Below are 57,671 nucleotides of genomic sequence, written 5' to 3'. Positions count from 1 at the left end.
TAATGGCGATATTCAGCATTGTGATTCCTCCAGCACAAACTGCGCTTTGGCGCCACCATTGGGCAAGTTAGAGAGCGTCAGCTCAGCATTGGCTTCCAGCTTGAGTCGGGAGCGGGTAATCGCCAGGCCCAGGCCTGTTAGTGCATCACCCGCCAACACAGACTCGGGAAAGCCTACCCCATTGTCAGTGACTGAAATGGCTGCCAAACCCTGCTCAAGGTGTGCTCGAATGGTGATGCACAGCGGGCGTTTCTGACCATGTTTGATGGCATTTTCAATCAGCGGCTGGAGCACCATGGCAGGTAAGGTGAGGTTGAGCAGCGCGTCGTCAATTTTGAACTCAATCTGCAAACTTTCGCCAAAGCGACACTGTTCGATTTCACACCACTTGTGGAGTGTTAATAGTTCATCAGACAGGTTAACGGCGGGCGACTCGGAACGCCCTGATATTGTGTGCCTGAGTGAGTAGCGCAGAATAGCCGACAGGTTATGAACCAGCGTTTCAGCCTGCGCCGGACGAGACGAGGTCAGTGCGGCAATGGTGTTTAAGCTGTTAAACAAAAAGTGTGGATTAAGCTGACTGTGAAGTAACCTGAGTTCAGCCTGCTGGCGCAATAACTGCTCATCTTTGAGGTGTTTTTGGGTAAGGTAAAACTTTGTCAGCACAAATATACCGCTACTCCATGGCAGAGCAATGAAAAGCGCTTCTGCTATTTCCAGGGCGCGGATCCCGAGCAGCTGAGCACGCAGCGCCCCAAATACCAAAGTGCCAGCAACTATGGCCAAATAAAGCAGGCCATATTGTGTAAACCAGTGTGAGATTGCAACGCGCCGTATCAGTAAATAACTGACAAGCATAGGCAACCAATACATAAACAGTACAGCAGCCAGTGAAGAGAAAACAATGGGGGGTGAGAGCGGCAGTGCGCGCTGCACCCAGTCGGTTAAGCTAATCGACAGGCTCACCATGGCGATGATGGCCAGTGCCATGAGCTGCTCACTACGCTGTAAATAAATTACTGACATCTCAATCCACTAGGTAAAAAATCTACGGATAGTTTACCTTATTTGGGGAGCTCTTCAGTAACAAGCTGAGTGAACAGTTATTTTTCCATGGTGAATGGTTCCAAACCAATAGATCAGTTAGATAACTCGGTATGCTAGCCGCGATTTAACATCCTGCGAGTGGCAATCCCGGTTGACGCCGTATCTATGCTGTATAAGCTGCTCACACCCTGGGCAATAGGCGACATCGAAAATTTTTGCGACAGTGCCGAACGCTGGGCTGTACTGGCGAGCGCCTGGCTTGAGGCCAGCATCAAGTTGCCCATTGCAACGGCCGGGGTGTCTCCCAGAACTTTGGTATTCACCTGAGTCACGGCATCTGTGATCTGACTGTTCACTGCGGTTGGAAATGCCATAAAAATACTCCTTTGATAAATGAATATGAACCCAAGACAAGCCTAGCCCGTTTCCTGCTGTCTGACGATTACAGCCGATTACGTATGATGTTAACCATTCGCCTGGGTAGAACAATGGTGTCGTTTTTTACGTAATTACGTTCTCAACTAACTATGCAATCATGTCCTCGGTCTACAGGCACGCGTGCCTATACTTAACGAAAGAAGTGATCACAGATGTTTAGCTGGTTAAAACACAAGTTGCTGGGAAATGCCCCGGTAACGTACGGAGAAACAAAGATGACGAAAGTACTGGTTTTATATTATTCAAGCTATGGCCATATCGAAACCATGGCACATGCCGTTGCAGAAGGCGCAGGCTCGGTCGAGGGCGTAGAGGTGACGATTAAACGAGTAGCCGAATTGATGCCCGAAGAGGTGGCTAAAAACGCGGGGGTTAAGTTGGATCAGGCCGCTGAAATTGCAACCCCGGCAGAGCTTGAGAGCTATGATGCCATTATTTTTGGCACCCCTACACGATTTGGTAATATGGCGTCGCAAATGCGCAACTTCTTAGATCAAACTGGTGGTTTGTGGGCGGCGGGCAAGCTGATTGGCAAAGTCGGCAGTGTCTTTACCTCAACGGGCACCGGTGGCGGGAATGAAACCACCATCCAGTCCTTTCATACCACCTTGTTTCATCATGGCATGGTGGTTGTGGGCTTGCCTTATGCCGCCGCTGAGTTAACGGATATTTCAGAAGTCAGGGGGGGCTCGCCACTTGGGGCTGCCTGTATTGCCGGTGCCGATGGCAGTCGTCAGCCATCAGACAAAGAACTCGCGCTGGCTAAGTTCCAGGGTCAGCACGTGGCTGGCATTGCCGCGAAACTCAAATAACGCGCAGACAAAAAAAGCGTGATTGTCCATCACGCTTTTTAAGGGGAGAAACGTTATTGCTTTTTCAGTGTGGCAAGCGAGAAGCCATGGTTTCTGGGGTCGTCGTTGTCATTACTTACCTCGGGCTCTACAAACGTCAGGTTAAGTACTTTCATGCCATCTTCTGTCTGCCTTGTGGGTGTAATTATCACGCCAAAGGCATACTGGTAATCCGTGGCACTACCGCTAATGAGCAACTGTCCCTGGTTGATGCGCCATGACCCTGTGTGCGCTCTGTCATTGAAAGTGACAGTGGCCGTTTTATCTGCATTCAGTGCCAGTGCAATCGGATGCAGTTTATCGCTGCTGTTGTCCATGGTTAATGTGTAATTCCCCGCCATGGTTTGCTCGTCGAATGCCAGGGGCTCAACCAGGTTAAGTACACGTGTCATAACGCCTCCTTCATCACCGTCTTTGTATTGCAAGGTGTTATTTTGAGCCCGAGCAACAAAGTCTGGATCCCGAGCCAGTCCTAGCTGATCCAGATACAATTCCAGGTGCACTTTGTTGGTTTTACTGTCATAGCTGTAGTTGCTGCCGGACACGCCTTTATTTGATGCAATATATTCCAGCTCGAAGGCATAACCATCTTCTTTGAAGACAACAAGGTAAAACTCACCACTCAGGCTCCCTTCGTAATAAGCACCGACGAGTGGATTGTTTATATCTTCGATGCGGGTAAATGAAATCGACTGCTGTTCCTGTTCAAAGGTTAATACCAGTTTGTCATTCACCACTTCGGCCTTGGTGGTGAGGTCTTCATCCCAGCCAAATACACCATTGGTGTCGTCACTCAATGTCACCGTCATCAGCTTACTGGCCGCATCCCAGTTGAAGTCGCCAATTTCGTAGCCGGGTTGGCCATCTTCTTCATCTTCTTTATGCTTAGTTTGAATATGCACCCACTTACCGTCTTTGATAATAATCGCGACATCGGGTTCACCTTCCAGTTGCCAGGCGCCCTGAAGAGGGTGGTCAGGTGTTGGGCGTGTCCCATCACCGTCAGCATCAATAAGGTTCGGGTCGTTTATGATTTCTTCAATGGTCAGCGCTATGATATCCGGGTCTTTTTCTCTCACCTCAGCTTCAAAAGCCTCGGCCTCGGCTTTGTCATTGGCCAGTGTCCGTGTTGAATTGAGACCCGCTGGCAATGAGTACTCATCGTTGTCTGCCACCAGTTTGAGCAAAGCGGCCAATACCAGCTGCTGCGCCGTGTCAACGCCATTTCGGGCACTGAGCAATTCTTCACCGGTGAGTGGACGCAAGTTAGCTTGTCTGATCAGACCATACTCGGCCGTCGTGACATTGGTGATATTTACGCGGAAATTTTCCCGGCTATTCAAAATACTGTCGTCACCCGCAGTGCTGTACAAAGTATTAAGTGTATTAAGTTGGGATACAAACTGAATTGATTCGTTCTGGGGATCTATGGCAACAAGCTGTACCAGTTGATCCTTATTGGCCTCGTCTATCTCCAAAGTAATGCTGTACTCGCCTTTGGCATTTGATGTGGCTATAAAGCCGATATCACCGACTCTGGCTGATACTTTGGGATTGGCGACCGGTTGGTCGGTAACAATACCTGTCAGGGTAACACTGTTTACCTTGCGTTTAATCTTTATCGTTACTTGTTTGCTTGCAGTTTTGCCTTCATCAGTAATGGTGACTTCTAGCGTCCAGTCCGTGTCTTGTTCGACATTGGGGACGGTGACCTCGAGCGCGCCGGTTGAGTGGTTGCTCAGATCCAATGTAGGCCCGGACAACACTTTCCAGCTAAAGGAGGCGTTGTTATTGCCATCATTGAGCACTTGCACAAATAGCTGCAAATTACTCCCGGCCCATACTTCATTAGGGGCCTCGAAAAGTATGTCAGGGCTATAACTGTTCTGATCATCGACTTGCTGTGCCGGGGCGTCTTTGGGATCCCCTGAGCCGCCACAGCTGACGGCACAAGACAAAATAAAAGGGACGGCAATCAGGTGTCTCATGCAGTTCCACTTGCTGAATTTCATGGGTGCTTCCTCATTATTGGTTGTTCCCGATAACCATAATGATTTTTGCAACTGAGGGTGTATCTATGCGCGACTAAGGTGTAGCTGCTAGCGACATTAGCAAATTTTTCAGCTAGTTACACCTTGCTGTTTTGAAAGTCTTTTGGAGAAGATGCGAATTTTTGTTTGAATAAGCGGGAGAAATGGGTGCGTGATGTAAAGCCGGTTTGACTGGCGACCACACTGATCTGGAGGCCGGTTTTGAGTAAAGAGGCGGCTTTTTCTAACCGGTAGTTACGCAGATATTCAAGCGGGCTGCAACCCACCAGAAGCCGGAGTTTGCGCTGCAGCTGGCGCTCGCTTAATGCGACCGCTTTGGCGAGTGACTGTGGGGAAAGGGCGCTGTCTGAGTAATGACTGGCAAGAAAGTCATTCAGCTGGTTCAGTAAACGCACGTCCTGACGCATAAGCTCTGTGGCATTGTTTTCTCGCATAGCTGTCGGGTAGTGCTCCACATACCTTAGGACATTTGCCACTTTCATAAGTAGCTCGTTGCGTGAAAAGGGTTTAGCCAATACATCCAGGCAGTTTTCTGCAAGGGCGTTTAAACGGGTTTGCTCATCCTGCTTAGCCGTCAATAATAAGGTGGGAATGTGGCTGGTCGCAGGGTGGTTTTTAAGCGCGCTCAGCAAACCCAGGCCATCCAGTTTTGGCATCATAACATCAGACAGAATGAGGTCGGGCACGTGAAACTGTGCCAACTCTAATGCAGCTATACCGTTTTCGGCACACAGTATCTGGCCCAGTTGTGCAAGCTCCTGCGCCAGATACGCACGCAGGTCCGCGTTGTCTTCCGCAATTAAAATCAGCCTGTGACGATTTGATGCTAACGCTTCGGGGGTTGCTAAAGGCGGCGCTTGGTCCGTCACGTCATTTGCCACGCTTTGAGCATCGGGTGTTTTGTGTGCCGGTATCTTAAAGACTACCTCAAAGCGGCTGCCCTGACCTAGCGTACTGGCAACGTTAATTTGTCCTTGCAGCTTGTCAACAATCTCCTTAACGATGCTAAGCCCAATACCAAGGCCTGATTGTGTGTGACTTTGTTCGGCGCGGTAAAATAAAGTGAAAATTGCGTCCAGCTCATTCGCGGCAATGCCTTTACCGCTATCCTCAACACACAGAGAAAGTTGAGACTGTTGCCTGGTAAGGCTGAGGCGTACATGCCCTTGGGTAGTATATTTAAAGGCATTACTAAGCAGATTATTCAGTAAGTCTTTGAGCGCATCTGCAGATGCTGTGACATACAGGTTTGGCTCAATGTCATAATAAAACTGGACATTGTGACTTGGCTGAGAGGCATAAACATGACAAAGGTCAACCGCAATCGCTGAGAAATTACTCACCTGGTTGAGGTCTGGATCATGGTCGTATCTGGCCAGTTGCAGCAGCCGGTCAATGAGTGATTTTAGGTGTAGTGTATGGGTTTGGATCAAGGAAAGTTGCTGACGCTTAAAACCATCTTTTTCTTGCGCCAGCAGGGTTTCACTGGGTGCCAGGATCAGCGACAAAGGGGTACGCAGTTCATGGGAAGCCCGGGTGATAAAGCGGCGTTTATCTGCCAGTGTATCTGCCAGCGTTTGCGCTTGAGATTCAATCAGATATTTCTGCTCGGCTATTTGTGCAGTTCTGAGCGCAACCTGTTTTGCCAGCAGATTTTTTTGCTGGCGTAACCGAGCACTCCAGGCAAAAAACAGCAGTAGTATTAAAACACATACCCCAAGGGCCTGAAGCGCATAGCCCCAGATGCTCTGATACCAGGGGGGAGCTATGACGATGGCACGCTGAAAACTCGCAGCAGTGGTTTTGTCATCGCCCGAGACGCTAACCTGCAAAACATAGTTACCCGGAGGCAGGCCTGTGTAATTGACCAGAAGTTTGTTGCCCCGTACACTTTGCCAATGGTTTTCAAAGCCTTTAAGCCGATATTGAAACTGGTGCAAAGCTGGTGCTTTGAAGTGCAGGTAATCAAATTGCAAGGAAAGGCGCAGGGTATCGTGAGACAGTTTAATGGGCAAACTGGCATTGTCGTTAAGTGCTCTGAGCATGTCCAGCTGTTGCGCAGACTGATCTGCTGTTAACCCCGACAGGATCAGGCGCGCAGGAACCGGGGAGGGGACTTCAAACGGCGGGGCGAGCAGCGTAAGCCCCTGGGTGCCGCCAAAAATGAGCCTCCCGTCAGCCATCGAAAGCGCAGCCCCTGCGTTAAACTCATTGCCCTGTAAGCCATTTTTTGCCTGAAAATGTGTGGTGCTGTTAGTTGTTGTGTCCCAGCGCCACAAGCCCTGATTGGTGCTTATCCAGACAGTGCGCTCGATATCTTGTCTGGCTTCGTAAAGGCTTTGTGCGGCAAAGTATTGGACCGCCGGATGAGCGACAAAACGCCGTGTCTGGAGGTCAAACACACTTAGTCCCCGCGCAGTGGTGAGCCATAGGGTCTGTTGATGGGTTTTGGTTATACCTCTGACGGAATTGTGTGCCAGGCTCAATTTGTCGGGGTCATGGAGGTATTGTTTAACCAGTCCGGAGGCTGGGTCAAAGCGGAGCAAACCACCGCCATCACTGGCTATCCAGATCTGTCCCTTTTCACCTGGATAAATCGCGCTGATGCGACCGTGATTCAGTGCAGGATGCTCAGGAAGAGCGCTGAATGCACGTGTGCTGGTATTCAGATACTGCAATCCTGCATCTCGAGTACCAACCCAGAGACCTCCCTGATTGTCCTCAGCTAAAGTGTAAATGCGGTCACTGCGCAGTGGCGAATTGCCGCTGTTATAGTTTATCACAGAGCCGTCAGGCGTAATCATATCAAGCCCGTTTTGCCAGTGTCCAACCCAGGTATTCCCCTGGCTGTCTTGCGCAAGCGCTTTGATTGCGTTGCTACTGAGCCGGGTAGGCTCAGTTTGATCATCGAAATGGGCTACACGGTTCAACAAATTGTCGAAAATATCAATGCCACCGCCCCAGCTGCCATACCAGAGCCGCTGTTGGGGGTCGACCATCAGGGCCCACGCATCCTTATTACTCAGGCCGTTGGCTTGATTGAGCTTAGTGAAGTTTAATGTCGCCGGGTCGAGTTTACTGACGCCATTCGCCGTGCCAAACCAGACAAATCCGGTGTTATCCACCAGCACGGAATATACCCTGTCATGAGCAAGGCTGTAGGAGTCAAACGGGTCATGCTTAAATACTGCCCAGTGTTGCGATTTGGTATCAAATAAGTAGCCGCCGCCACCCCGACTGGCTATCCACAGTCGGCCCTGAGCATCCAGCGTGACGTCCCTAAGTTCGTTGCTCTGCAGTGGTGAATTCAGGGTGCTAAAGTGAGTAAGTGTTTTTTGGGCTGCGTTAACGTGATAAAGCCCGCCACCCAGGCTGGCTATCCAGAGACCGCCCTGCTTATCAGGCTCAAAAGCAAAGAGGCTAGCGTGGATCTGACTGGCAAGTGGTGTGTTGTTTAACATCACGTGAACCGTCTTATGATTATCCAAATCAAAGTGATGCAGGCCCTGACCATGGCTGCCCACCCATAACAGAGAGTTCTGGATGTGGAGTGCATAAACAGGAGCGTTCCCCACGCTAAATAGGCGCTCTATTTGCTGTGTGTTGAACTGATAACGATACACATCGCCTTTAAAAGTGCCGATATAGGCCGCTTTTTCATGGATCAACAAGGCGCTGATCCGTTGCGCCTTAAGCAAGGGAGGTTGAAACGTCAAATCCGACAATAACAAGCGGTTGATACCGCCGTGCTTGGTGCCCAAAAACAGGTGATTGTCTTCGCTCAGAGCGAGCGGGTATATATAGCCATCCGTCATGTCCGTTGCATTGGCTTGGTTGGGCCTGAATACGGTAAATTCTTTGCCGTCATATCTGTTTAAGCCATCCTGAGTGGCTAACCACAGATAGCCCTGATGGTCCTGCACCATATCAAAAATGATATTCTGTGACAGACCCTGCTCGTTATTAAGGTGCACAAATGCACTGGCTAAAACGCCCTGAGAGACAAAAAACGCAACAAGTGCCGCAATGAGGCCGGGCGCTTTTATGAGTTGGCACAATAACTTGTTAAACACAGGTGCAGTCCTTAGCTGTATCTTTTATTCCCTTTGATATCAATAATTATATATGCAAAAAGTTGTTTAATCACGAAATCCACCGTGAGCTTGAGAGTGTGTACTTTAAAAGAGGCGCCGTGTGGCGATGATTTAGCAGATGTTTAAAGTTTTTTAAATTTTCTTGATCTTTGTTTCACAAGGTCGCGTATTGCTCGAATGTTGACCACCTTGATGGAGAAGAACGTGAAAGCACTAATAAAAATAATGTTAGTAAGTACCCTGGCCTTGCTCGCGGCGTGTTCCGACGACGACAACGAGGTCGTCGTGACACCCCCACCTGAAAACTCGGTGTATGATGCAGCCAAAGCGGCTGGCAGTTTCAACACCCTGGTGGCGGCAATCGACGCTGCGGGTCTGACTGCAACGTTAGACAACACCGACAACACCTTTACTGTGTTTGCACCTACTGATGCAGCTTTCGCTGCGCTAGGCGAAGACACCATCAATAGTTTGCTTGCTGACCCTGACACGCTAAGCAAAATCCTGACCTACCATGTGCTTGATTCAAAAGTGGCAGCAGAAGCGGCGCTCAATTTAGCCGGGCAGACCACCACAACGGTAAACGGCGCTAAGCTTGCCTTGTCTTTGTCGGGTGATAACCTGCTGATCAACACCGCAACGGTAACACAGACGGACATCATGACTGACAACGGCATAATCCACGTTATCGACGCCGTTTTAATGCCGCCAAGCACAGCAACGTCGACAGCGAACATCGCTGAGGTTGCAACACAGGCGGGCAACTTCACAACCTTGCTCAAAGCAGTCGAAACCGCTGGTCTCTCCGGTGCACTTACGGGCGGTGATGATTTGACGGTATTCGCCCCCACAGACGCCGCTTTTGCTGCGCTGGGTACAAAAACCATCAACACCTTACTGGCAAATCCCGATGTACTGGGTAGCATCCTCAAGCAACATATTGTTGCAGGCAAAGTTGACTCAGTAACTGCGATGTCGCTTAACGGCAAAACCGCGACAACGCTTGAGCAGAATCAGCAAAGCGTGGCGATTGATGCCGCAACAGACATGCTTAAATTCGCCGGTGTGACGGTAACGCAAACCGATATTCCAGCGTCAAATGGCGTGATCCATGTGCTCGATGCTGTGGTTGTAGGCAACATCAGTGTGCCCGAGTCGCTGGGTCTGATCCCTGAAGTGGCAGCGGGTGCCGGTTCTTTCAATACCTTATTAAACTTGGTCACCGCGACAGGATTGGACGCGACGCTGGGTGACCCGACAACCAAGTTTACGGTGTTTGCACCGACTGATGCCGCGTTTGCAGCATTAGGCCAGGACACGTTAGATGCATTGGCCGCAGACACAGACAAATTAAAAGACATTTTGCTGTATCACGTGGTGGCGGGGCAGAGCGTAATGTCTGACGCCGCAGCCGGTATTGCCGCTTCAGCTGATAACATGGTGGCGATGGCCAACACAGACAAAAGCGCCCTGAGTATTGTAGACAGCATGTTGTTTATCAATGACGCAGTGATCCGCACAGCCAACGTGCAGGCCGACAATGGCGTAATTCACGTTCTCGATAAAGTGATTATGCCGCCGATGGATAAAATGGCGACGGAGAAAACCATTGTGGACGTAGCAATGGAAACCGATGATTTATCAACGCTTGTGACCGCGCTTGGGGCTGCCAATCTGGTCGACACCTTATCCGACACTAGTAAGCAATTTACTGTCTTTGCGCCGACCAATCGCGCATTCCAGAAAATCCCTGCCGACACTCTGAACGCGCTACTGGCCGATCAGGCAGGTTTAACTCAGGTACTTACCCAGCATGTGTTGGGACTGGAAGCGTCTTCTTCTTTGGCGTTCAGCCTGAATGGTAAGCAGGTTGAAACGCTGGCCACTAACATGTTGGACCTGAAAGTGGTGGATTTTGTTGCAACGGCAAATACAGACAACGACATGGTCGCGTATGATGCGACCAATCAAAGACTGGTGTCTGGTAATGGTGCCGCCGTGGCCGGTAAAACGCTGTACGTATTTGATGACGACCTGACGTTTGCTAACAGTCAATGTGTCGATGCCTGTGCGACCAACTGGCCGCCGGTGATAGCCACACAAGAGCAGATTGCCAATATTCCTGGTTTGTCGCTGATAGCAAGACTCGATGGCAGCATGCAGGCCGCTTATCTTGGTCGTCCGCTGTATATGTTTGCACAAGACACTAATCCGGGTGATGCCATGGGTCAGGGTGTTGGCGGAAAATGGTGGCAGGTGAGCTTGCCAACGTCGGGCTTGCAGGTCGAAGGCAGCAACATTACTCAGGTTGATATTTACACCGCCAATGGCGTGGTGCACCTGATTGATACGGTGATCACCACGGTAAATTAATTCCCTTCCTCACTCCTTTCCTATGAGGTTTGGCGCAACTCCCTGGGTTGCGCCTTTTTTATTTGCCACTATTCATCCAGCGTCAGGACGATCCGACCATTGATTTCACTGTTCAGCATTTGCTCAAACACCTCATTGATGGCTTCAAGGGGTTTGGTCTCGATAATGGCTTTGACCTTGCCCTGTGCGGCAAATTGCAGGCACTCGACCAGGTCCTGGCGTGTACCAACGATACTACCAACCACACTGACGCCCTTGAGCACAGTATCAAAGATAGGAATGGGCATTTCCTCTGGAGGCAGGCCAACGAGCACACACACGCCACCGCGTTTAACACTATGAAAAGATGAGGTAAAAGCGGATTTGGATACGGCCGTACAGACTACAGCCTGAACGCCGCCCAGCTCAGTTTGTATGGTTTGGGCCGGGTCTTGCTGAGTATAGTCCACCACCATGTCGGCGCCCAAATCACGTGCCAGTGCAAGCTTTTCTTCTCCACTGTCTACGGCGACCACATTCAGGCCCATGGCTTTGGCATATTGAATGGCCAGGTGGCCCAGACCGCCTGCGCCGACAATAGAGACCCAGTCACCGGGTTTGGCGCCTGATACTTTGAGTGCTTTGTAGGTGGTCACGCCGGCACAAAATAGTGGAGCTGCTTCAACAAAAGGCACATTATCGGGGATTTTAACCACATAATTGGCGTCAGCTTTGGTAAATTGCGCATAACCCCCATCGACCGAGTAACCGCTGTTTTGCTGTTGCGGACAGAGGTTTTCATCGCCTTTCAGGCAGTGCTCACAATGGCCGCAGGCGCTGTGCAACCAGGGCACGCCAACTCGATCGCCAAGTGCCAGATGGGTTACATCCTGTGCTTTGGCGACCACAGTACCCACCCCTTCATGGCCGGGGATCAAGGGCAGCTTAGGTTTTACTGGCCAGTCTCCGTGGCAGGCATGCAAGTCGGTATGACATACCCCACAGGCGGCAATTTCGACCAGCACTGAGCCCGGAGTCAGAGTTGGTTTGTCGACGGTTTGTATTTCTAACGGCTGTTTAAAGGCATGGACGAGCGCGGCTTTCATATGATTCTCTCCTGGAAGATGTTAGCCACGAGTATAGTGATTTAATACTGACATAATTTGATCCGGCGCAAACTCGTTAGCGACTATGTATTCAATATAGGTATGGCGCTAACCGTAAGCGTTAGCTGGCAATGTAACGATTGTCATACAGCTGGCTCAAGATACCCGTGCGTTTTTAAAATGAGCGACTAAACTTCATGCAAAATAGCAGCTTGTATCAATCTTTGTTTGAATGGCTCAGACCGAAAGCGTCAGCGCAAGTACCTTTATTGGTACGTAAGGGGCTGTAATTTACCAAGGCAACTTACTGAGCTACATTTTGCCTTCAGTCAGACCTGCGATTTGTCGCTAATTACTGCCTGTTTATCGCAGTCAGTATGCGGGGTTCATGGCCAGATCCGCCGAGCAATTTAGGCTTGAGTGGTTGCATATTTGTTAAATTTGTATTTTGTTTTGCTTTATTTTTTAGTGCTTTGTGATAGCATCAATATGAAAATCATCGAACAGGAAACGTTTTAGCTGTTTGCAAAGCAGCGAAAAGAAGAAAATAACAACGTTAGGGAATGGTATTTTTAGTTCAGTTGTCGTCCCGCCAGATTAACACTATCAGAGAATTTAAGCCTGGTTGAAACATCAGCGTTTTGATTATTTATATTTTTAATCAAAAGCTTGTGGAGCCGGGTGTTAAAGGTGTAGTTGATTAGCATCGCTTGCGGTTTTAAGCGGTTAGTTAACCTTTAAAACCACAATGACAGTGTGATGCGACTTTGCGGTTATCCGCAGTCCAAAACCTCGCACTTTATCATTGTGTTTATGTAATTAATTGGTTTTTTCCAATTTTACGGTTCGAGCAGCTGTGCTTAGTACCTGAGGTGATGCCACTTTAACTGCTTACCTTTGGGTTATTGAGTCAGATGTTCTGAGCAAAGGAACTTACTCAATAAACCTTGTATGGGTATGGCATGAATAACGACTTAGTGGCTACATTAGTGACATTGGCCCGGACACGTGGCGATGACATTGCATATCAGTATTTCTTCGAAGACAACCAACCGGCAGTTTCCCTGAGCTACGCAGAGCTCGACTTAAAATCCAGAAAAATAGCGGCCCGTTTGCTGACTTACTTCGACAGAGGCGACAGAGCCTTACTCTTGTACAACTCTGGGTTTGAATTTGTTGAAGCTTTTTTTGCCTGTTTGTACGCTGGCATTGTCGCCGTACCTGTTTATCCGCCGAAAAAGAATCAAAATACCGACAGGCTGAGAAGTATTATTGAAGATGCCGGGGCAACCGGTGCGCTGACCAGCAATAAAATTTACGAGATTGCCCAGCCGTTATTTGAAGCCGAAGCCAGCCTTAGCAATGTGTCTATCATTGCCACCGACAGCGAGGGGGTAGAGCAGGTTGAGCCTATGCCCTGGCAGGATATTCGCATTGCCCCTCAAGACCTGGCGTTTTTGCAGTATACCTCGGGCTCAACGGGCAGCCCCAAAGGGGTCATGGTAAGCCATGCCAACATCATGGATAACGAAGAAATGATGAAGCTTGCCTTTGGCCACAGCAGCGACACACCCATTGTGAGTTGGCTGCCTCATTTCCATGATATGGGGCTGATCTTCGGTATTTTGCACCCTATCTATATTGGTGCACCTGCCGCGCTGATGAATCCCACCTCGTTTTTGCAAAAACCTCTGCGCTGGCTGAAGTTGCTGAGCGAGACCAAAGCCGTTACTTCTAGTGCCCCCAACTTTGCCTACGACCTGTGTGTTGACACCATCAAAGAAGCGGAGCTTGCGAACCTGGATCTATCACACTGGCAAAGTGCGCTTAATGGCGCCGAGCCGGTGCGGGCCAGCACGCTTGAGCGTTTCTATCAGAAATTTAAACGCTGTGGGTTTCGCCGGGAGGCCACCGCTCCCTGTTATGGCATGGCAGAAACCACCTTGTTTGCCACAGGCGGGCGCTTGCTGAAAACTCCGTCAGTATTGCAGCTCGACAGCAAGGACATGCATCAGGGCAAGGCCTCATTATTAACGCCAGCCTCGACCAGCACAGAGTCCTTTTATGATCAAAACGCCACGGATAACAATCCGGCAGATAATCAGCCTTATTATGCGGTGTCGTGTGGCAGCACCTGGCATGGCCATACGCTGGCGATTGTAAACCCGGGCACCAGGCAGCGCTGCGCTGAGGGGCATACCGGAGAGATCTGGGTAAAAGGCGCCAGTGTTGCCCTGGGCTACTGGCGCAAGGCCAAACAAACCGAAGAGATTTTTCAGGCCCGCATTGCCGATGACAATGATGGTCCTTATCTGCGTACCGGCGATTTGGGTTTTGTTTATCAGGACGAACTGTATGTAACCGGGCGTGCCAAAGATGTGATGATCTTCCGTGGTAAAAACTATTACCCGCAGGATATTGAACTGACCGTGGTTGAAGCGCATGCTGCTATGGACAACAACGGTGGCGCGGCGTTTTCTTATTTGTCTGAGCAAGGTGAAGAGCGTCTGGTTATCGTACAGCAGGTAAAACGCACCGCCGTACGCAAGCTCAATGAGCAAGAAATTTTTGCGGCGATCACCTCAGCAATTACCGAGCAGCATGGCATCACGCCGTATGAGGTGGTGTTGATCAAACCCGGCAGGATCCTCAAAACCTCCAGCGGTAAAATTCAGCGACAGGAAAATAAGCGTCATTATCTAGCCGATACCTTTGACGTGCTTGCTCGCTCTCGTGCACCAGAAGCTGCGAGTGAACAACCGTCGCGTAACGCAAACACACTTGATCACTCAGAGCTTGAAGAAACGCTGCGCAAGGTGTTACAGCAAGTAGTGGGCGATGAGGTTGACCGTCAGCCAAATAGCCTGGATGTTGATGCCACCTTTTTATCTTTAGGGGTGGATTCAATGAAGGCCGTGCGGATCTCCGGTGAGTTGATGGAGTTGCATGATATTGAGCTTGAAGCCACGGTGCTTTACGAGCACCCGTCGATTGCCCAGCTTGCCCATTATTTGTGTCAGTTTGAGTCGGTGCGCGAATGCCTTGAAGTAAAGGGGCAATCTTATGTTGAGCACACAAAAGTGCAATCTGAAGCGACGGAGGTTGAGCGAAGCGAGCCCGACACACAAGCGTTGCCAGATACTATGGATGTGGCCGTCATCGGTATGGCCTGTCGTTACCCACAGGCCTCTGATGTCGATGGATACTGGCAGTTATTGGCGGAAAAACGCGATGCCATCAGCGTGCCAGACGCAGTTAGACAGGCACTGTGCCCTGAGCTGGGCCAGGCTCGACTGGGTGGATATCTGGACAACATAGAACAGTTTGATGCCGGGCTGTTTGGGATATCACCGGCAGAGGCCAGATACATAGACCCCCAACATCGCTTGCTGCTTGAAACCAGCTTCCATGCCATTCAGTCGGCCGGGATGATGCCAGCCGAATTGGCCGGTCAGCCCGTTGGCGTATATGTGGGGATTTCTCAGAATGACTACTTTAATATGTCGAATAAGGCGCAACAGGGCAATGCTTATCTCGGCACCGGCACGGCGCTGAGTATTGCGGCAAACCGCTTGTCTTATACCTATAACTTCACCGGCCCGAGCCTCTCTGTCGATACCGCTTGTTCTTCTTCTTTGGTGGCTTTACATCATGCCCTGAGCGGGATCCGCGCAGGCGATATGCCCATGGCACTGGTGAGCGGGGTGAACCTGATCCTCAGCAATGAGGTTACGGACGCCTGCGAAAATGCCCAAATGCTGGCCGAGGATGGTCGTTGCAAAACCTTCTCGCGTGCTGCCGATGGCTATGTGCGCAGCGAAGGTGTTGGCTGTGTGTTACTCAAACCGCTGGCACAGGCGATGGCCGACAGGGACCCAATTTATGGGGTACTGAAGGGCAGCGCGGTTAATCAGGACGGCCGCAGTAATGGCATTACCGCTCCCAACGGCGCTTCACAGCAAAGGGTGATCAGAGCGGCATTACACAGTGCGGCAGTGGCGCCGGCGGATGTGCAGTATATCGAAACCCATGGCACCGGCACTGAGCTGGGCGACCCCATTGAAGTATCGGCACTGGCCAAAGTATATGGTGAAGGGCGTGCGCCCAATCAGCCCTTGCTGTTGGGGTCGGCAAAAGCCAATATTGGCCATCTTGAGTCTGGTGCAGGTCTTGCCGGGCTGATTAAAACATTATTGTGCCTGAATAAAGGCCAGGTGCCGGCCCAGCTGCATACCGCGCAGCTAAATGCCCATATTCCATGGCAAAAGTTGCCGGTACGGGTTGCAACGCAAGCCCAGGGCTGGCCTGAGCAGGGGGATAATCCCAGGCTGGCGGCGGTCAGCTCGTTCGGTTTTGGCGGCACCAATGCTCATGTGATCTGTGCCCAGGCACCTGCTTACCCTGATCAGAATAGCAAAACCTTGTCGGTAAACTCGGGGTATGTGCTGCCATTGTCGGCAAAATCCACCAAATCACTGGCAGCGCTTGCCAGCCGTTATGCCAATGCGCTGAGCATAGCAACGCCATCAAGGTTTGATGCTCTTGTTAGTCAGACCGCGTGTATGCCCCATTACAAAGAAGCGCGTCACGCTTTTGTTGGCGAAACCCGCGAGGCGCTGGTTGCCGCGCTGAATGACTCCACTCAGCTTGCTCACTGTGTAAATGAGCCGCAAGCACCTGCGCATGAACTGGTGTTTTTGTTTACCGGGCAGGGCGCGCAATATCCGGATATGGGCAAAGCCTTGTACGATACCCAAGATGTGTTTCGCGATGCCATTGATGAGTGCGACCAGTTGTTGGGCGATACGCTGGGACCCAGGCTGCTTGAGGTTTTATACAGCGACCCGGACGAGCAATATCTGGCGCAAACTCAGTGGACCCAGGTGTGTTTGTTTGCCATTGAATACGCACAGGCGCAGTTATGGCTTAGCCGTGGCCTGAAACCAGATTATCTGGTAAGTCATAGCGTCGGGGAATATGCCGCAGCCTGTATTGCGGGCGTGTTTTCGCTCGCCGATGCAATCAAGCTGATTAGCGAGCGTGGCCGGCTGATGAATGCACTGGCGGACAATGGCCGCATGGTGACGGCGCGTTGCGACCGCGCGCAGGCCGATGCACTGGTGGCTGACATAAGCGAGCAGGTTTCGGTGTCGGCTTATCATGGCGAGTCGGGCGTGGTATTTTCTGGTCACAACAGCGCCATGGATAAGTTGTGCACGGCGCTGGATAGCGCCAATGTACGCCACAAAGCCATTAACACAGCGCGGGCATTTCATTCACCGCTGATGCAGCCCATGCTCAGTGAATTCGCCAAAGTGGCCGCACAAATCACTTATGCCCAGCCAACAATCCCTTATATTTCGTCTGTGACCGGTCAGCAAGAGGCGCTGCGGGTGTGCGACCCAAGCTACTGGGTTGAACAGATCTGCGCACCGGTGCAGTTTGAAACCTGCATGGCACAACTGGCTCAGTTAGATGCCTATTGTGCCCTTGAACTGGGCCCCAAGCCGGTCTTGTGCGGCTTGTTGCAGGAAAACCGCCCGGCGGAACAGTGCGAGTTTTTGCATGTATTGCACGCCAAAGGGGCAGATCTGCCGCGTTTATTGTCAGCGCAGGGACGCTTGTTTGAACTCGGATTGGCGCTGGACCTGGCGCAGAGCCCGGCAAGTGAGTGCCAGCCCAAAGTACCTTTGCCTTTATACCCGTTTGATCACAGCCCTTACTGGATAGCGGATATACCCGCCGAGTTAGGCGCACAGCAGAGTGCGCAAACTAATACCGAGCAGGTGGCTGGCTCTCGCGAAGAAGCGATCCGCGCTTTTGTACTCAATACCTTATCGCGTTTGTTATCTATGCCAGTCGCTGATATTCAGACCCATGTACCGCTGCTGGAAATGGGTGTTGACTCGCTGATGATCATGAATGCCGTGCGCACCTATGAGCGAGAGTTTGGGCTTGAATTCAGTGTCCGTCAGTTTTATGAAACGCTCAGTACGGTTGACTTGCTGGTGGCCTATATCATCGAACACAGTGACTATCAGGTTACACCCGCACAGGTTACACCCGCACAGGTTACACCCGCACAGGTTACACCCGCACAGGTTACACCCGCACAGGTTACACCGAGCAGCGCAAATAACAGTGAACAAGTACGCGTAGCACCAGTTGAAGCACTGTCAGTTAACGCGCCCACTGAGCTGGTTGCCACGATTTGTCGTGAGCAATTACAGGCCGCTGCGATGGTGACCAACAGCAATGCTGCGCACAGTGTTGAAGCCGTCGCTGCCCGCCAATTGGCCATGTTACAGGGCCGAAATGGCGAACAGCAAACTTCCGCTGCAGCACTGGCATCAACGCCCGCGCCACAAGTGGTAACCACAAAGGCAACGCCAACGTTGCAGACATCAACGCAAAGCGACGCTACCCGAGTATTGCCCGGATTTGGCAACAAGCAGATAACCACGGCTGCCAGCAGCCAGTCCGTGCAACGTCATTTGGCATCGCTCACAGAGCGCTACTGTGCAAAAACGCCACTGTCAAAAGCCATGGTGTCTGAGCACCGGCCGCATCTGGCGGATTGTCGCGCGTCGGCCGGGTTCCGTCTGTCCAGCAAAGAGCTGCTTTATCCGGTATTTGGTAAACGCTGCGAAGGCAGCCGGATCTGGGATATTGACGGTAATGAATATATTGATATCACCATGGACTTTGGCGTCAATTTGTTTGGCCACAAGCCGGCGTTTGTCACTGAGGCGCTGGAGCAACAGATTGAAGACGGTCTGCAACTGGGGCTGGCAAGTCCGCAGGCCTGTGAAGTGGCCGCGCTTATCAGCGAGCTGACCGCCCTGGAGCGCGTGACCTTTTGTAACTCGGGCACTGAGGCTGTGATGACCGCTGTGCGGCTGGCGCGCAATAAAACCCGTCGCAACAAAATTGTGCAGTTCGAGGGCGCTTATCATGGCCATTATGACGGCACGCTGGCGCAAAACGCACCGGGTGGTGACGTGGTTGAAGCTATGTGTGGCGGCGTCAGAGCCGGTGCCATCAGCGACAACTTGGTGCTTGAATACGGCGCAGACTCTGCACTGCAGCGCATCAGAGCGCAGGGCAACGAGATTGCTGCGGTTCTGGTTGAGCCGGTGCAAAGCCGTCATCCATCGCATCAGCCATGGGCATTTTTGCAGGCGCTGAGAGCACTCACGGCTGAGCTGGGTATTGCGCTTATCTTTGATGAAATGATCACTGGATTCAGAGCCCATCCGGGCGGCGTGCAGGCCATGCTGGGGATCCAGGCGGATATGGCAACCTATGGCAAGATTGTCGGTGGCGGCCTGCCAGTAGGCGTGGTTGCGGGCAGCCATGAATTTATGGATGGCATAGATGGCGGCACTTGGCAGTATGGCGATGCGTCTTATCCGCAGGCCGACACGACCTTTTTTGCCGGGACTTTCTGTAAGCATCCGCTGGTTATGGCCAGTGCCAAAGCGGTGCTGAGTGAAATTAAAAAACAAGGCCCGCAGCTGCAAGAGTCGGTCAGTGACAAAACCCAGTATCTGGCGCACACGCTCAATGCATTTTTTGCAAAGCAGAGCATTCCCATGCAAATAGAGCATTTTGCTTCTTTATTCCGGTTTCGTTTTAGCCAGAATCTGGATGTGTTTTTCTATGAAATGCTCAATCGCGGCGTGTTTATCTGGGAAGGGCGTAATTGTTTCCTTTCGGCGGCGCACACCGAGGCCGACGTCAATAGCATAATTCAGACCGTTAAAGACAGTGTGCTGGCATTAAAAGCCGCCGGTTATTTTGGCGAGCCAGATCCGGCTGATGCGCAACCCGAGCAGTTCCCGTTAACGGGGGCGCAGCAGCAACTACTGGCGCTGGCGCTTAAATCTGAGTACGGTGCAAAAGCGTATCACTTGCAAGCTGTGCTGCGTTTGAGCGGAGATCTGGACAAAGCTCGCCTGGCTGAGGCCATCGCGCAGCTGGGCACGGAATATCCCTTGCTGTGTTATTCGGTCGACCCGCTCACTTTGTCTCATGTCAAGCTGGCACAACCGGTTTTAACTCAGCACATCGACAGCGCCACCCTGACTGAGTTGCGTTATCGCCCCTTTGAGTTTGGCGCGCAGCCTTTGTGCCGGTTCGATTTGCTGCAAACTGGTGCGCAAGAACATGTGCTCAGCATTAGTGCACACCATGTGCTTTACGACGGGCTCAGCCTGCAACAGCTGATGCACCGCATTGCCAGTAACTACAGCAGCGCAAACAGTCAGGTAACTCCGCCGCCTGTGGTGCACTTTAGCGCCTATGTTGAAGGTATAGAGCGCTATCTGGAAAGCGCTGATTATGCGCAGGATAAAGCCTACTGGCTGGACCAACTTGCACCTTGCGAAGCGCTGGCGTTACCCACACGTTTTGGCGCTGACAGTCAGGAAAGTTTTTTGGTTGAAAAGCGGGTGTTCAAACTCGATGCGATGTCTGAAATCAAAGCGCTGAGCCAGTCTCAGGGTTGTGGCCAGTTTGCAGCCTTGCTGGCCGTGTACGCCTTGTGGCTACATAAGTTGACGGGCCAAACGCACATTGCCGTAGGTATCCCAGTGTCTGATCGCGGCTTGCTCAGTGATGGCTACAACTCGGACGACCTGGACCTACATTTACCGGGTTACTGCACCAATATTTTGCCTGTGGTGGTGGAGTTCAGTGACTCAGTAACAGTGGGCGAGTTGGTTAAGCAGGTACAGTCCAGCCTGCTTGAAGCCTTCGAGCATCAGCACTTGCCCTACAGTGAATTAACCCATGAGCCGGTGTGTTTGCCACAGACCTTGTTTAACCTGGATAAAGTGCAGCAGCTGCCAGAGTTTTCCGGGCTGAGCGTATCGACCTGTACTACAGATACCCGCTTTGGCCAGTACCCGTTAAGTTGCAACTTATTATGTGTTGATGGCCAGTGGAAGCTGGAGCTGGAATACCTGAGCGCGCGCTACGACAGCGATATGATGGATAATTACGCCCAAGCGCTCATCGCCCTGTTTGCCAAGGTGAAGGGCGCTCAGGCGTGTGCGGATGTAAGCCTGCTCGGCGAGGCTGCGCGGGCACAACTGCTGGGGCAGGCTTTGCAAAGCCCAGCACAACCTCTGCTGCTCGATGCACTGGATGAGCAAGTGAAGCATAGCGCGCAGCGCAGCGCACTGATTTGCTCAGAGCAGTCACTGACTTATGAGCAGCTACAGGCACGTGCCAATCAGCTGGCAAATTACCTGACTGCCCGGGGCGTTGGTCGCGATGCGCTGGTGGCCATTGCACTGCCACGGCGCACGGAACTATTAGTGGCCTTACTGGCGGTACTAAAAACCGGGGCTGCCTTTTTGCCACTGGACTTGAGCTTTCCGCAGGCTCGTTTGCAGGACATGCTGAGCGACAGCAAAGCGGCGTTTTTACTCTGTGATGCGCTGAGTGAGGCGGCAGTGGCCATTGCTAATACCCGACTTGATATTATCGACCTGGACGCCCGTCAAACAGAGATTGCCCGCAGCCCGAATACCTTCGATGCTCAGCCAATCGCGCCGCAGCAACCTGCCTATGTGATTTATACCTCCGGCTCTACCGGTAAGCCCAAAGGCGTTGAAATAAGCCACGGCGCACTGGCAAATCTGTTACATACCATTGCCAAAGAGCCAGGACTTAATCAGTCCGACTGTCTGCTCAGTGTGACCACCATTGCCTTTGATATCGCCCTGTTAGAGTTGTTCGGCCCGCTGACTGTCGGTGCCACGGTATTGCTGGCCAGCGAACAGGCTTGCAGCGACCCGAATGAACTGGTTGCGCTGATAGACCAGCATCCGGTGACTGTGATGCAGGCTACCCCGACTTTGTGGCAGCTCTTGTTGGCGGCAAAACCGGACTGCGTGGCCGGACTCACAATCTGGAGTGGTGGCGAGCCGTTAACCCCGGTCCTTGCGACGCAATTGCTCAGCCATGCAAAAGCGCTGTGGAATATGTACGGACCAACCGAAACCACCATCTGGTCTGCCACAGCGCAGATCTTTGATCCCGATGACATCACTATCGGCAAGCCGGTGGCCAACACGCGCCTGGTGGTACTGAACGAACATGCCAAAGCAGGTGCCGCAGTGCAGCCTGTGGGCGTATGGGGCGAGTTGTGGATCGGCGGGGCTGGTCTGGCTGAGGGATATCTGGCGCGACCTGCACTGACGAAAGAGCGTTTTGTCACTTATCAACTGGAGGGCGGTGGCAGCGAGCGGCTGTATCGCACCGGCGACCGGGCCCGGCGGTTAGCCGATGGCCGGTTTGAGCTGGATGGCCGACTTGATCATCAGGTTAAGCTGCATGGTCATCGAATTGAATTAGGTGAAATAGAAGCGCAGTTACGCAAGGTGCTGGGAGAGGTGGATGTAAGGGTTTTTGTCAAAAACACGGCGCAAGGCCAGTCGGCACTGTGTGCCTACGCCATTGAACAGGACCAGTTGGCACAGCGCTGGACGATTAGTGCCCTGCGCAGTGCGCTGGCAAATCAACTACCGACTTATATGCTGCCCGAGTACCTGTGCTGGCTAACGCAGTGGCCAACCACGGCCAATGGCAAGCTGGACCGCAACGCCCTGATGGTGCCGAGCGCCAATCAGAGCACGCAAACCGAGCTATGTGCGCCGCAAAGTGCAACACAAGAAAAGATCCTGGCCTGTTATTGTGAGCTTTTGAACACTGAACAGCTGGGCACTCGCCACAATTTTTTTGAGAGCGGCGGTAATTCGGTGCTGGCCATGCAGCTGGTGTCGCGGTTAAACCAGCACTTTGCCATCAGCGCCACGGTTGGTGACATCTTTGATAACCCCAGCACAGTGCAACTGGCGGTGCGGGTGGAAGAGCTTATCAGTGCGGGCCCGGCGGACCTGCACAATGGCGTTGAGCGCCTGAGTAACATTGTCAGTGGTCGCGATATCAGTGTGGCATTGGATGATCAATCCATGACGGAGATGGACTTGTAAGTATGGAAAATTCAGCAATTGAAGCATTATTGGCCGAACTGGATGGTCAGGGGATTTATGTTTATTTGCAAGAGGGTCGCCTGAAACTGCGCACTCACCTTGCCACTGTGCCTGCAGCGCAGCTCAATAAAATTAAAGCCAATAAGCCGGCGCTGATTGCGTATATGCAGGCGCACCATCAAAAACAGGGCGCGTTGTCTGCGTCTCAGCAAGGGATCTGGCTTATCGACCAGTACCATGGTGGTGAAGTGGCCTACACCATGGCCGGGTTGCTCAGGCTGTCGCAGCCGGTTGGCAAGGCGCAGCTTGAAGAGGCACTGAATACTCTGCTTGTCCGCCATGATATTTTACGCAGCCAGTTTTTTGCCACAGAGCAGGGCGGATGCCAGCGCGTTAATACCGAGCTGTCTTTAACCTTAGCGCAGCTATCGGTGCCAGCGCCGCTGACCCAGGCGCGGATTGAAAATGAGTTACAACCGCTGTTGCGCCAAGGGTTTGACCTGCAAAAATCGCTGCCGATCCGCGGCGCTTTGATCTGCGAGCCTGACGCAAATGAGGGGCAGTGGGTCTATCTGATGCTGCATCACCTTGTGGCAGATGGCTGGTCGGTGCGGTTACTGGTCAACGAATTGCTGGATGTGTTACAGACACAAGCACCAAAACAGGCCGCGCCGCTGCAATATCTGGATTATGTACACTGGGAAAAGCGCTTTGTTCAGTCCGAGCGTTACCAGCAACAGCATGCTTACTGGCAACAGCAACTCGCCGACTTCTCGGCGTTTTCATTGCCGACCAGCTATACCAGACAGGCTGAGGCCTCGTTTCGCGGGGCAAGCCATTCATTTAAACTGGAAGAGGCACCGTGTCAGCGTTTTGAACACAGTTGTCAGCAGCTGGGGGTGACACCATTTTCTGCGCTGCTGAGTGTTTTTTATGTGCTACTTCATCGCTACAGCCAGCAGCAGGATATTACGGTAGGCGTGCCTGTGCTGGGCCGCGAGCATAGCGAATTCGAGTCGATGATCGGCTGTTTTATCCATACTTTACCGCTGCGCCAGCAGCTCAATGGCGATATGCGGTTTAGCGAATTGACCAACTGCACTCAGGCTCAGATAAGGCAAGCGCTCGACAATCAAAGCGTATCGCAGGACGCACTGGCAAAGCTGGCCGGTACATCCCGGCTGTTTACTGTGCTGTTTAATTATGACGCTGTGCCGCCAGAACCCTTGCGTGCTGGGGAGCTGGAAGCGCAGCTATTCACACTCAATAACCACAGTGCCAAGTTTGACCTGACATTAAATCTGAGTACGCATCATGCAGGCATGGTTGCAGAAATTGAGTACAACGTAGATCTGTTTGCGCCGCAGCTGATTGCTCAGATTGCCGATGATTTTCAGGCCTTGTTGAGTACGCTCAGTGATAACCCGGCCCAGTTGCTCGAAGAGGTTAGACTGCCTTCAGTTGATGCCGCGCAGCTGCTGCTTGGCACCATGCCGGATGCGAGCACTGCCCCTTTGCTGTTCCCGCAAATTCTGGCGCACAGTCAGGCTAAACCCACACACCCCGCAATTGTTGCCGCTAATGACCCGACTCAGTCTGTGAGTTATGCCGAATTAGCCACGCAAACCGCCAACTTTTCCGCTGCGCTCAATGATGTTGCCCCGGGCAACACTGTGGTTGCCGTGCTGGTCAGTCGTAACGTACAGAGTCTGGTTGCTTTACTTGGCGTGATGCGTGCCAAAGCCGCTTATCTGCCCATAGAGCAGGATACGCCGGTTCAGCGGATCATCGAAATCATGGAGCAGGCCGGTTGCCGTACCCTGGTAGTCTGTGATGCCCAGGCAATGACAACACAGGCACAAGCTGCACTCAATGAGCGCGAAATGGTGGTGTGGGAGTATCAGCAGCTGCTACAGCGTAACACGACTGCTCAAGCGCTGGATGCGGCAAAAGAGTTAAACGCCGATGAGCTGGCTTATGTGATCTTCACGTCCGGGTCGACGGGCAAACCAAAAGGGGTGGCAATCAGTCATGGCGCACTGGCCAGCTACTGCGAGTCTGTTACTCATCGTATCGAATTTTCGGGCCACACACGCGCCGGTATTGTGACCGGGCTTGCGACCGATCTGTGCCTGACTGGCATTTATCCTGTTCTCGCGCAGGGCGGCACTGTGGTCATGCCCGGGACGCGTGCGCTGCCAGAGCCGCAACAACTGGTCGACATGCTCACGGAGCAGCAGGTGAACCTGCTGAAGATAACGCCATCATTCGCCCGCGAATTATTGCCGCAAATTGCAGCGCAGGGTGGGCACCTGCCGGCAATTGAACAGTGGATCTTAGGCGGCGAGGCGCTGGATGTGACCTTAGTCGCCGAGTTACAGGAGCACTATCCCACAGCCCACATAGTCAACCACTATGGTCCCAGCGAAACCTGTATCGGGGTGACCACGCATACGATTGCTAAGCGCCCGGATCCGCGCATTGAGCATTACCCCATTGGCAAGCCGCTGGCCCATGTCAGCGTTTTAGTGCTGAACACGCAGGGGCAGCCAGTCCCGCTGGGTATGCCTGGCGAGCTTTACATTGGTGGTGCGTCACTGGCCAGCGGTTATGTGCGTGCGCCCCAGCTGAGCGAGCGCTATTTTGTGCAATGTCAGACCCAAAATGGGCAGTCTGCACGGTTTTATCGCTCCGGCGACCGGGTTCGGTTAACGCACCAGGTAGAGCTGCAATACTTGGGCAGGCTGGATAATCAACCCAAGATCCGCGGCTATCGTGTCGATATCAGTGAAATTGAAGCTAAGCTGGCGGCCCTGCCAGGGGTAAAAGCTGCTGCTGTGATTGCACGTAAACAGGCGGGTATTGACACCTTAGCGGCTTATTATGTTGCAGCTCAAGAGGCGGTCACCTCGGCCAGTTTGCGTGATGCACTCGGTGCACTTTTACCTCAGGTTATGATCCCTAGCCACTTCAAGGCGCTGGCGCAGCTGCCGGTGCTGGGTAATGGTAAGGTCGACCGTAAACAGCTGGCTGCACTGCCTGTATGTGACGAGCGCCAGTACACGCCACCTGAAACACAACTACAGCAGCAGTTAGCCGCCTTGTTCAGTGAATTAACCGGTGTAGCGCAAATCTCTGCTGATGACGACTTCTTTTCAATCGGCGGCCACTCTTTACTGGCCATGCGACTTGCCAATCATATTCGCGCCAGGTTTGAACGGGTGTTGTCGCTGCAAACCATTTTTGCCAATCCCACGGTTGCCAAGCTGGAGCGCTGTTTACTGGCGCAGGATATCCATCTGGGTAACACCTTGGTGACGGTTGAACAGGCAGGTGAGCACCCCTTGTCTTTTGCCCAGCAGCGGATCTGGTTTGTGGATCAGATGCAGGGCCACAGTAAGCAATACAACTTGCAGGGCGCCTTTACCATTAAAGGCGCGCTCAATATTGCGGCGCTGTCACAGGCCTTTGAGCAGGTGGTTCAACAGCACAGCATTTTGCGCTTTAATTATGCTCAAAACGCCCAGGGCGAGGCCGTTCAGTCCTTTAATGACACGCTGAACTTTGTGCTCAAACAACGCGATTTAAGTGAGCTCGATGATGAACAGCAGGCCGATACGCTGCGTCAGTTACTGGCCGAGGATTATCATACCGGGTTCGACCTGAGCCGGGACTTGTTGCTGCGGGCTCAGTTGTTGCAACTCGATGCACAACTGTCTGTGCTGGTCGTCACTATGCATCATATTGTTTCGGATGGCTGGTCAATCGGCGTGTTATGTCGTGCGTTAGAAGCCGCCTATCGCAGTGCCTGTGCAGGTAAGCCGCATGAGACGGGCAGTCTGACACACAGTTATATAGATTATGTGCACTGGCAGCGCAATCTGGCCACCTTGCCTCAGTGGCAAACCAGTTTAGCCTACTGGCAAAAGCAACTGACAGATTTGCCCAAAGTGCATGAGCTGCCTCAGGATAACCCCAGAGAGAATAAGGTGATCAGCGGCGGTGCTTTGTACTGCTACGAATTGCCAGCAAAGCTAAGCCGGACCTTGCGCGGCTTTGTTGCCCGCAGCGGACAAACCCTGTTTGCGGTACTGGAGTGTGCTTTTGCACTGTGGATGAGCCGTCTGTCTGGCCAATCCGATATTGCTCTGGGCACACCGGTTGCCGGTCGTGAGTTCAGCGAGCTGGAAGCTGTGATTGGTAATTTTATCAATACACTGGTGCTGCGCCATCACATCAAGCCCGATATGAGTTTTAGCGATGCACTGACACAGAGTAGCAAGACCCTGCACAGTGCGCTTAATCATCAGCATATTCCCTTTGATGCTCTGGTCGAGGCACTCAACAGCGAGCGAAGTTTAGGCATTCATCCGCTGATCCAGGTAGTGTTCCGGGTTAACAACCAAGTTAATGAAGCGCTACAACTGGATGGGCTGGATGTCACGGTGAATGATACCGGCGTGCGCAGCGCTAAGCTGGACCTGGAAGTGTCTGTGATTGACTGCGGCGATACCATTGCCGTTGAATGGCTATACGACAGCGCCTTGTGGCAGGAGCACAGCATTGAGTCGTTTGCCCGCCAGTATACTCAGTTACTGGGCGCTTGTTTGGATGCGCCGCAGCAGCGCATTGGTGCCCATAGTCTGGTTGATGCGAACCAGCTGACGCAACTACTTGCATTCAGTGCGCCACAAAACCACGAGCCAGGCAGCGATATTGGCTGGCACCACCATTTCAGTGCCATTGCCGAGCTCCAGCCACACAGTGTTGCGTTGCGGTGTAACGGCGAATCCTATACTTACCTTGAAGTAGAACAAAGGGCGAATCAGTTGGCGCACTGCCTGCTTGAGATGGGGTTTGAAGAACAAAGCCGCCTGGCGCTGTTATTGCCCTCCGGCCCCGCCATGGTTATTGCGGTACTGGCTATTCTTAAAGCCCGCCATGTCTATGTGCCTTTACACTACGACACACCGGAAAAACCCCTGTCTTACATCGTTGAAGATGCTGATATTGTTATGATACTGGCACTCAGCGATGACACCGAGAAACTAATCGAAAGTGCCACCGACTTTCTGTTTCTGGATGATTTATTTGACGTTGAGTCTAACTTTTCCGGTTATCCGGTGTCCGTGCCTGGCGTCGAAGAGCTGGGAGAATCAACGCTCACGGATGCACAGCGCTTGTGCTATATCATTTACACCTCGGGCTCTACCGGGCGGCCAAAGGGCGTGATGATCACCCATGGCAACCTGAATGTGTATTTATCTCATGCCATGGATACCTATCTGGATGCCGATACAACCTTGCCGCTGGCGGTGGTGAGCACGCCTTTAGCGTTTGATGCCACTATCACCGCACTGGTGCCGCCGCTGTTGTGCGGCGGTGAGGTTGAAATTGTGACTCAGGGGCCGCACCAGCTGGCGGCCATCACTGAGCTGTTGTTTAATGCCATCCGACCGCGCCTGTTTAAGCTCACACCGGCGCATTTGCGGGCCGTTCAGGCACTGATGGATGAACTGGGCAGTAACAGTGCGCCTCATACGCTGGTGATCGGCGGTGAGGCGCTGGATGCCGATTTACTGCTTGCGCTGCGCGAAAAGCTGCCAGCCTGCACCTGGATAAACGAATATGGCCCAACGGAAGCAACGGTGGGCTGTAGCGTGTTTGCGCTGACCCCGGATCTGAACCCTTACGCGACGTTACGTCATCCGGACGTACCAATCGGCCTGCCCAATGCGGGTGTTGCTATGGTGGTGGTCGATGAATGTGACCAGCCTGTACCGGCCAACACACCCGGGGAGCTGCTGATTGGCGGGGCCGTGGTGAGTCCGGGTTACGTTAACCAGAATGCGCTGAATGAGGAGAAGTTTGTTACCCTGAGCTTTGCCGGGCAACCGCCAGTGCGCTTTTATCGCAGTGGCGACCTGGTAAAGTGGCACAGTGATGAGCAGGGCAGGCTGGCCTACCTGAGATATTATGGTCGTTCAGACGAACAAATTAAGCTGCGCGGCTATCGCATCGACTTGAATGCGATTTGCCATTATCTGCGCGAACTCGATGGCATACGCGACTGCGCGGTGACGGTCGATGAAACCCAGCAATTGTTGCAGGCTCATATTGTCTACCTTAACGGCAAAGTCCCGCCAGACAGTCATTTACGCAATCATTTGGCGCAATATCTGCCGCCGTACATGATCCCGGGGCAGTTCAATCGCGTTGAGGCCATTGTGCTCACGGCCAATGGCAAAGTGGACAGCAAAGCACTCAAAGCGCTGGCGCAGCAACGAGAGGCCAGAGTCAATAAAAGCATCGACCTAGCGGCCCTTACGCCCATGCAGTCTTATTTGTATCAGCTTTACAGCGATGTTTTGCTGACGGAGCATTTTGATCTGGACGACAGCTTTTTTGACCTCGGCGGCCATTCACTGCTGGCCATTAAGCTGATCAGCCAAATACGCCAGCAGAAACACCTGGAGATAACGCTCCCTCAGCTATTTAAAACGCCAACCATTGCGGCGCTGGCCCAGGTGCTGGAGCAGTGTGACCCAATCGCCGCCGCACAAACGATTGTGCCTGTGTCGCGCCAGCAGCCCTTGCCCCTGTCGTTTGCACAGCAAAGATTGTGGCTGATTGAACAGCTTCAGGCGTCCAGCACGCAATATCATATGCCTGCCGGATTTAAGTTCAGCGGCACGCTCGACAAAGCCGCGTTTAGCGAAGCGCTCAATGCCCTGATAACCCGCCATGAGGTGTTACGTTCGCGGATCGTAAAAGTCGCGGACTCAGCTGAACCTGTCCAGCAGGTCAGCAGTCAGTTCGATTTACCGCTGACACAGCTCGATCTCACCAAAATGGGTGAACGTGCCCGTCAGCAGCGCTGGCAGCAGGCTTCGCATGCCAATGCAACCGACCGCTTTGATCTCAGCCAGGATCTGCTGTTGCGGGTCTTGCTGGTTAAGTTTGGCAAAGACGACTATCGGGTGCATTTTAATATGCATCACATTGCCAGCGACGGCTGGTCGATGGCGATTCTGGTGCGAGAGTTCATTGCCTTCTATCGCCATTTTGCCAAAGAAGACGACTATCAGCTGCCTGCAGAGCTCACTCAGCCCTTAGCTGTGCAATATGGCGACTTTGCTTACTGGCAGCGCAATACCTGGGCTAAAGACGGCGGTCAGGCAGATTTGCAATATTGGCTGAAGGCACTGGATGGCTATCCGCCGCTTCATCAGTTGCCGCTCGATTATCCTCGCCCGGCCATGGCCCAGCTCAGCGGTTTACGCCATACCCAACGGCTCAGTGCGGCCCTCACGCGGGCAGTTCACGAGCACTGCAAGGCACAAGGCGTCACCTTGTTTATGTGGCTGCATACGGTGTTTTCACTGTTGATACAGCGCTACAGCCAGACCGACGACGTGGTGATTGGCTCGCCGGTTGCGGGGCGAGAGCACAACGAAGTGGCCAATTTAATTGGCTTCTTTGTCAACACCCTGGTGATACGCACGCGCACTGAGTCAGAGCAAAGCTTTAATCAGTTGCTGGAGCAGCAAAAACAGGTGATCCTGGATGCGTTTAAGCATCAGGCACTGCCCTTTGAGCAACTGGTCGAAGCGCTGAAGCCCGAGCGAAATCTCGCACACCAGCCTGTTTTCCAGATTTTGTTTGCGCTGCAAAACAACGAAACAACTGATCTGGTGCTGCCGCAGCTGCACATTGAAGTCGAAGCGCCAGAACAGCCTATGATGAAGTTTGATCTGGAGGTAAACGCCATCGAAAACGGCGATGGCATAGAGCTGGAGTGGAACTTTAGCTCGGCCCTGTTTAAACCCGCCACCATCGCGGCGCTGGCCGAATCCTTTGAGGTGCTGATCGGCGCCATTTTGAAATCTCCGGAGCACACTGTGCATCGCTTACCTGTGCTCACCCAGTCTCGTCAGCAGCAGCTGGTGAATATTAAGGGCGCAGATAAAACGATTGACTCGCAGTGCATTCACACGCGGGTCAGTGCGCGGGCAAAGCACGATGCAAACGGGCTTGCGGTGCGCGATGCCGATGCCTGTATGCTCAGCTATCAGGCGCTCGAGCATAAGGCCAGTACGTTGGCCAGTTACCTGCTGGAGCAGGGCGTAAAACCGGGCGCGCGCATTGCCCTGTGCCTGAGCGCAGGATGCGACCAGCTGGTGGCCATGCTGGCGGTCTTTAAGGTGCGTGCCGCCTATGTGCCCATTGATCCGACGCTGCCCGCATCCCGATGTCAGTTTATGATCCGTGACAGTGGCGCAAGCTGGTTGCTGACCAGCAGCTCGTTAATAGCGCAGTTAAAACCTGTCATTGATGCCGTGCAGCAGCCACCGCTGTCGGTGCTGGTGATGGATAAGCCAGAGAGTTGGCAGCCTAATCAGGTGCGCGACCACTTTGCCAGCAGCGAGCATTCAGACCTGGCCTATGTGATCTATACCTCGGGCACCACCGGCCAGCCAAAAGGCGTGGCGATCACTCAGGGTAATCTGGTGCTTTATCTTGACCATGCCTGCCATGAGTATGTCGATGAAAACCTCAGCTTTAGTGCCGTGAGCACGCCGCTGGCGTTTGATGCTACGGTAACCGCCGTCTGGCCTGCCTTGTTGCAAGGTGTGTGCATCGACATGCTGGCTGATGACGAGCGCATGTTAAAGCAGCTTGCCAGTCGCTTGTGTGGTGAGGTTGCCGGTCTGTTTAAAGTCACTCCGGCCCATTTACAGGGCGTGGTTGCTGTACTGAAACAATGCGGCTTGTCGGACGAGCGCAGTTTTGCAGCGCCGCACAAGGTGATTGTGGGCGGTGAAGCGCTGCCGGTTGCACTGCTGGTGGAGCTGAGCGCGCGATTACCAAATGTTATCTGGGTCAATGAATACGGCCCGACCGAAGCCACGGTAGGCACCAGCACTTATCACTGCGATAAGTCGGAAATTGCACGGCTTCATGGCCAGTCTCTGGTGCAGGTGCCCATTGGTCAGCCCATCGCCAATACTCATTTGCTGGTGCTGGATGAGCAAATGCAGCCGGTGCCGGTGGGTGTGACGGGCGAGCTGTATATCGGCGGCGATAACCTGGCGCAGGGTTACCTGAATCGCAACGACCTCAGCGCTGAAAAGTTTGTCTGGCTGCCTGTCGGGGCGCAGCAAAGTGAGCAGCGTTTTTATCGCAGTGGCGATCTGGTGCGCTGGTCGGTGAACGACGATGGCACTCCTGGCGCATTGCAGTTTTGCCATCGCCTTGATAGCCAGCTGAAGCTAAGGGGCTATCGCATTGAGCCACAGGAAATTGCTGAGCTGTTGCAGCAAGACCCCCGCATTGAACAGGCTGTGGTGTTGCTCAATGAAACGGCCGATAACCTCGAAGCCTACCTGGTCGTGAGTCCGGATGAAAAAAGTGAACAGCCCGGCGCAGTTGTGCTGGCTGATGCCCAATTGTCTGGCGCCTTGTCGGCGCGCCTCAGCGAGTCTTTACCGGCCTATATGGTGCCGTATCGCTATGTGCTGATCGCTGCACTGCCTTTGACTGTCAACGGCAAGGTTGATGTAAAAGCGCTGCATGCTTTAGGCGCGCAGTGCGACTCGCCGACTGAGAAGATTGCACCGCGCAACGACACCGAAGCAGCCCTTGCCGAGATCCTTGCATCGGTATTAGCGCGCACATCAATCAGCGTAACAGACAACTTCTTTAGCCTGGGCGGCCATTCCTTGCTGGCGACACAATGCATTGGCCTGATTGAGGCACAATTCGGGGTCGGCATGTCGGTCAGAACTCTGTTTGAGCGCCCTACAGTGGCAGCTTTGGCGCAATGGATTGAGATCCATCAGGCCATGGCAGAGCAGGCTCAGGATGATAACGAAAACGACACTTCAGAAGAGATGTTTTTGTAATGACGGAACAGTTGATAGCAATTGAGCAGTTAATCGCGGATGCATTGCGTGCGGGCATTACCTTGTATGAAAAAAACGGGGCATTAGCGTTTAAGCAAAAAGGGGATTTCCCGGCCGATCTTAAACAGCGCATCGTGGCGAATAAAGCCGACATCATCGCGTATTTTCAACAGCAGCGCGGCGCGGCTGAATCGTCGCATACGGCGATTACACCCGTTGACCGTTCAGGACCTTTGCCTGCTAGTTTTGCCCAGCAGGGACTGTGGTTTATCGAGCAGCTGCAAGGCAGCAGCCAGTATTATATGCCCGCTGAATTTGTGCTCACCGGGGCGCTGAATATTGCCGCGCTCAAAGCCAGTATCGCCGCGCTAATTGCCCGTCATGAATCCCTGCGCAGTCACTTTATCGCCAGCAATGAAAGCGAACAGGGCGTAGTTGTAAAGGTGGCCGACACGCTCGACACTCCGTTTGATTGGCGAGATGCCAGTGTGTGGCCCAAAGCGGGCCGTGCGCAGGCTATTCGCGACCAGCTGAGCGAGTTTCTGGCCCAGCCATTTGACTTAAGCCACGATGCGCTGCTGCGGGTGCTGGTGATTTCAGATCAGCAGACCCATTATCTGGCGTTTAACATGCATCATATCGTGTCCGATGGTGCGTCGATGCAAGTACTGGTGAGGGAGCTTGAGGCACTTTACAGTGCAGAGTTAGGGCTGCAGAACGCCCCGCAACTGGCGCCACTGAGCGTCCAGTATGGTGATTATGCCAGCTGGCAGCAAAACACGCTGACGGCTGAGTATCTGGCCGACAAACTTTCGTTTTGGCAGCAAGCGTTGCAAGGTTTGGATCCTATTCAGTCGCTGCCCGGGGACTTTGTTCGCCCGGCGGTGCAAACCCAGTGCGGCCGGGTTTATCGTCAGACATTAAGCGCAGCGCTGACTGGGCACATTCAGGCCCACAGTGCACAACAATCCGTCACGCCGTTTATGTGGTTACTGAGCAGCTTTATGTTGTTTATCGGCCGAGTCACGCAAAACGAGCAGGTGGTGGTTGGTACGCCGGTGCTTGGGCGCGATTATCCTGAGCTGACGCCGATTATTGGCCTGTTCGTCAATACTCTGGTGATCCCCGCCAGTATTGATGAGTCGATGCGTTTTAACGCCTGGCTGGCGCAGCAAAAGGAGCTGATCCTGGCGGCGTTTGAGCATCGTGAGGTGCCGTTTGATAAAGTGGTCGAAGCGCTACAGTGTGAGCGCGATATGAGCCACCATCCCCTGGTGCAGATCCTGTTTACGCTGGAGCAAAATACTTCAGCGCAGGCGCTTAATTTACCCGGCCTGAGCACCCTGGAGCAAACCCAGGCCAGTGATGAGATTGACATTAAATGCGACCTGGAATTGAGCGCCATTCTGGACATTGAAACAAATGCACTGACACTCAACTGGAAGTACGACAGCGACCTGTATCGCAGCGAGACCATCGCCCACTGGGCCGAGAGTTTTGCCGTTATGCTTGAGCAACTGGTTGCTGCGCCGCAAACGCCGATTGGACAAGTTGGGTTGCTCAGCGAGTCGCAAACCGAGGCAATTTTGGCATATGCCCAGTATGCAGACACACACTGGGACACCAGCCAGACGCTGGTTAGCCTGTTTGAGGCGCAGGTGCAAAAATTTGGCCAGCGGATAGCGGTGGTCGATGAGTGCGAACGCCTGAGTTACGAGGCGCTAAATAACCGCGCCAATCGGCTGGCCAGAGTACTGATCGCAAGCGGCATTACACCCCAAGCGATGCTGCCGGTCAGTGTTACCCGCTCGGTGAACATGGTGGTGACTTTACTGGCGATTTTAAAAGCCGGGGCTGCCTATGTGCCCATAGACCCGGATTATCCCAAAGAGCGGATTGAATACATTATTGATGATGTTGGCAGTCGCTGGCTGATAGTCGACAACGACACCCAGGCGCGTTTTGCAAGCTGTGCAGAGCAGATAATCAACATAGACGATGATGCGATTTATCGGGGTATTGCAATTGGCGATGATCTGGCGCTGGATATTCAGCCGCAGCATCTGGCTTATATGATTTACACTTCGGGCACCACAGGGCGCCCCAAAGGTGTGCAGATAGAGCACCGCCATGTGGTGCGTCTGCTGCACGTTGAGCCTGCTTTATTTGATTTTAATGAGCACGATGTGTGGACCCTGTTCCATTCATTTTGCTTTGATTTTTCGGTCTGGGAAATGTACGGCGCTTTGCTGTTTGGCGGCAAACTGGTGGTGGTAAGCAAAGCGGTGAGCCAGGATACGCAGGCCTTTGCCCGCTGCTTACTGAGCGAAAAGGTCACGGTACTCAACCAAACACCGGGCGCTTTTTATGTGTTGCAATCAGCCGTGTGCGCTTTGCCCGAGGCCGAGCAGGCACGATGCCGGGTGCGTTATGTGATTTTTGGCGGTGAGGCCTTACAGCCGGGTAAACTCAAGCCCTGGGCCAGTCGTTTTGATAATTGTCAGCTTATTAATATGTACGGCATTACCGAAACCACAGTGCATGTGACTTTTAAACGCCTCACACAGGCTGATCTGGCGCTGGGCGTAAGCAATATCGGCCATGCCATTCCAACCACCTCATGCTATGTACTGGATAAGCACCAACAGTTGCTGCCCATGGGCGCGGTAGGTGAATTGTATGTGGGTGGCGAGGGCGTATGCCGGGGTTACTGGCAAAGAGAGGCGCTTAATGCCGAGCGCTTTATTGCTGATCCGTTCGCCGCACCTGGCGACAAAAAGCTTTATAAAACCGGCGATCTGGTGCGATTTCTGCCCGATGGTGAGCTGACCTACATCAGTCGCGCCGACGATCAGGTTAAAGTACGTGGTTATCGCATTGAGCTGGGTGAAATTGAAAACCAGCTGCGCCAGCACCCTCAGCTTCAGGCCGTCAGTGTGCTGCTTAATCGTAATGATCAGCAGGGCGCGCGGATCAGCGCTTTTGTGGTCCCTGCTAGTGGCATTCATTTGGATGAACCGCTCACTCAGGTGCAAGCGTATCTGCGCAGCACACTGCCCGAATTTATGCTGCCAACCAATGTGGTGGTGGTGGATGCATTACCCCTGACCAGTAATGGCAAAATTGATAAAAAAGCCCTGCTGGCACTGGACGTATTGCGCCAGGAGGCGGCCTATCGGGCGCCAGGTACACAAACTGAGCGGGCCGTTGCCGGGTGTTTTTCTGCCTTGCTGGGCGTTGAGCAGGTTGGTCTGGACGACCACTTCTTCCGCCTCGGAGGACATTCACTGCTTGCTACTCAGCTGGTTAGCCGGCTCAGGGAAGTGCATGGCCTGCCAGTCACGTTAAAGGATGTGTTTCAAAATCCCGCTGTGGCTGAGCTGGCTAAAGTGATAGAGCAGGGCGACGCCGATATAGCGCTGACTGCGGACATTCCACGAGCTGATACTTCAGCGCCTTTGCCCTTGTCGTTTGCACAGGCGCGGCTGTGGACGGTCGAGCAAATGATGTCAGATTCGGCGCAGTATCATATGCCCGGCACTTTTACGCTCAATGGACCACTGGATTTGGCTGCATTTAAGCAGGCATGGCAGGCTATTCTTAGCCGCCACCAGGTGCTGCGCAGCAAGATAATACAGGATGAGGCGCAAGGGCCACAGCAAGTGGTCAGTGAAGACTTTGCACTGCCGCTGACTTATATTGATGCACGCTCGCTGACCCCGCGCGCGCAGCAGCAACGCTGGCTCAGCGCACAGCGCGACGATGCCATGCAGGCATTTGATTTAAGCCAGGGGTTGATGCTGCGACTGACTGTGATGGCATGCGCCGACGATGTACACAAATTGCGGGTGAATGTGCATCATATCGCTGCCGATGCCCACTCTTTAGCGATTTTAACCGCTGAGTTGGCGGCGTTTTATCAGCATTTTGCCAAAGGCCAGCCGTTACCCGAGTGGCTGTCTCAGCCTTTGCCGCTGCAATATGCTGAGTATGCACAGTGGCAACGCACTAACCTGGATGACGCGTCCTTGCAGGTACACCGAGACTTCTGGCGCGCTAATCTGGCAGATGCCCCGCCACTGCATCAGTTGCCGCTGGACAGAGCCAGAACGCGCACATCCGCAAATCATGGTGCTGTGCATCTTGCACACCTTAATACAGAAGAGTTCGAGCAGATCCAGACGCAGTGCCGTGATAACGACATCACGCTGTTTACCTGGTTGCAAACCGCATTTGCTTTGTTTGTGGGTAAATACAGTCGCAGCGCTGATGTGGTGATCGGTGCGCCATTCTCCGGTCGTGAGCACAGCCAGTTGCAGCCGCTGGTCGGGTTTTTTATTAATACCTTACCTATCCGCACGCGTTTCACGCCAGAAATGACGTTCAGCGAGCTATTGGCGCAGCAAAAAGCGCTGTTGATGGATATTCAGGCGCATCAGGCGATGCCGTTTGAGCAGATCCTGGATGCACTCAATGTGGCACGCGACCTCAGTCATCAGGGCGTATTCCAGTTAAGCTTTGCACTCAACCCGCAGCTGGACACCCAGTTACAGCTGGCTGATATAGCTGTACAGGCTGAGCAGGCGGTGTCTGTGACGGCCAAATTCGACATTGAGCTCAGTGCGGTGCAAACCGATGACGGACTGCGCTTCAGTTGGTGCTACAACACCGCCTTGTTTGATGCCGCCAGTATTGCCCGCATGAGCGAGGCATTCAGCGTGATGCTGGCCGCACTTACTCGCAGCCCCGAGCTGGATATTGCACAAGTCCCGTTAACACAGGCGCGTTATCAGGCCATTAGCGGACAATCGCATCCGGTACCAGACACCACGCTGGTTGAACAACTTGCCCGACATGCACGCCAGACACCCGACAAAGTGGCAATCAAAGCGCCTGAATCTAACAGCACACTCACTTTTGGCGAGCTGGAGCAGCGTGCCTGCACGCTGGCACAGTATCTCGTCGGGCAGGGGCTTAAGCCACAACAAAGGGTGCTGGTTAGTTGCGATGCCGGGATAGACTTAGTGGTGGCCATGCTGGCAACGCTTAAAGCCGGTGGGGCCTATGTGCCCATGTCACCCGACTATCCAGAGGCACGTATTAAGCATATTATCAGAGACAGCGCCAGTCAGTGGCTGTTAACGCAAACGCGCTTTGCCGGACAGTTTGACGCTTACCCGGCCTGCAGACAGGTATGGCTGGACAGCCCTGAACTGCCCGGGCAATGTGCGGTTTATGCGCAGCAGCCGTTACCCGCAATCGACACAAACCTTCTGGCATATGTCATTTATACTTCGGGCACCACAGGGCAGCCCAAGGGCGTGATGATCCCGCATCGCGGGCTTAGCAATTTATGCCACTGGCATCAGCGTGCCTTTGCGCTGGACGAGCATAGCGTTGGCAGTCAGACGGCCAACATCGCCTTTGATGCCGCGACCTGGGAGATCTGGCCTTATCTCAGTGCCAATGCCTCGCTGGTTTTTGTTAGCCGCGACGAGCTGAATGACCCGCAGCGACTATCGGCCGTGCTGAGCCGTGAAGCGGTAAGCCATTGCTTTTTGGCCACGCCAATCGCCGAAGTGATGCTGGCAGACGCCGACTTTGCCCCCACTCAGCTGGAATACTTACTGGTGGGCGGCGACCGGCTCAACCCCGTGCGCGCTCAGCATCACTTTAAATTGATCAATAACTATGGCCCGACTGAGGCCTCTGTGGTTGCAACCTCGGGCGAGGTTGCTCAGCCCTGCGAAGCGCTGCCGGATATCGGCCTGCCGGTTGATAACTGTGCGGTTTATATTATTGACGAGCAAGGTCGCAGTGTACCCGATGGCATGGTTGGCGAGCTCTGTATTGCCGGGCCAGGGCTGGCTTTGGGGTATCTCAATCAACCGCAGCTGAGCGATGCGCAATTCACCGAATTCACTCAGGATAATGGCGAGCGCGTGCGCGTGTATCGCAGTGGCGATTTGGTCCGGCGACTCAACAGCGGCCGCATTGCTTATGTGGGCCGAAACGACGCGCAGGTCAAATTACGCGGTTATCGCATTGAGCTGGCTGAAATTGAACACCAGCTACGCGAGCTTACAGCCGTAGCCGAATGCGCGGTGCTGATAACGCAAACGCAGCCAGGTAATAAACAACTAACGGCGTTTGTGGTGCCAGAGTCGTTGTCGTCCCGGAGCGAACTGGCTGAACATCTGCGCGGTCAGCTGCGCTCACGACTGCCCGAGTATATGGTACCGAGCGCGTTTGTGATGCTGGACGCACTGCCTTTGACGGCCCACGGCAAGCTGGATAGCCGCGCGCTGGTGCAGCTGGCAAAGCAGAAAGGTGGTGAGCAGGTGACGCAGCTAGATACGCCGAGTGCCACAAACGCCGGGCACAACCCGGTTTTAGCGCTGATGCAAACCTTACTGAACAAACCAGACATGCAGGCTCAGGATGACTTTTTTGCCAGTGGTGGCGATTCTATTTTGGCCATTCAGCTTGCCAGCCGGGCCAGAGCCGCGGGCATTAGCCTGTCAGTGGCCGATATTTTTTCGCACAGCACGGCGGCGGCATTGGCGGCGAATTTTGTTAGCGACGATGGGCGTGCACAGCAGAGCGACTGCGAGCAGCAGCATTTCGTTGGTAAATTAACCCCTCATCCCATTGCGCAGTGGTTTTTCGCTCAGGCATTTGCAGTCCCCGAGCACTGGAATCAGGCCGTCATGCTGAGCGTCGATAAATCGCTCTCCTTTAGTCATTTATGTGATGCCATGCAGGGTCTGCTGACCTGTCATGACGCGCTGCGGCTGACGGTCAGGAACCATGCACACTTGTACATTGGCGAGCAGCTCGAGAGCAAACAGGTGTGCCAATGTCACGACCTCAGTGCCTCAGGTGTAGAATGGCGAGAGGCACTTGCTGAGCTCAGTGAGCAAGCGCAGGCTGGCTTTACTTTCGATGGCTCGCCCTTAATGAAAGTGTGTCATATTGCCACGCCCGATACAGAGCAAAGCAATCGGCTGCTGCTGGTTGCCCATCACTTAATAATTGACGGTGTTTCCTGGCGTATTTTACTGGCCGACCTTGAGCAGGCATGTACTCAGGCGCAAAACGCTCAGGCTGTGCACTTGCCACCGGCCAGTGCCTCTTTGGATGCCATCGCGTTTTATCTGCAAGAGCAGGCCCGCGAGAGTCAGTATCTTGCCAGCTGGCAGAAAGCTGCGAAAGCCACACAAAACCAGCGGCCACTGGGGGGCAGCGCCTCGGGTAGCAAGCACAATGCTGCCATCTGCAGTAAAATTCAGCTCAGCCCGGCTCAGACTCAACAGCTGTTAAATGACGCGAACCGGGCATACAAGAGTACCATTCAAACCCTGTTGCTGAGCGCCTGGCAGTGGACGGCACTGCGTTATTACGAGCGTCCAGAGCAGGTGGTTATGCTTGAAAGCCATGGCCGCGCTCAGCTCAAAGGCGCGCTCGATGCCAGTCGCACCATTGGCTGGCTCACCGCGTTATTCCCGCTGCGTATGTGCAGCCCGGTTGGTCAATCTGAGCAGGCGCTGGCCGAGGTGATCTGCACCGTTAAAGAGCAACTGGCCTGGACGACCCGCCATGGCAGCGAATTTGGTGCGCTGTGTTATACCCACCCAGATCCGAAGGTCCGGGCATCACTGACGATAGACACCCGCACGCAAGCTTTCTTTAATTACCTCGGGCAGCTGGACACTGTATTGGAGCACAGCGGGTTGCTTGGTGATGCCTCTGAACCCACGGGCAGTCTTCGAAGCGAAGCCGATGCGGTGTTTGCGGCCTTGCAAATTACCGCTGCGGTGAGCGGGGGGCGTTTGGCTGTGACGCTGGAATGCGCACCAGAATATTATACCGAGCAAAAAGCACAGCGGCTGAGTACGTATTTTGAGCAGGCGATTAAAGAGGTGCTTGCTCACTGTTTAGCACAAACCGAACACTGCCCAACGCCCAGTGACTTCCCGTTACTGCCGCAGCTTGACCGCGCGCAGTTAACCCAGCTGATGGGCAAAGCCGGGCAGGGTGTGGCCGATATTTATCCGATGACGCCATTACAGCAGGGGATGTGGTTTCACGCCCAGGGCACTGACAATAAAGCGTATCTGGAGCAATCTGTGATGCTGCTGGATGGCGCATTGGACACCGAGGCATTCGCCTACGCCTGGACGCAGCTGACTGCCAGCCACTCAATTTTGCGGACGGCGTTTTTTGTCACCGCACATCAGCCCGTGCAGGTGGTTTATGACAAGTGTGCCTTGCCGTTGCAGATGGATGAGCCACAGCCGTTCGATGAACAGGTGAAAGTGCGTTTGGCCGAGATAGCGGCGCAGGAATATCAACAGCCCCTGGACTTGCAACGCGCGCCTTGTATGCGTTTGCGACTGGTGCCCTTTGGCGAGCATTGCCACGGACTGATCTGGACGTATCATCATATGATTATGGATGGCTGGTCGCTGCCGGTGTTGTTTGCCGAGCTGATTGAGCACTACCAGGCCCGGGTACAAACGCGCATGATGCAAACGCTTGCCGACCCTTTTCGCGATTACGTTGAGTATCTTGATAAACGCGACAAACACGCTGAGCAGGCGTTCTGGCAGCAACAGCTGGCACAGGTCGACACACCCACGCTGCTCACTGAGCACCTGGCTATCAGAGACAAACAAAACCACAGCGTCAGTGAGATAACAGAAACACTGAGCGCGGATTTCACCGCCCAGCTAAGTGACTTTGCAAAGCAAAGAGGATTAACGCTTAATCAGGTGATCCAGGGCGCCTGGGCCTACTGGCTGCGCACCTGTTGTCAGAGTGACTATGTGTTGTTTGGTCAGACCGTATCCGGACGTCCGGAATCTCTGCCTCGTGTAGCCGAGCGTGTCGGCCTGTATATTAATACTCAGCCGGTGTTGATTAATACCCCTGGGCAGCTGACGGTTAACGACTACCTGTTGCAGATCAGAGAGCGACAGGCATCATTGGCGCAATATGCCCACACGCCACTGTCACAAATCCAGCAATGGAGCCAGATTGACAACGGCGGTGACCTGTTCGATGCCCTGTATGTATTTGAAAACTTCCCAAGCGATCCGCTGGCGCAAGACTCCGGGCCATTCAAGGTCACAGTCTGCTCGGAGCGGGATCAGACCCATTACCCCGTCACTTTTGTGGTTGGCGTGGCAAGTCAGCTGTCGCTGACCCTCAGCTATCGCGAAGCCCTGCTGACGTGCGAGCAGGCGCAGCAAAGTTTGGCTTTAATCACCGAACTGCTGGCGGTCTTTATGGCTAAACCAGAAGCGACTCTGGCCGGGTTGCCGCTGATAAAGCCACAGCAAATTACACCGCTGGCACAGTTCGAGTTGTCCGGTGCAAAGGCACAGAGCATCGACCATAACACCTTACAACAGGCGTTTGAGCACGTCAGGGCAAGTCATGGGCAGTGCACGGCTATTCGCTACTATCCATCCGGGATTGAGCAGCCCGCTGTAACCCTGACCTATGCCGAACTGGATGACGCCGCAGCAAGGCTCGCGAATTATCTGTTGTCACAGTACAGTATTCAGGCAGGTCAGGCCGTGGTGGCGGTGTGTTTAGCGCCCGGACCACAGCTGATCATTGCTATTTTGGCCGCGCTAAAGCTGGGGGCATGCTACCTGCCGCTGGTCCCCGCGCTGCCCGAGCAAAGACGGCAATATATGCTTAACAATGCAAGCGCTGCGGTGTTGCTCACGACAGAGCAGGATTGGCAGGGCGCAACACCGGGCTGCCCTGTGGTAGACCTGGCTGCGTGTGAGGCAGAAATATCGGCTCAGCCGACGTTGTGTGTGCAGCGCACCTGCCACAGCGATGCGCCTTGTTATGTGATTTACACCTCGGGCACAACCGGGGAGCCGAAGGGCGTGCAAGTGGCGCATCGCAGTGTGCTTAATTATGTGGCTGCTTTGCAAAGCAATTATGCTATTACGCCAGATGACAACTATCTGCAATTTGCCAGCTGTAGCTTTGATGTTTTTGCCGAAGAAGTATTTTGTACCTTACTCAGTGGCGCAACCCTGGTGATGGCCGAGCAGGAACAATTGCTCAATAGTCAGGCGCTGGCGGACTTGGCGCGTCATGCGCAGCTGAGTCTGATGAGCCTGCCAACGGCTTACTGGCAGCAGCTGGCGGTCAATCCAGTTGATTTGGGCAGTGCAATGCGCATCATCACCGTTGGTGGCGAGCAAATGCAAAGCGCGGCACTGCGGGCCTGGCAGGCACATTATGGCGCGTCTGTTCGGGTTATTAACGCTTATGGCCCGACCGAAACCACCATCTCCGCCACGCTTCAGGATGTGACCCACTTCCAGGGCGAGTCTGTGCCCATTGGTTTGCCTCTGGCTGGGGTAACGGCACATGTGCTCGACAGTGAGCTCAGGGCGCTGCCGGACGGCCTTGCCGGTGAGTTGTATATCAGCGGTCCTGCTTTGGCACTGGGTTATCTGGGCGATAAGGAGAAGACAGACAAAGCCTTTGTGCTCAATCCCCATACGCAAACGCGCTGCTATAAAACCGGCGATAAGGTCAGAGTGGTGGACGGTGCATTGCACTTTTTAGGCCGACTGGACGAGCAGGTGAAGGTGCGGGGTTATCGTATTGAGCTGAGCGAAATAGAGCGCGCACTGCTGGCCCAAAGCGGGGTTGATGCCTGTGCGGTGATAGTCAAACACGAGCAGCTGATAGCCTTTATTGAATCTGCTGATGAGCCAGATGTGGCTCTGCTTAAAGCGGCTGTGGCCGAGCTGCTGCCAGCCTACATGGTGCCGCAGTGGATTGTACCGCGAGCCACGCTGCCCCATAACCACAACGGCAAACTGGACAGAAAAGCACTCGAGCGAGAGGCAGATATCCTGACTCTGGCAGAGCCGCAAGACTATGTTGCGCCATCAACACCCCTCGAGCGCCATTTGTGTGACTATCTTGGTGAGTTACTGCACTGCCCACGGGTGGGCCTGAGCGACGACTTTTTTGCCTTAGGTGGCCATTCTTTGTTGCTGATGCGGCTGCACAGCGAATTGTGCGATGCACTGCAGGCACAGGTGCCCATTTCCTTATTGCTACAGCATAGCCGCATTGGTGCGCTGGCCCAGGCGTTAAGTGATTTCCAGCGGGCCAATCAGCAGCAGCCAGAGACGCTTCAGAGCCTGTTGTGCCTGCAAGCTGGCAGTCCGGGCGTGACACCTGTGGTGCTGATAGCCGGAGCCGGTGGTCTGCTGATGGCCTTTCAGTCACTGGTACAAAGGCTGGATAAGCGAGTCCCGGTGTACGGCCTGCAACCGGATGTGGTGGCGCACGACCCCGATGTAGTCGGCTCAGTTGACGCCACGGCGCAGCACTATTTGTCGGCACTTGCGCAGGTGCACTCTGGTCCGGTTCATCTTGTCGGCCACTCCTTTGGCAGCTTTATTGCGCTGGCAATGGCGCAGCGCTTAAGTGTGAATGAAGGCTCTGAAACCGGCTCTCAAAATATCTCAGCGGCATCAGTCACCATACTGGATACGCCCAGACCCACGCAAAGCTCGGTGGCTATCAGCGCCACGCAGGCCAGTAAGCTGATGCTTGAAAACCTCAATACCTTCTTTGCGTTGGGTTTCAGTGCGGCGCAGCTTAGTGAACTCGGTGCTAAAGCGGTTGAGGAACAAACCGTTTGCCTGGCAGATGCCATGGCGCAGTCGGGCTATCACTTTAGCGCCGAGCAACTTCAGCGCTTGCAGGCGGTGTTTCGTGGTCAGCTGATGGCCGATGTGCAGTTGCCCGCAGAGCTAAATTGCCCGCTTTGTGTGATTAAAGCGCGCGAAACCAATGAGTTTGAAGGCCGATCTCTGGCGCCCGATATGGGCTGGCAGGCGTTGTACGGCAAAGTGCGTTGCCACGAAGTAGCGGGCAATCACTTGTCAATTTTGCAGCATCAGCAGGTGGGTGCTGTGGTTGAAATAATAGAGAGCTACTGTGATTTGTAGTCTATTGTTTAGCAATATGTTTTTAAATTGTTTTAATTTGACTTTGGTTGTGCGTAAAAAACAAACAATTAATGTCAAAATTGCGATGTAAATTTTACTTGATACCTTAATTAAAGGATGGGAATAAAATGGATCAGTTACTATCACCAGACATGGACTTAAGCTCCGCCGCTACAGATCAACGGGTCCATGATCTCTCAGGACAAAAGCAAAGTGGTCTTGCCTGGGTCAAGGCGAACGTGAAGGAAATTAATGCCTGGGTTGACCGCGATGGCTTCGCGCTGCTTCGCGGCCTCAACATCGTCAGCACCAATCAGTTCAGTACCATTCTGGAAACGATCTTTGGCGAGCCGTTAAGCCAGTATATTTATCGCTCCTCACCGCGTACCGCGCTGCGAAATAACATTTATACGACCACCGAATATCACGCCGATCAGGTGATCCTGCAACACAACGAAAATGCCTACTCCAATTGCTGGCCAATGCGAATGGGCTTTTTCTGCGTTTTACCCGCCACCACCGGCGGTGATACACCCCTTGCCGACAGCCGTGAAGTTTACAAGCGACTGCCCGAAGCGCTCAGAGCCCGCTTTGAAGAGCGCGGCATTATGTATGTGCGCAATTACGGCGACATAGATTTGCCCTGGCAGGAGGTGTTCCAGACCCAAAGCCGCGATGAAGTAGAAGCATATTGCTGGAAAAACGACATTCAGTGTGAATGGTTCGACGATGGCAGGTTGCAGACCCGACAGTTCCGGCCTGCGGTCATGGCGCATCCGCAAACGGGTGAAAAGGTCTGGTTTAATCAGGCACACCTGTTCCATTGCTCCGCCGTAGACACGGACATGCCCGACAGCATTGGCGCAGACTATTTACCGCGTAACGCTTATTACGGCGATGGCGGCGAGATTGCCAAGGAAGACATTGATGTGATCAATCAGGTTTATCGTGAGCTAACGTTTTCTTACCCCTGGCAGCGCAACGACATTCTGCTGCTGGACAACATGCTATTTACCCATGGCCGTCAGGCTTATACCGGTACCCGCAAGGTGCTGGTGGGAATGGCAAAAGCGGCACGTTAAGGCGTGCAATCCGGGGTTTGTTAGTGGTGCTGAGGTTGACAAACAAAGTGGTCAAATTTGAGGAATCAAAACAATGAAATGGTTAAACCCATCAAGGCTGAATATCATGGTGATGTGCCTGATAAGCCTCGCTCTGGCATCGTGCCTGCAAAACAAAAGTACGGCGAAAGACACCACTATCACCGCATCACAAATAGAAATGATAGACACCTCGGTCAGGCAATACTGCGATGCCATGGTGTTTTTCGGCACTATTTATATTACTTCAATAGACAAAGTGGTGTATGAGTACCACTGCGGCCCGCAAAACATTCAGTACAAGGCGGATAACACGGTTAAGTCTAAGTACCGGATTGGCTCAAATACCAAAGCGTTTGCCGCTGCTATCCTGATGCGCATGCTCGAAGGCAAAGATCTCAGAGCCGAAACCGTGGGCGACTATCTGCCCTGGTATCCAAAGAACCAGTGTGCAGATGTAACCTTGCACAACCTGCTGGCCATGTCGTCGGGTATTCCAAATTACAGCGACAACGAAGAAGTGTACAACAACTGGGGCTGGCGCCCTTATTTGTACGATAAAACCCTGAACCTGAATGGTCCTGAAGGGTTTGGCAATCGCTTTTGTACCTGTGAAGAGCAGGGCGGGCAGCCATCGTTCAGCCAGGGCAGCAAATACGAATACAGTAACTGCAACTACTATCTGGTGGGTAACATCATTGAGCAACTGGCGGCCGGCACGCAAGGCGACATCGACCGCAGTTTCTGGTTCAGTAATATCGTTAAAGAGCAGATCCTCGACCCGCTGGATATGAGCGACAGTGGCTCGTTCAGCGCCATTGGGATCTATTCAGATATGACCACAGGCTATATCTATAAAGACAACCAGTATCTGCCACTGGCCAATGGTCGCCCACCGGCTACGGGCGGGCCAGCCCCTTATGAAGACATTCTGGTTAACCCTTACAGCAATCCGCTCGTGCTTTACTCGGCCGGTGATATGTACTCCACCGTGGAAGACATGCACAAATGGGATCAGGGTTTGTATACCAACAAAATTCTGAATGAAGCACAGAAGCTGGCGGCATTTGCGCCTTATTCCAACACCGGCAGCTCCTCGTCGTGTGAATACTATGGCTACGGCTGGTTTGTCACCTATATCGACCCTAACCAGTACGGCAAAGTGGCGGACTGCCCCGATGATCCAAGTGAAACCAACCTCAGAAAGTACGAAAAATTCTTACAGTATTCAGGCAGCTATCCGTACTCATGGGTCACCAGCTTTAACCGCCTGCTGGAGCGAGATCAAAACGTTATGGTGTTCAGCAACTATGTGAAAACCGGCACTGAGTCGGACTGTATTGCCGAAGAAATTCGCAACATCATCTTTTACAGCGATAAACACCGCACCGAAGCCTGTCAGACGGTGTTAGATGAAGCTTAAACGTGGGGGCGGGAGAGTTAACTAAACCCACGCCGCTGTCATCCCGCACTTGCTGCGGGATCTATTCACAGACCACTGTGTGGCGGTGAGTAAGTACCTAGGGTGAGGTCGAGTTGCGGTCAGATGGTTCCCGGCTCGGAGGCCGGGATGACAGGTGTGGACTGGTACGAAGGATGTAGAGCAAATGTGGTGCATCCGTAGATGTAACGGAATCACAAATGATGAGCAGGTATAACAGGATGCACTGTTGATTGGCATCCACACCGCTGTCATCCCGCACTTGCTGCGGGATCTACTCACAGACCACTGCGGCGGTGAGTAAGCACATTGGATGAGGTCGAGTTGCGGTTAGATGGTTCCCGGCTCGGAGGCCGGGATGACAGGTGTGGACCGGTACGAAGGGTGTAGAGCAAATGTGGTGCATCCGTAGATGTAACGGAATCACAAATGATGAGCAGGTATAACAGGATGCACTGTTGATTGGCATCCACACCGCTGTCATCCCGCACTTGCTGCGGGATCTACTCACAGACCACTGTGGCGGTGAGTAAGCACATTGGGTGAGGTCGAGTTGCGGTTAGATGGTTCCCGGCTCGGAGGCCGGGATGACAGGTAGGGGGCGGTCGAGTTGCGGTTAGATGGTTCCCGGCTCGGGGGCCGGGATGACGAGAGCTCGGGGAGCGGGATGACGAAGAGCTCGGGGGCCGGGTTGACAGGATGCACTGTTGATTAGCATCCACACCGCTGTCATCCCGCACTTGCTGCGGGATCTACTCACAGACCACTGTGGCGGTGAGTAAGCACATTGGGTGAGGTCGAGTTGCGGTTAGATGGTTCCCGGCTCGGAGGCCGGGATGACAGGATGACTGATAGAGGCCCGGAACGACAGATGGGTAATTAAGTGACGGGGCCGAAGTTTGCCATGCAGCCAAAGTGAGGCCCCAATGCAAAAACATAAAAGAGCTGCAGTGAACTAGGGAGCTTGTATCGAATTCACTGCATTTTAAACGCATTTACTTGCTGTGTTTTAGGACATGGAAAGTGAAAAAGGGCAAGTTAGGGTCTAGGCTTTACCTGACTTGGTGGGTTTAACAACTGTTTATGCCAACTGAGTTTTTAACGACGTTGGTACCATTCCAATCATAGAGGAAAAAACATGACAGCGACAAAAACAGCGAAGGATGACAAGGCCACAGCGGCTGCTGAAGCTGCTGCAAAGCAGGATTCAGTCAGTGTTGAGGTTGAGAATCGCGAAGCGGTAGCGCGCATTATTGTCGACAAGTACACCAAATGGTCATTCGGTACAGGGCTTATCCCAGTACCGGCAATCGACTTGGTGGCCCTGACTGGGGTACAAATCAAGATGATCAGTGAGATTGCCAAAGTATACGGTCAGTCTTATAGCGACAATAAGATCCGCGGTACGGTAAGTGCGGTGATTGGCGGCTCATTCCCACAGTCTTTGGGCGGTGCAGGACTTAGTAGCTTCTTAAAGTCAGTACCAATCATTGGCACGCTTAGCGCAATCGCATTTATGCCAGTAGTATCCGCAGCGTCTACCAGTGCGGTAGGTACTACGTTTATCCGACACTTTGAAAACGGCGGTACTTTGCTAGATCTGAATCTGGCAAGTATTAAGGGAGACATCTCTGAAATTGCAGCAAAGTATCGAAAAGATAAAGGCAACAGCACTCAAGACACCCAAGCTACAGCGTAAGTTGAGAGGCTAAAACACAAATAAACCAGCAGCGCGCCTGTTGGTTTATTTGCTCACAGGTTAAACCAAACTGATTGTCAGTTTATAGGAGCAAATTATGTTAGTTACTTTATATCTGGTGTTATGTGTACTTTCTGGCTACTGGGGCCGCAACACGTTTGCAGGCCCTGTGGGTTTCTTTTTCATTGGCCTGTTTTTTACCCCTTTGGTGAGTTTACTGGTGCTATTACTGGCTAAAACACGTCTTGCAGAGCCAAAAGAAGCGGAGGAGCAACAGTAAGTTCAGCATTGCCAGCATTCACAGCTTGATTGCGGGTGAAAAATAGGCAAACTAAAAACCAGAGGAAGTAGATCCTCAAGATAAGATAACAAGGATTGCAGTTCTGACTGCGTCGTAGCGCTCAGTATTATCACCAGTGGCGGACTTTCAGGCCACTGGTAACACAATGAAAAGACAATAAAAATGGTATTATACGATTTAATAAGTCGAAACATTAAAATTAAAAAAAGGACCTTTGTATTACTCGGTTGTATCTCTGGCCTTGCCAATGCACTGGTGCTTGCTCTTATCAATAACGTGGCAGAAAACATTTCTGATATCCACAAAGAAAACCATGTATTTTACTATCTGGTGCTGTTTACTCTGACAGTGCTGATCTACGGCCTAACGCAGCAGCGGCTGATGACCAAAGCCGCAAGAATGGTTGAAAGATCCATTGACCATATGCGTGTTGAGCTGTTTGAGTCGGTGCGACATACCGAGCTATCGACGCTGGAGAAAATCGGCAAAGAGCGCATATTTAATACGCTCAGCAAAGAGCTGCAAACCATTTCTCATTCTGCTCAGCTCTTTGTGATCATCGGGCAGTCGATCAGCCTGGTGTTTTTTACCTCACTCTATATTGCCTATCACTCAGTTATGGCATTTGTGGTTTTGAGTTTGCTGATCATGCTGGGTGGCAGTATTCACAGACTGAGAGCCAACGAAATTCAACGCAATATGGCGCTGGCATTTCAGAGCGAAAACCAGCTAATCCAGCGCCTGTCGGACTTGCTCGACGGTTTTAAGGAAGTAAAACTGAGCGCCCCCAGAGCAGACGATCTGGAACATGAGTTTGCGTTATCATCAGGCAAGGCGCGGCGCGCGCAAACGGTTACCAAAACCTTGTTTGCAACCGACTTTGTGCTTTCGCAGATCACCTTCTTCGCCGCAACTGGTGCCATGGTGTTTTTTGTGCCCGTGTTATCCGATGTTTACCCTGAAGTGGTCATTAAAGTCACCACGGCGTCTTTGTTTTTAATCGGCCCGATCACCAGTATTGTGGGTGGCATTCCGGTCTTCACAACGGCCACAGAGGCGGCGCAAAATGTACTGGCGCTGGAGGCCGACTTAAAACGCGAGCAAGCCGAAACCTCGCCACCTCGCAAAGCACAGGTACAGCCCATTGAGAGTTTTGAAGAGCTCAGGCTGGAAGGGGCGTATTATCAGCATAATCGTAAACCCGGCGACCGTCCGTTTTTTGTTGGTCCGGTCGATTTAACGGTTAAACGTGGACAAATTACCTTTATTACCGGAGGAAACGGCAGCGGTAAAACCACCTTTATTCGCATGTTAACCGGCTTATATGAACTCCAGGCCGGGCAGATCTTTCTTGACGGGCGGCCGATTCACGATGCCGATCGCGAGAGCTTCCGCAGTATTTTTACCTCGGTGTTCGCCGATTTCCATCTGTTTAAACAGCTCTATGGGATCAGAGCCACCTCCCAGGAAGAAATTGACGAATGGCTGGCCTTTTTAGAAATGAACGCCAAGGTTAGCGTGACTGATGGCGAATTCAGTACCATAGACCTCTCATCTGGCCAAAGGAAGCGCCTGGCGCTGCTGAGCACCATATTGGAAAACCGGCCAATTTATATTTTTGATGAATGGGCCGCCGATCAGGACCCCATATTCAGACGAAAATTCTATGAACAGGTACTCCCCAGGCTCAAGGCCCGTGGCAATACCGTGATCGCAATTACACATGACGATGCTTATTTCCACCTGGCAGACGTGCATTTGAAGATGGTAGAAGGACAACTAATGGAACATCATGAAGTAGAAACAGATGGAGTACCGTCATGAATATAATCCTCCCACCTGATCTGATGCTCATTGGGCTGGCTGGCGCCTGCCTGTTGATCCTCATCGCCAACCTGGTCATGCGGGTGCTGCGGCGCTACAAACCCGCCTGGCGCAAACGCATATTGTCCTGGCGCTTCAGGGCCGGCCTTACCTTGTTAATTTGTTTGTTCTTAATTGTGGCACTGGTGCCGTTTATTTTTATCAGAGTCGACTCCGGTGAGGTGGCTGTACTGTGGAAACGCTTTGGTGGGGGTACTTACCTGGACCAGCATTTTAAAGAAGGTACCGTGTTGGTGATGCCCTGGGACAAGCTGATTATTTATAATGGCCGCTTTCAGACTGCACACGAAAGCATTGATGCCATTACCAAAGAGGGGCTCAGGATCACACTCAATGTAACGGTCAGGTATCGGCCAGTTATAGAGCATGTTCCTTATTTACATCAGTTAGTGGGACCAAACTACCTCGAGGAAATGGTGTTGCCCGAAGTCGCTTCTGCGGTACGAATGATAGTGTCTGACTTTCGTGCAGAGGAGGTGTACAGCCATCAACGTATGGCAATTCAAAAACGGTTACTAAAAGATGTGCTTGATGAATTACACATACAAGAAGAATCGATTTTGGAACAAAGTGACCACATGAAAGATGGCCACGCCTTAGTGAACCTGGACGATATGCTGATAAAACGGGTGGATGTGCCAGATAAAGTGCATGAGGCAATTATCTCTAAAGTCAACCAGAGCTATCTGAATGAAGAATATGCAATGCGCCTTGAAGTTGCGAAAAAAGAAGCACAGCGCAAGAAAACCGAAGCACAAGGTATTGCCGACTTTCAGGAAACCGTGGCTGGTGGCATCTCCGAAACCTACCTGAGATGGCGTGGTATCGAAGCCACCATTGAATTGGCGAAATCAAACAATGCCAAGGTGGTAGTAATAGGCAGTGGTAAAGACGGACTCCCCTTAATACTCAACACTGAAAGCAGCCTGAGTGGGCCTGCGCCCAACCTGAGCCAGGAAGTGAGCAATTTAGTAAAGGCAGAAGAGGCAACAAAACCTCAGCCCGGTTACACCAACAGTGTGATTAAGCCCGGTGAGCCCATGAGTAGCCACCATATGACTTCGGCAAAATCGGGAGAGCCTTTACATAAATAACGCAATGAAGCAGGCGGGTTGATAACGGCAAAGCGCTTTTGTAAACCCGCCTGTTTTGTACGTCCGTATGACAGGTAAGGAAACACCTTATTCAAAAGGGGCTCCTGACCAGCGTCGCCAAATTTGCTTTCATTATGATGCGCCAGCGGCCTGCGCGTTCGTAAAGGGGCTTTACACTAATCTTGCACTGGTGATTATCTACTAGCAGCTACAAGCACAGAAATCGAGTAGATGACAAAAAAGAGAAGGGCAGTAAAGGAAAGACATTCATAAAGGCACACCGGCTGTGCCTCTTTCAGGTGTGGCCTTTTAAACTGGGTTGTTACACGTATACACCTGAATATAAGTAAACCAAGGGCAGCCTTTGTTCACTTTAGTTGGTGGAAATGCAACATCAACACCCCCGGCAACTTGCGGAGTTTGCTCTAAGCCTACAGCTTTGCTATTAGATAAGTTTTTGAATTTCTTTTTATTTAAACTTAGCTTCATTTCTATTTCCTTATGATTTATTAGGCAGAATGCCGCATATAGTTATGACACATTGGGTAACACTTGTAAACTACAGGTTTTTTACTGGGAGCGGGCAGGGGAGTCCTGCTAAAGCATGGCTGGGTAAAAGGTGCACTCCAGAGTCAGGTCAAGGCACGCTGGGTGCCCTGGTATTTTCTGTCTATCGCGGGATACAGGTATTCAATGGATAGTACGAGAACCATGGACAAGTCTGTTGCACTCGGGTAGGTGGGATAGCGCTTGCGCCACCTGCGATCAATGGCGTTTGTTCCGCGTCTATTGCTTTTTCATTACATAGGTTTTTGAGATTCTTTTTACTGAGGTGTAGCTTCATACTAATTTCCTTTTGTGACTTGTTAATTGGTTCGGGTTATTTTTTACACAAAACACCCTGTGTGTAAATTGAAAGAATCTAATGCGTGTTTTGCCGACACGCGCCGGGCCCTCGACTCTTGGGTAAAGATATTCGTTGAGTAAAAATAGTCGTCACCCATCCATATTTTGTTCTTATTTATTGGTTAATCTTTCGGGACGGTCTGAGGGAGCACTATCTGCTTGCAAATCGAACTGTTGCCAACGGGCACCCACCTGCGTGGACTTGCTCTGTGTGGCTGTATTATACCAATTTCACTTAATACCTGTTCAATTTGAAGGAGCAAATATGACGCTAACAGTGTTAAAAATTTCTCATTTAGAACAACTAAATAGCAAAATTTTTGCCTTGTTATCGACCATATTTTCTTGCCTCAAAATAGAACACTTAATTAAGCAAATTGGTATTATTCCTGGTAGGAGCATTTCGCGTTTCTATTCGCCCTAATGCAATGGTTCGATAATCTGTCTGCGCTTGATTAAAAGAGTAAATAGAGTAAACAGGTACAGTCTCTGGCCAGGGTAGCCTGAAAAGGTGGCCAGAGTGAAGTGACTGTAATTGAGAGTACTTGTATTAAGGCACAGTGGATGTGCCTTTTTTATTGCTTTTGTCATCCTGAAATAGCGCCTGCTTACCACTTTTTGTAAACAGCTCGACTATTTCCCAACGAACATAAATCATTCTTTATACAACAATGTGTTACGTCGCTATTTTATCCAGTTACACGAATGTATTAGCCGCTATTCATCCTCTGTACAATTAGGGCTTACCAGCAAAGTTGACTTATGATAGGTTACCTGTGCAGACGGCCTGGTCGTATTTTGAATTGCGCCTCCCATGCGTTTACAGAGGATCATATGAACAACCTAAAGGCACTCAGCCAGTCAAGCGGCACTCAAGGAAGCATCAAACCCACCGATCCGCTTCATATTTTGTGGCAGCGAATAGAAAAACACAAAAAGCGCAACCAAAACTACAAAAACAAAGTGGCAGAAAATTATCAGCAATTTTGCGAGTTGGTTTTACCCCATGAACAACGCCAGACTCACTGGCTTTGTCAGCAAGTTATGCATCTGGCGTCCTTTGTTACGCGTAAATCTTTTACCGAACCAGAGCGTGATGCACTGATGGAATGGATCTCGGAAGATATGGATTATCTGGAGCAAAACCCATTTACGGATCAAACCCGGATAACCCAGCTATCTCAGTATATTTTTGAGCAGCTAAAGACTCGTCAGGGGCATTTGGCTGAAAGCGTGTCTGAGTCGCAAATCAATGCGCTGCGTGCGGAGCTGCAACACGAATTTGGTGAGTTGCTCACGCTCAGTGACGAACAGCTGAAAGCCTGTATTGCCGACCCCACTGTCCTGTTCGAGCACCTTGAGGCCATGCAAGCAGCAAGCAGTGAGCAGGAGAGCGAAGCAAACGAGGATCTGGACGAAGAAGCTTTTGATGATGACCCGTTTGCCAACGGGTTTTACAATCAGTTTGAACCCGATGACGATGAGCAGTATCGGGATTTTGCAAAGGTTGAACAAAACAGACTCGACAGACTTTTTAAAGGCAGCCAGCTAAATAAAATGTATAAGCGCCTGGCCTCTAAATTACACCCAGACAAAGAGCCTGATCCGGCGCGAAAAGCACAAAAACATAACCTGATGCACGAGCTTTCTGAGGCGCGCAAAGCAAAAGACGGCTTTACCATTTTACAGCTGTATTTGGCGCATTTTGACGATGACCCGGAATTTGACCAGACCACCAGAGACAACCTGATCCCTTTGCTTGAGCAAAAGGTTAGAGAGTTAAATAGCGAGTATCGCTTTTTACAAGACAACCACGACATTGAGACACTGGTGTGGCGCCAGTTTAAAGATACCAGTAAAAAGCGCATTCGAGAAAACATGGATTGCCACGCCGCAGAATTAAAGGCCGAATGTATTGCCATAGAGTCTTTTATAAACAGTTGCAAAACGGTAAAAGCCATGAAAACAGAGCTAAAAGAGCGAATGAATCGGCCCATGTTCAACCCGTTTTTAGCATTGGGAGACGAGCTGCCGGACTTTTTGTTCAAATAACACAGGCGGTGAGTGACGCGCAAAACGAACCGAGCAGTGAATGCACCCACTTTAGGAGCACGTATTTCGTGTTCAATTGATGCGGTTTTGTAAATTTTTATTTGATATTTATCTTGTTCTTACGTCTTTATTTTTGTTTAATGCCGGTAATTTGTACCAGTTGGGTACAAATTACACCAAAAAAGGAATAATAATGAAGACAAAAGCAACAAAAGCCCTGATTGCAGGGTTATTATTCTCGCCTGTGCTTAGCGCACATGCTGCGCTCGATCCGACCAAAGGATATGCAGATCCGTTTAATTTTAATTCACATAGCAAATGTAGTTATGAGCAAAAAGGTCTGGATTATTCAAATGACTCCGACAGCTACTACAACGCATATTTTCGTAATAAAGTATCGCCATATCACTATCTAAATAAAACCCTGAATGAGCGTTTATTGCGTGGTAGTTACTATAGCCTGGATAATCAGCTGTTTTACGTAGGCGGACAAAACGTACCTAAGTACTCAGGCCCTGCATCGACAGGCTCAGCCAAAGCAGCGCCTATGGCCGTTCAGAAAGGCGACTGGACTTATTACATTATCAATGGTGCGCACTCAGACTGCGCCTTGGATGCGCCGGCGCCAAATAAAGGGTATGAGCGTTTGGTGTACGCAGTGGGTGCCTATAACCATAAATGGGGCATGATTAAAGAGCCGGTGATTGTGCATGTTAAAGATACCAGTGATTTTCATGATACGGCAGTCATCAATGTTGACAGCCAGGGCTATGTGTATGTGTTTATCTCCGGACGTAACTCAACCCGAGGCGGCTTGATTTACCGCTCATCGAACACGCACGACAACTTCAATGGGCATTTGGGCGCGTTTAATCTGGTTGATGCGAATAACGAAGTAGGTAAGGATTTAGATAGCAGCCATAATTGCTCTGGTAGTGGTGATAAGTGCTATAACCTGGGCTTTACCTATCCGCAGGCCTGGTGGGTTAATAATAAGTTTGTACTCCTTAATACCAGATACATTCAGGCGCCAGATGAAATGGTGAGGGATTTTAAACAGACGGCTCGCCGTCAGCTATATATGACAGAATATAAGCTACAGTCTGGTGGGCTGGAAGCGCCGGAAACTAAAAAGCTGGTTGCACTGGATGATAAACTGAGTTTTGGTCACTATTCAGTGAGTACAGAGCGCAATGGCGTATTGGCTATGGCCTTTAATGTACATATACCAGACAGTTGTACATTAAGAAGCGGCGCACGGAGTGAGTGTATTACGCTTGGTAAAAATGAGAAAGAGGAAAACCGACATGTTCCCAACGACAACCGTACCAATCTGTACTTTATGTACTCCAGAGATGGCGGTATAACCTGGAAAAACGCCAAACACAAGACATTGATTGACACAAGCGAAGGTCAATACATTAATACGTTGAGTAAGCTAAACGAAGCCTTGTTATACCAGCCAGATACCAGTGTTGATATCGTCAATGGTTACAACCCCTACAGTACAACCATCAAAAAGCGTATTTATGTTAAAGACCTGGACATTACAACCAATGGCTATGGTGGTTACCTGACATCCTTAAAAGTATTGGTCACTGAAACGGATGGCATTCACGGTTTTGTGCCTAAAACATCGTCTGACTCGCGTCGTATGATCCGTGCATTGGTTATCGACCAAAATGGCAAAAAAGACTATGTAGGCTGTTACAACTCTGCTGATTGCTGGGCCGATCATGCGTATTCATCTGGCACAGTGATCTCTCATGGCCAAAGCGGTTACAGTGAGATAGCGTTTCCTATGTCGAGTGGCGACAAGCTGGCTGGTGGTAAAGTTCACTTGTATAACAGCAACTTGAAAACGGCGGGTGACGTAAAAGTGTGGAGTTACATGGGCGCACAACACTATCGTGATCCGAACGATGTAAACTACATCCGTAAAGTACACAATGCCAAATCAGTCACCGGTCAGGAGCCCGTGTACTTCTGGGCGCAAATGGCGAATAAATCCCGCGTGGACCTGGTGCTATCCGGTCGCTACGGCCAGCAAGTTCAACTGACAGGCAACTTTGGTACAATCAAGAAAATGGCCTGTCCAACGGCCTATGTATTTAACCGTTGTACAACCGCAGATAACACGATGTAATTAAACATTTGCACCGACCCCGATGTCACCGCCGGGGTCGGCTTTATATATCCTCAGCAACTGCCCTTATCACGCCAGCTAACACACCTCTCATGATCCCAGCCTCAGAGCCCGCGACATCAAATCAGCTCAACGTTTCATACTGACTGCCGAGCCCTCCGTCATCCCGGCCTCCGAGCCTATCTCTTAGTCACAT

Annotated in this window: 20 protein-coding genes (1 of these 20 running past the window's edge); 13 read left to right on the top strand and 7 right to left on the bottom strand. The window is 52.1% G+C overall.

Going from position 1 to position 57,671, the window contains the following annotated elements; all coding sequences use genetic code 11:
• The 3 genes from C3B51_RS12880 to C3B51_RS12870 all read right to left on the bottom strand — a co-directional run.
• On the bottom strand, positions 1–19 hold the 5' end (the start) of the coding sequence (locus C3B51_RS12880) for a LytR/AlgR family response regulator transcription factor (RefSeq protein WP_130245290.1). Its footprint begins 683 nt before the window's first position; only the first 19 of its 702 coding nucleotides appear in the window; it begins with the start codon at positions 17–19; its stop codon lies off the left edge, out of view.
• Positions 13–1,026, bottom strand: a complete 1,014-nt coding sequence (locus C3B51_RS12875; protein ID WP_130245289.1) for a sensor histidine kinase — start codon at positions 1,024–1,026, stop codon at positions 13–15. The genes C3B51_RS12880 and C3B51_RS12875 overlap by 7 nt, the downstream gene beginning before the upstream one ends.
• 134 nt (positions 1,027–1,160) lie before the next feature.
• Positions 1,161–1,421: a RebB family R body protein gene (locus tag C3B51_RS12870; protein ID WP_130245288.1), complete on the bottom strand. Its 261-nt coding sequence runs from the start codon at positions 1,419–1,421 to the stop codon at positions 1,161–1,163.
• A 279-nt stretch (positions 1,422–1,700) separates the two neighbouring features.
• Here C3B51_RS12870 and wrbA point away from each other — a divergent pair, with 279 nt between their 5' ends.
• Positions 1,701–2,297, top strand: coding sequence for an NAD(P)H:quinone oxidoreductase (wrbA, locus tag C3B51_RS12865; protein WP_125784296.1), 597 nt, complete (start codon positions 1,701–1,703; stop codon positions 2,295–2,297).
• Between the two features lie 53 nt (positions 2,298–2,350).
• Here wrbA and C3B51_RS12860 read toward each other — a convergent pair whose 3' ends face one another.
• Complete coding sequence (locus C3B51_RS12860; protein WP_130245287.1) at positions 2,351–4,348, bottom strand: hypothetical protein; 1,998 nt, start codon at positions 4,346–4,348, stop codon at positions 2,351–2,353.
• A 116-nt stretch (positions 4,349–4,464) separates the two neighbouring features.
• Positions 4,465–8,460, bottom strand: a complete 3,996-nt coding sequence (locus C3B51_RS12855; RefSeq protein ID WP_130245286.1) for a two-component regulator propeller domain-containing protein — start codon at positions 8,458–8,460, stop codon at positions 4,465–4,467.
• 225 nt (positions 8,461–8,685) lie between these two features.
• Here C3B51_RS12855 and C3B51_RS12850 point away from each other — a divergent pair, with 225 nt between their 5' ends.
• A complete protein-coding gene (locus C3B51_RS12850; protein ID WP_130245285.1) occupies positions 8,686–10,854 on the top strand; it encodes a fasciclin domain-containing protein in 2,169 nt (722 codons plus the stop codon).
• 68 nt (positions 10,855–10,922) lie between these two features.
• Here C3B51_RS12850 and adhP read toward each other — a convergent pair whose 3' ends face one another.
• Positions 10,923–11,939 (bottom strand): alcohol dehydrogenase AdhP, encoded by a 1,017-nt coding sequence (gene adhP / locus C3B51_RS12845; protein ID WP_130245284.1) that lies wholly within the window; start codon positions 11,937–11,939, stop codon positions 10,923–10,925.
• Positions 11,940–12,901: 962 nt separating this feature from the next.
• Between adhP and C3B51_RS12840 the strand changes: the two genes are divergently transcribed.
• The 9 genes from C3B51_RS12840 (at position 12,902) to C3B51_RS12800 (ending at position 52,371) form a co-directional block, all read left to right on the top strand.
• On the top strand, positions 12,902–22,942 hold the full coding sequence (locus C3B51_RS12840) for a non-ribosomal peptide synthetase/type I polyketide synthase (RefSeq protein ID WP_130245283.1): 10,041 nt from the start codon (positions 12,902–12,904) through the stop codon (positions 22,940–22,942).
• Between the two features lie 2 nt (positions 22,943–22,944).
• Positions 22,945–32,847 (top strand): non-ribosomal peptide synthetase, encoded by a 9,903-nt coding sequence (locus C3B51_RS12835; RefSeq protein WP_130245282.1) that lies wholly within the window; start codon positions 22,945–22,947, stop codon positions 32,845–32,847.
• Entirely contained in the window at positions 32,847–44,852 is a 12,006-nt protein-coding gene (locus C3B51_RS12830; RefSeq protein WP_130245281.1) for a non-ribosomal peptide synthetase, read from the top strand. The genes C3B51_RS12835 and C3B51_RS12830 overlap by 1 nt, the downstream gene beginning before the upstream one ends.
• Positions 44,853–44,980: 128 nt before the next feature.
• The gene (locus C3B51_RS12825) at positions 44,981–45,934 is read left to right on the top strand and encodes a TauD/TfdA family dioxygenase (RefSeq protein WP_130245280.1); all 954 of its coding nucleotides are present in this window, start codon (positions 44,981–44,983) and stop codon (positions 45,932–45,934) included.
• A 73-nt stretch (positions 45,935–46,007) separates the two neighbouring features.
• On the top strand, positions 46,008–47,375 hold the full coding sequence (locus tag C3B51_RS12820; protein ID WP_125784282.1) for a serine hydrolase domain-containing protein: 1,368 nt from the start codon (positions 46,008–46,010) through the stop codon (positions 47,373–47,375).
• 1,156 nt (positions 47,376–48,531) lie between these two features.
• Complete coding sequence (locus C3B51_RS12815) at positions 48,532–49,092, top strand: YcjF family protein (RefSeq protein ID WP_046003370.1); 561 nt, start codon at positions 48,532–48,534, stop codon at positions 49,090–49,092.
• A gap of 97 nt (positions 49,093–49,189) precedes the next feature.
• Complete coding sequence (locus tag C3B51_RS12810) at positions 49,190–49,372, top strand: hypothetical protein (protein ID WP_125717722.1); 183 nt, start codon at positions 49,190–49,192, stop codon at positions 49,370–49,372.
• 183 nt (positions 49,373–49,555) lie between these two features.
• Positions 49,556–51,217: a cyclic peptide export ABC transporter gene (locus C3B51_RS12805; RefSeq protein ID WP_130245279.1), complete on the top strand. Its 1,662-nt coding sequence runs from the start codon at positions 49,556–49,558 to the stop codon at positions 51,215–51,217.
• Positions 51,214–52,371, top strand: coding sequence for a prohibitin family protein (locus C3B51_RS12800; protein ID WP_130245278.1), 1,158 nt, complete (start codon positions 51,214–51,216; stop codon positions 52,369–52,371). The genes C3B51_RS12805 and C3B51_RS12800 overlap by 4 nt, the downstream gene beginning before the upstream one ends.
• A gap of 309 nt (positions 52,372–52,680) precedes the next feature.
• Here C3B51_RS12800 and C3B51_RS12795 read toward each other — a convergent pair whose 3' ends face one another.
• Positions 52,681–52,860 (bottom strand): hypothetical protein, encoded by a 180-nt coding sequence (locus tag C3B51_RS12795; protein ID WP_046003374.1) that lies wholly within the window; start codon positions 52,858–52,860, stop codon positions 52,681–52,683.
• A 1,251-nt stretch (positions 52,861–54,111) separates the two neighbouring features.
• Between C3B51_RS12795 and C3B51_RS12790 the strand changes: the two genes are divergently transcribed.
• Complete coding sequence (locus C3B51_RS12790; RefSeq protein ID WP_130245277.1) at positions 54,112–55,329, top strand: hypothetical protein; 1,218 nt, start codon at positions 54,112–54,114, stop codon at positions 55,327–55,329.
• A gap of 193 nt (positions 55,330–55,522) precedes the next feature.
• Positions 55,523–57,475, top strand: coding sequence for a BNR-4 repeat-containing protein (locus C3B51_RS12785; RefSeq protein WP_130245276.1), 1,953 nt, complete (start codon positions 55,523–55,525; stop codon positions 57,473–57,475).
• Positions 57,476–57,671: the final 196 nt, after the last annotated feature.

The organism is Pseudoalteromonas rubra, from assembly GCF_004212645.1.
GTDB classification, from domain to species: domain Bacteria; phylum Pseudomonadota; class Gammaproteobacteria; order Enterobacterales; family Alteromonadaceae; genus Pseudoalteromonas; species Pseudoalteromonas rubra_G.
This window is presented reverse-complemented; position numbering and strand designations above follow the sequence as displayed.

Coding starts and splice junctions, on each gene's coding strand:
- C3B51_RS12875 (WP_130245289.1), bottom strand. CDS start 1,026: ATGTCAGTAATTTATTTACAGCGTAGTGAGCAGCTCATGGCACTGGCC.
- C3B51_RS12870 (WP_130245288.1), bottom strand. CDS start 1,421: ATGGCATTTCCAACCGCAGTGAACAGTCAGATCACAGATGCCGTGACT.
- wrbA (WP_125784296.1), top strand. CDS start 1,701: ATGACGAAAGTACTGGTTTTATATTATTCAAGCTATGGCCATATCGAA.
- C3B51_RS12860 (WP_130245287.1), bottom strand. CDS start 4,348: ATGAAATTCAGCAAGTGGAACTGCATGAGACACCTGATTGCCGTCCCT.
- adhP (WP_130245284.1), bottom strand. CDS start 11,939: ATGAAAGCCGCGCTCGTCCATGCCTTTAAACAGCCGTTAGAAATACAA.
- C3B51_RS12840 (WP_130245283.1), top strand. CDS start 12,902: ATGAATAACGACTTAGTGGCTACATTAGTGACATTGGCCCGGACACGT.
- C3B51_RS12835 (WP_130245282.1), top strand. CDS start 22,945: ATGGAAAATTCAGCAATTGAAGCATTATTGGCCGAACTGGATGGTCAG.
- C3B51_RS12830 (WP_130245281.1), top strand. CDS start 32,847: ATGACGGAACAGTTGATAGCAATTGAGCAGTTAATCGCGGATGCATTG.
- C3B51_RS12825 (WP_130245280.1), top strand. CDS start 44,981: ATGGATCAGTTACTATCACCAGACATGGACTTAAGCTCCGCCGCTACA.
- C3B51_RS12820 (WP_125784282.1), top strand. CDS start 46,008: ATGAAATGGTTAAACCCATCAAGGCTGAATATCATGGTGATGTGCCTG.
- C3B51_RS12815 (WP_046003370.1), top strand. CDS start 48,532: ATGACAGCGACAAAAACAGCGAAGGATGACAAGGCCACAGCGGCTGCT.
- C3B51_RS12810 (WP_125717722.1), top strand. CDS start 49,190: ATGTTAGTTACTTTATATCTGGTGTTATGTGTACTTTCTGGCTACTGG.
- C3B51_RS12805 (WP_130245279.1), top strand. CDS start 49,556: ATGGTATTATACGATTTAATAAGTCGAAACATTAAAATTAAAAAAAGG.
- C3B51_RS12800 (WP_130245278.1), top strand. CDS start 51,214: ATGAATATAATCCTCCCACCTGATCTGATGCTCATTGGGCTGGCTGGC.
- C3B51_RS12795 (WP_046003374.1), bottom strand. CDS start 52,860: ATGAAGCTAAGTTTAAATAAAAAGAAATTCAAAAACTTATCTAATAGC.
- C3B51_RS12790 (WP_130245277.1), top strand. CDS start 54,112: ATGAACAACCTAAAGGCACTCAGCCAGTCAAGCGGCACTCAAGGAAGC.
- C3B51_RS12785 (WP_130245276.1), top strand. CDS start 55,523: ATGAAGACAAAAGCAACAAAAGCCCTGATTGCAGGGTTATTATTCTCG.